This is a genomic window from Nonomuraea sp. NPDC049684, from assembly GCF_044465345.1.
Classification (GTDB): domain Bacteria; phylum Actinomycetota; class Actinomycetes; order Streptosporangiales; family Streptosporangiaceae; genus Nonomuraea.
Map to the genome: position 1 here is coordinate 55046 of NZ_JBITLO010000005.1, position 56888 is coordinate 111933.

52 protein-coding genes (2 of these 52 running past the window's edge) are annotated in these 56888 nt (G+C 71.2%); 27 read left to right on the forward strand and 25 right to left on the reverse strand.

All coding sequences use genetic code 11. The features are described 5' to 3' along the window. On the forward strand, positions 1–317 hold the 3' portion of the coding sequence (locus ACIBST_RS17310) for an SPFH domain-containing protein (protein ID WP_397172666.1). The gene continues 1171 nt to the left of window position 1, outside the view; 317 of the gene's 1488 nt are visible here — the last part of the coding sequence; the start codon falls outside the window, past its left edge; its stop codon occupies positions 315–317. 107 nt (positions 318–424) lie between these two features. Next, positions 425–1072 carry a hypothetical protein gene (locus ACIBST_RS17315; protein ID WP_397172667.1) on the forward strand — a complete coding sequence of 216 codons (648 nt, stop codon included), beginning with the start codon at positions 425–427 and terminating at the stop codon, positions 1070–1072. A gap of 3 nt (positions 1073–1075) precedes the next feature. Here ACIBST_RS17315 and ACIBST_RS17320 read toward each other — a convergent pair whose 3' ends face one another. Both ACIBST_RS17320 and wecB read right to left on the reverse strand, forming a co-directional pair. Continuing rightward, positions 1076–3112: a glycosyltransferase gene (locus ACIBST_RS17320; protein WP_397172668.1), complete on the reverse strand. Its 2037-nt coding sequence runs from the start codon at positions 3110–3112 to the stop codon at positions 1076–1078. 54 nt (positions 3113–3166) lie between these two features. Next, positions 3167–4297, reverse strand: a complete 1131-nt coding sequence (gene wecB, locus ACIBST_RS17325; protein ID WP_397172669.1) for a non-hydrolyzing UDP-N-acetylglucosamine 2-epimerase — start codon at positions 4295–4297, stop codon at positions 3167–3169. A 56-nt stretch (positions 4298–4353) separates the two neighbouring features. Between wecB and ACIBST_RS17330 the strand changes: the two genes are divergently transcribed. From ACIBST_RS17330 to hisC, 7 genes are all read left to right on the forward strand, one after another. Then, on the forward strand, positions 4354–6027 hold the full coding sequence (locus tag ACIBST_RS17330) for a glycosyltransferase family 4 protein (RefSeq protein WP_397172671.1): 1674 nt from the start codon (positions 4354–4356) through the stop codon (positions 6025–6027). Positions 6028–6142: 115 nt separating this feature from the next. Further along, positions 6143–7405: a nucleotide sugar dehydrogenase gene (locus tag ACIBST_RS17335; protein ID WP_397172673.1), complete on the forward strand. Its 1263-nt coding sequence runs from the start codon at positions 6143–6145 to the stop codon at positions 7403–7405. A 19-nt stretch (positions 7406–7424) separates the two neighbouring features. Further along, positions 7425–8513 (forward strand): glycosyltransferase, encoded by a 1089-nt coding sequence (locus ACIBST_RS17340; protein WP_397172674.1) that lies wholly within the window; start codon positions 7425–7427, stop codon positions 8511–8513. A 43-nt stretch (positions 8514–8556) separates the two neighbouring features. Continuing rightward, complete coding sequence (locus ACIBST_RS17345) at positions 8557–10353, forward strand: DUF4434 domain-containing protein (protein WP_397172676.1); 1797 nt, start codon at positions 8557–8559, stop codon at positions 10351–10353. Between the two features lie 31 nt (positions 10354–10384). Then, entirely contained in the window at positions 10385–11041 is a 657-nt protein-coding gene (locus ACIBST_RS17350; protein ID WP_397172678.1) for an NUDIX hydrolase, read from the forward strand. A gap of 11 nt (positions 11042–11052) precedes the next feature. Then, positions 11053–11550, forward strand: coding sequence for a GNAT family N-acetyltransferase (locus ACIBST_RS17355; protein ID WP_397172679.1), 498 nt, complete (start codon positions 11053–11055; stop codon positions 11548–11550). 62 nt (positions 11551–11612) lie between these two features. Next, positions 11613–12671 (forward strand): histidinol-phosphate transaminase, encoded by a 1059-nt coding sequence (gene hisC, locus ACIBST_RS17360; RefSeq protein ID WP_397172680.1) that lies wholly within the window; start codon positions 11613–11615, stop codon positions 12669–12671. On the opposite strand, the gene ACIBST_RS17365 is transcribed toward hisC, so the two are convergent. Beyond that, a complete protein-coding gene (locus ACIBST_RS17365) occupies positions 12668–13606 on the reverse strand; it encodes an EamA family transporter (RefSeq protein ID WP_397172682.1) in 939 nt (312 codons plus the stop codon). The genes hisC and ACIBST_RS17365 overlap by 4 nt on opposite strands. A gap of 155 nt (positions 13607–13761) precedes the next feature. Here ACIBST_RS17365 and ACIBST_RS17370 point away from each other — a divergent pair, with 155 nt between their 5' ends. Beyond that, positions 13762–14220 (forward strand): rhodanese-like domain-containing protein, encoded by a 459-nt coding sequence (locus ACIBST_RS17370; protein ID WP_397172684.1) that lies wholly within the window; start codon positions 13762–13764, stop codon positions 14218–14220. A 341-nt stretch (positions 14221–14561) separates the two neighbouring features. On the opposite strand, the gene ACIBST_RS17375 is transcribed toward ACIBST_RS17370, so the two are convergent. From ACIBST_RS17375 to purD, 4 genes are all read right to left on the reverse strand, one after another. Further along, complete coding sequence (locus ACIBST_RS17375) at positions 14562–15851, reverse strand: GTP cyclohydrolase IIa (RefSeq protein WP_352357559.1); 1290 nt, start codon at positions 15849–15851, stop codon at positions 14562–14564. Positions 15852–16052: 201 nt separating this feature from the next. Further along, a complete protein-coding gene (gene murA, locus ACIBST_RS17380; RefSeq protein WP_397172686.1) occupies positions 16053–17318 on the reverse strand; it encodes a UDP-N-acetylglucosamine 1-carboxyvinyltransferase in 1266 nt (421 codons plus the stop codon). A gap of 78 nt (positions 17319–17396) precedes the next feature. Then, a complete protein-coding gene (locus ACIBST_RS17385; RefSeq protein ID WP_397172688.1) occupies positions 17397–18233 on the reverse strand; it encodes a phosphoribosylaminoimidazolesuccinocarboxamide synthase in 837 nt (278 codons plus the stop codon). Next, complete coding sequence (gene purD, locus ACIBST_RS17390) at positions 18230–19447, reverse strand: phosphoribosylamine--glycine ligase (protein WP_397172690.1); 1218 nt, start codon at positions 19445–19447, stop codon at positions 18230–18232. Before purD ends, ACIBST_RS17385 begins: the two co-directional genes overlap by 4 nt. 529 nt (positions 19448–19976) lie before the next feature. Between purD and corA the strand changes: the two genes are divergently transcribed. Further along, complete coding sequence (gene corA, locus ACIBST_RS17395; RefSeq protein WP_397172691.1) at positions 19977–20993, forward strand: magnesium/cobalt transporter CorA; 1017 nt, start codon at positions 19977–19979, stop codon at positions 20991–20993. A gap of 71 nt (positions 20994–21064) precedes the next feature. On the opposite strand, the gene ACIBST_RS17400 is transcribed toward corA, so the two are convergent. Then, a complete protein-coding gene (locus ACIBST_RS17400; RefSeq protein ID WP_397172693.1) occupies positions 21065–21973 on the reverse strand; it encodes a glycerophosphodiester phosphodiesterase family protein in 909 nt (302 codons plus the stop codon). A gap of 266 nt (positions 21974–22239) precedes the next feature. Between ACIBST_RS17400 and ACIBST_RS17405 the strand changes: the two genes are divergently transcribed. After that, positions 22240–22815 (forward strand): GNAT family N-acetyltransferase, encoded by a 576-nt coding sequence (locus tag ACIBST_RS17405; protein WP_397172695.1) that lies wholly within the window; start codon positions 22240–22242, stop codon positions 22813–22815. Between the two features lie 59 nt (positions 22816–22874). Here ACIBST_RS17405 and ACIBST_RS17410 read toward each other — a convergent pair whose 3' ends face one another. From ACIBST_RS17410 to fbaA, 3 genes are all read right to left on the reverse strand, one after another. Then, positions 22875–24158 (reverse strand): adenylosuccinate synthase, encoded by a 1284-nt coding sequence (locus ACIBST_RS17410; RefSeq protein ID WP_397172697.1) that lies wholly within the window; start codon positions 24156–24158, stop codon positions 22875–22877. Between the two features lie 128 nt (positions 24159–24286). Further along, positions 24287–24697: a DUF3151 domain-containing protein gene (locus ACIBST_RS17415; protein WP_352318011.1), complete on the reverse strand. Its 411-nt coding sequence runs from the start codon at positions 24695–24697 to the stop codon at positions 24287–24289. Between the two features lie 34 nt (positions 24698–24731). Continuing rightward, the gene (fbaA, locus tag ACIBST_RS17420) at positions 24732–25754 is read right to left on the reverse strand and encodes a class II fructose-bisphosphate aldolase (protein ID WP_352318009.1); all 1023 of its coding nucleotides are present in this window, start codon (positions 25752–25754) and stop codon (positions 24732–24734) included. A gap of 126 nt (positions 25755–25880) precedes the next feature. On the opposite strand from fbaA, the gene ACIBST_RS17425 reads away from it, so the two are divergent. Next, the gene (locus tag ACIBST_RS17425; RefSeq protein WP_397172699.1) at positions 25881–26591 is read left to right on the forward strand and encodes a DedA family protein; all 711 of its coding nucleotides are present in this window, start codon (positions 25881–25883) and stop codon (positions 26589–26591) included. Positions 26592–26666: 75 nt separating this feature from the next. Continuing rightward, the gene (locus ACIBST_RS17430; RefSeq protein WP_397172701.1) at positions 26667–27065 is read left to right on the forward strand and encodes a hypothetical protein; all 399 of its coding nucleotides are present in this window, start codon (positions 26667–26669) and stop codon (positions 27063–27065) included. On the opposite strand, the gene pyrE is transcribed toward ACIBST_RS17430, so the two are convergent. Continuing rightward, entirely contained in the window at positions 27040–27573 is a 534-nt protein-coding gene (pyrE, locus tag ACIBST_RS17435; protein ID WP_352357535.1) for an orotate phosphoribosyltransferase, read from the reverse strand. The genes ACIBST_RS17430 and pyrE overlap by 26 nt on opposite strands. A gap of 10 nt (positions 27574–27583) precedes the next feature. Beyond that, positions 27584–28282 carry a hypothetical protein gene (locus tag ACIBST_RS17440; protein ID WP_397172703.1) on the reverse strand — a complete coding sequence of 233 codons (699 nt, stop codon included), beginning with the start codon at positions 28280–28282 and terminating at the stop codon, positions 27584–27586. 111 nt (positions 28283–28393) lie between these two features. Between ACIBST_RS17440 and ACIBST_RS17445 the strand changes: the two genes are divergently transcribed. Together ACIBST_RS17445 and ACIBST_RS17450 are read left to right on the forward strand one after the other, a co-directional pair. Beyond that, on the forward strand, positions 28394–30730 hold the full coding sequence (locus ACIBST_RS17445) for a sigma-70 family RNA polymerase sigma factor (protein WP_397172704.1): 2337 nt from the start codon (positions 28394–28396) through the stop codon (positions 30728–30730). 186 nt (positions 30731–30916) lie between these two features. After that, a complete protein-coding gene (locus ACIBST_RS17450) occupies positions 30917–32188 on the forward strand; it encodes an NYN domain-containing protein (RefSeq protein WP_397172706.1) in 1272 nt (423 codons plus the stop codon). 70 nt (positions 32189–32258) lie between these two features. Here the strand turns inward: ACIBST_RS17450 and ACIBST_RS17455 are convergent, their stop codons facing one another. Together ACIBST_RS17455 and ACIBST_RS17460 are read right to left on the reverse strand one after the other, a co-directional pair. Continuing rightward, positions 32259–32888 (reverse strand): two-component system response regulator, encoded by a 630-nt coding sequence (locus ACIBST_RS17455; protein ID WP_397172708.1) that lies wholly within the window; start codon positions 32886–32888, stop codon positions 32259–32261. A gap of 3 nt (positions 32889–32891) precedes the next feature. Further along, positions 32892–37082, reverse strand: a complete 4191-nt coding sequence (locus tag ACIBST_RS17460; protein ID WP_397172710.1) for a HAMP domain-containing protein — start codon at positions 37080–37082, stop codon at positions 32892–32894. A 462-nt stretch (positions 37083–37544) separates the two neighbouring features. Here ACIBST_RS17460 and ACIBST_RS17465 point away from each other — a divergent pair, with 462 nt between their 5' ends. Next, the gene (locus ACIBST_RS17465; protein WP_397172712.1) at positions 37545–38747 is read left to right on the forward strand and encodes a PP2C family protein-serine/threonine phosphatase; all 1203 of its coding nucleotides are present in this window, start codon (positions 37545–37547) and stop codon (positions 38745–38747) included. 50 nt (positions 38748–38797) lie between these two features. Here the strand turns inward: ACIBST_RS17465 and ACIBST_RS17470 are convergent, their stop codons facing one another. The 3 genes from ACIBST_RS17470 to rho form a co-directional block, all read right to left on the reverse strand. Next, entirely contained in the window at positions 38798–40564 is a 1767-nt protein-coding gene (locus tag ACIBST_RS17470) for a S9 family peptidase (RefSeq protein WP_397172713.1), read from the reverse strand. 145 nt (positions 40565–40709) lie between these two features. After that, complete coding sequence (locus ACIBST_RS17475) at positions 40710–41720, reverse strand: putative RNA methyltransferase (protein ID WP_397172715.1); 1011 nt, start codon at positions 41718–41720, stop codon at positions 40710–40712. A gap of 20 nt (positions 41721–41740) precedes the next feature. Beyond that, on the reverse strand, positions 41741–42853 hold the full coding sequence (rho, locus tag ACIBST_RS17480) for a transcription termination factor Rho (RefSeq protein ID WP_397172717.1): 1113 nt from the start codon (positions 42851–42853) through the stop codon (positions 41741–41743). 391 nt (positions 42854–43244) lie between these two features. Here rho and ACIBST_RS17485 point away from each other — a divergent pair, with 391 nt between their 5' ends. Genes ACIBST_RS17485 through ACIBST_RS17500 form a run of 4 tightly spaced genes read left to right on the forward strand, consistent with a single transcriptional unit; the run spans position 43245 to position 45514 of the window. Continuing rightward, complete coding sequence (locus ACIBST_RS17485) at positions 43245–43385, forward strand: hypothetical protein (RefSeq protein ID WP_352321299.1); 141 nt, start codon at positions 43245–43247, stop codon at positions 43383–43385. Between the two features lie 10 nt (positions 43386–43395). Beyond that, positions 43396–44133, forward strand: a complete 738-nt coding sequence (locus tag ACIBST_RS17490; protein WP_397172718.1) for an MBL fold metallo-hydrolase — start codon at positions 43396–43398, stop codon at positions 44131–44133. A gap of 24 nt (positions 44134–44157) precedes the next feature. Further along, positions 44158–45021, forward strand: coding sequence for a TolB family protein (locus ACIBST_RS17495; RefSeq protein WP_397172720.1), 864 nt, complete (start codon positions 44158–44160; stop codon positions 45019–45021). Between the two features lie 10 nt (positions 45022–45031). Beyond that, complete coding sequence (locus ACIBST_RS17500; protein WP_397172721.1) at positions 45032–45514, forward strand: NUDIX domain-containing protein; 483 nt, start codon at positions 45032–45034, stop codon at positions 45512–45514. On the opposite strand, the gene ACIBST_RS17505 is transcribed toward ACIBST_RS17500, so the two are convergent. Beyond that, a complete protein-coding gene (locus tag ACIBST_RS17505) occupies positions 45473–47374 on the reverse strand; it encodes a nitrate- and nitrite sensing domain-containing protein (protein ID WP_397172723.1) in 1902 nt (633 codons plus the stop codon). The two genes, ACIBST_RS17500 and ACIBST_RS17505, sit on opposite strands and share 42 nt — an antisense overlap. A 62-nt stretch (positions 47375–47436) precedes the next feature. Here ACIBST_RS17505 and ACIBST_RS17510 point away from each other — a divergent pair, with 62 nt between their 5' ends. Next, entirely contained in the window at positions 47437–47850 is a 414-nt protein-coding gene (locus tag ACIBST_RS17510; RefSeq protein WP_397172725.1) for a hypothetical protein, read from the forward strand. Positions 47851–47852: 2 nt separating this feature from the next. On the opposite strand, the gene ACIBST_RS17515 is transcribed toward ACIBST_RS17510, so the two are convergent. After that, complete coding sequence (locus ACIBST_RS17515) at positions 47853–48329, reverse strand: hypothetical protein (RefSeq protein WP_397172727.1); 477 nt, start codon at positions 48327–48329, stop codon at positions 47853–47855. A gap of 74 nt (positions 48330–48403) precedes the next feature. On the opposite strand from ACIBST_RS17515, the gene ACIBST_RS17520 reads away from it, so the two are divergent. Beyond that, positions 48404–48931 (forward strand): DUF6886 family protein, encoded by a 528-nt coding sequence (locus ACIBST_RS17520; RefSeq protein WP_397172728.1) that lies wholly within the window; start codon positions 48404–48406, stop codon positions 48929–48931. Here the strand turns inward: ACIBST_RS17520 and ACIBST_RS17525 are convergent. From ACIBST_RS17525 to lysS, 4 genes are read right to left on the reverse strand one after another with little or no spacing between them, the layout of a single operon-like run. Next, positions 48906–49868 carry a ketopantoate reductase family protein gene (locus ACIBST_RS17525; protein WP_397172729.1) on the reverse strand — a complete coding sequence of 321 codons (963 nt, stop codon included), beginning with the start codon at positions 49866–49868 and terminating at the stop codon, positions 48906–48908. The two genes, ACIBST_RS17520 and ACIBST_RS17525, sit on opposite strands and share 26 nt — an antisense overlap. 19 nt (positions 49869–49887) lie before the next feature. Continuing rightward, a complete protein-coding gene (locus ACIBST_RS17530) occupies positions 49888–50616 on the reverse strand; it encodes a glycosyltransferase family 2 protein (RefSeq protein ID WP_397172731.1) in 729 nt (242 codons plus the stop codon). A 60-nt stretch (positions 50617–50676) separates the two neighbouring features. After that, on the reverse strand, positions 50677–51216 hold the full coding sequence (locus tag ACIBST_RS17535) for an AAA family ATPase (RefSeq protein ID WP_397172733.1): 540 nt from the start codon (positions 51214–51216) through the stop codon (positions 50677–50679). Then, complete coding sequence (gene lysS, locus ACIBST_RS17540) at positions 51213–52826, reverse strand: lysine--tRNA ligase (RefSeq protein ID WP_397172735.1); 1614 nt, start codon at positions 52824–52826, stop codon at positions 51213–51215. The genes ACIBST_RS17535 and lysS overlap by 4 nt, the downstream gene beginning before the upstream one ends. 89 nt (positions 52827–52915) lie before the next feature. On the opposite strand from lysS, the gene ACIBST_RS17545 reads away from it, so the two are divergent. Then, positions 52916–53431 (forward strand): DinB family protein, encoded by a 516-nt coding sequence (locus tag ACIBST_RS17545; protein WP_397172737.1) that lies wholly within the window; start codon positions 52916–52918, stop codon positions 53429–53431. A 4-nt stretch (positions 53432–53435) separates the two neighbouring features. On the opposite strand, the gene ACIBST_RS17550 is transcribed toward ACIBST_RS17545, so the two are convergent. Continuing rightward, positions 53436–54548 (reverse strand): ROK family protein, encoded by a 1113-nt coding sequence (locus ACIBST_RS17550; RefSeq protein ID WP_397172738.1) that lies wholly within the window; start codon positions 54546–54548, stop codon positions 53436–53438. A 90-nt stretch (positions 54549–54638) separates the two neighbouring features. On the opposite strand from ACIBST_RS17550, the gene xylA reads away from it, so the two are divergent. The 3 genes in view from xylA to ACIBST_RS17565 are tightly spaced (each overlapping or abutting the next) and all read left to right on the forward strand, a layout consistent with a single transcriptional unit that may run on beyond the window. Then, positions 54639–55790, forward strand: a complete 1152-nt coding sequence (xylA, locus tag ACIBST_RS17555) for a xylose isomerase (protein WP_352357490.1) — start codon at positions 54639–54641, stop codon at positions 55788–55790. Further along, complete coding sequence (locus ACIBST_RS17560) at positions 55787–56530, forward strand: sugar phosphate isomerase/epimerase family protein (protein WP_397172739.1); 744 nt, start codon at positions 55787–55789, stop codon at positions 56528–56530. The genes xylA and ACIBST_RS17560 overlap by 4 nt, the downstream gene beginning before the upstream one ends. Then, positions 56527–56888 carry the 5' end (the start) of a Gfo/Idh/MocA family protein gene (locus tag ACIBST_RS17565; RefSeq protein WP_397172741.1) on the forward strand. 742 nt of this gene lie beyond the right edge of the window, so only the first 362 of its 1104 coding nucleotides appear in the window; its start codon is at positions 56527–56529; its stop codon lies off the right edge, out of view. The genes ACIBST_RS17560 and ACIBST_RS17565 overlap by 4 nt, the downstream gene beginning before the upstream one ends.

A 56888-nucleotide genomic window follows, 5' to 3' on the forward strand; every position in this document is an offset into this window, starting at 1 on the left:
TCAGGGCGCGGGCCGAGGCGCTGAAGGAGAACCAGGAGGCGGTCATCGCCCAGCAGCTCGCCGAGCGCTGGCCGGAGGTCGTCGAGGCGGGCGCGAAGGCGTTCGGGAACGTGGACCACATGGTGGTGCTGAACGGCGCCCAGGGCGTGGAGGAGCTGCTGGCCAAGGCGCTCACGCTCGGCGGCACCGGGATCGGCCTGGCCAGGGCGCTGCTCGACGGCGGGAGCCGGAACGGCGCCGGACCCGAAGTCCCGCGCGAACCCAAAACCTCTCGCGAACCTCAAATTCCTCGTGAACCCGCCGAATTCCGTGAATAGCGACGTTACTCGGCTCCTTACTCGGCCCTTCCTCTAGCGTTTTCGAAAAAGCCGCTAGAGCAAGGGGAGAATTCGTGCTTAAGGCTATTTCGGGGGTATGTCTGAGCATGATGGTCGTCGCCGGATGTTCCGCCGGCGAGGCCGGTGATCAGGCCGCCGGGTCGGCGCAGCCCGCCGCGTCCTCCTCCGCGGTGGAGGCGGCCCGGCTGCGCGCCGCCCTGCTGCCCGTGCCCAAGGGCATGCGCATCGCGTACGGGCCGGAGATGGGGGCGTTCGGCTCGCTCAAGTCCACCCAGGAGGGGCTGGCCGCCATCCAGCAGGCCAAGCTGGAACGTCCGGAGTGCGCCGGGGCCGCCCAGCTCGACGCGGCCAAGCCGGAGGTCGCCCAGGCGCCCGCCGCCGTCATAGCCTTCTCCGCCGCGCGTGGCTCGATCACGCAGGCCGTCGTGTCGATGCCGTCGGCGGCCATGCCCGCGCCGCTGCCGCCGCAGTGCGCCCTGTACAAGGCCACCGTCGAGGGCGCGGACGTGACCTACCGCACCGCCACGCTGGCCATGCCGGCCAGGGGCGACGAGTCGCGGGCCTACCTGACGACGGCCTCCGGCGGCGACAAGCGGGCCCAGATCGGGTCGGTCGTGATCAGGCGGGCCCACCTGATCATGAGCATGCTCGTCGTCGGCGAGAAGGTGAAGGCGGCCGGCCTGTACGAGCTGGCCCGCCTGGCCGACCAGAACCTGGCCCGCGTCACCCGCTGAGGCTCAGATGAGCACGTGGTCGTCCGGGCGGCCGACGAAGGAGAACTGCGCGTTGCGGGTCAGCTTGATGTGGTCGGCCTGCCAGGTGTGCATCGAGGCGTCGGCGCTGCGCCAGTAGACGAAGTTGAACCGGTCGGCCGAGTAGATCTTGACGGAGTCCTCCTTCAGCCGGCGTACCAGCTGGGTGTCCTCCCCCCGCGTGATGTCGGCGAAGCCGTACGAGCGGAACATGTCCGCCTTGCCGAGGAACGTGCCGCCCTGGACGAGGAAGGAGTACCGGTGCTCCAGGCCGGGCAGCCGGAGCATGGTGGTGTTGCTGCCCTCGAAGTACGCGTAGTGCGCCCCCTTGCCGACCAGCTCGGCGTCGGAGTAGTCGAACGCGCGCACCAGGTCCGACAGGTAGTGCTCGCCGTAGAGGTTGTCGTCGTCCATCTTGGCGATCAGGTCGCCCTCGGCGGCGGCGATGCCCAGGTTCATGCAGGCGCCGAGCGTCAGCTCCGGGGCGGCGGGCAGGACGACGACGTCCGTGATGCCGGCCATCCGCGCCTTGTCGGCGACCACCACCGGGTCGATGTCCAGCCCGTGCAGGACCATGACGAGCTGCAGCGGCCGGTGGAGCTGCCGGGCCACCGACGAGATCGCGTGCTCGATCTGCGCGGCCCGGTTGGTCGGCAGCACGACCGAGATCGAGCGGGACCGGGGCGCGGTGGCGTGGCCGAGGTTCTGCAGGATCTGGTCCACGCGGTGCGAGAACAGGTGCTTGTCGAAGACCTCCCGCATCGCCAGGTGGCCCATCCTGGCCCGCAGCTCGGGGCTGTTGATCAGGTGCAGCACCTGGTTGTACGACTCGACCGGCTCGCGCGCGATCGGCACCAGCCCGCCGAACGTCTCTTCGATGGCCCGCGACCACCCCGACACCACCGGGGTCGCGCACGCCGACAGCTCGAAGACGCGGCGGGCGCACATGGTCGGCGAGTCGAGCACCGAGTTGACGTTGAGGAAGACCTTGTACATCCGGTACGCGGCCAGCATCTGGTCGTAGGGCAGCTCGCCCACGATGTGCGGACGGTACTTCTCCGGCCAGGCGTACTTCTCGTCCACCTCGCCGTTGCGGGCGAAGATGTGCAGGCCCAGCTCGCGCACCGGGTCGAGGACGACCTCCATCTGCTCGCGGCGCTCGGGGTGCTTGTCGCGGAAGTACATGCCGGCGAACACCACGTCGTGCAGGCGGCCCTGCTTCTGCTGGATCGGGTTGTGCACCCGCGGCTGGGCGGCGAACTGCAGCACGTCTACCCGGTCGTGGCCGAGCACCTCGCGGTACTTCGGCACCATGTCGCCGTCACAGGTGAACACGTGGTCGAACAGCTTGGCCGTGTCGATGAAGAAGTCGAAGTTCGGCGGGTCCTCCTTGTTCCAGAAGACCGTGGGGATGCCCTCGGCGCGGCACCAGGCGACCAGGTCGCGCAGCGGCTCCTTGGGGGCGTTCGTGCCGGTCATCTGGTAGCGCCAGCGGCCCTGGTTGCCGTGCCAGGCCGACTCGCAGAACAGCAGGTCGGGGCGCTTGTCGGCGAAGATCTCCGGCCAGTCCTTGAGGCCGAACTCGATCTGGTCCCACTCGTACCTGAAGGCCATCCTGGAGAAGTCGTCCAGGATGACCGCCACCTTGAGGTCGGGCCGGTTGACCGGGCCGAGCGGCCACTTCGCCGCCGGTACCTCGACCAGCGGGGGCCGGTGGTTGGCGAGCTCGACCGCCTCGGTGACCGGCATGGGCGGCTTGGGCGCCTTGTCCTTCGACCTGACCGCCTCGACGATCCGCCCCGGGCTCTTCGAGCCCAGGGCCTCACCCAGCTTGAACGTGCGCTTGGCCTGGGTGGCCTCCAGCTTCCAGCCCGCGTACGCGGCCTTGGCCTCGGCGATCTCCAGCCGCCGCCGCAGCTCCCTGACCTCTGCCTCGTACCGCTCGACGAGCTTGCGCTCCTCGGGCAGCCAGTTGACGGGTCCCAGTCGCTGGAACGCGGGGGGCTCAGGGTTTTCGGCCATGGTGATACGCCTATCGCTCAGCGGAGGTATGTCATAGTACGGCGGATTCAGCCGCTATTCGGGGCGTTTGGCCTGGGAAGCGGGGGCCAGGTTGTCGCCCTTCAGCCACGCCGCGATCACCGTCGCGATGCGCGGACCCGCCTTGCCGTCCCACAGCACCGGCAGCTCGCCGGCCGGCGTGGCGGCGCCGTCGGCGAGCGCCTTCTCCGCCGCGGCGGGCAGCAGCGCGGGCGTGACCAGGCGGTTCGTGCCGTGCGTGATCGTGATCGGCCGCTCGGTGTTGGGCCGCAGCGTCAGGCAGGGGACGCCCAGCATGGTCGTCTCCTCCTGCACGCCGCCGGAGTCGGTGACGACCAGCGCCGCGCCCCGGACGAGTGAGAGGAAGTCCACATAACCCAGCGGCTCGATGACCTTGATCGTGTCGCCGTCCACCAGGCCCGCCTCGGCCAGCCGCGCCTTGCCGCGCGGGTGCACCGGCACCACGACCGGCGTCCGCCGCGACACCTCCAGCACCGCATCGACCAGCTCCCTGGCGGCCTCGGCGGTGTCCACGTTGGCCGGGCGGTGCAGGGTCGCCACGGCGTAGCGGGCCGGCAGGCCGAGCCGCGCCACGACCGGCGCCGGGTCCAGCGAGGGCAGCGCGGCGAACAGGCTGTCGATCATCGGGTTGCCCACCAGGTGCACCTTCGCGGGCGGCACGCCCTCCGAGGCCAGATAGGCGAGGGCCTCGGGCGAGGTGACGAACAGCAGGTCGGCCAGCGCGTCGGTGACGACCCGGTTGACCTCCTCGGGCATGCCCCGGTCGAACGAGCGCAGCCCGGCCTCGACGTGCGCCGTCCTGATGCCGAGCTTGGCGGCGACCAGGATCGCGGCCAGCGTCGAGTTCACGTCGCCGTAGACCACGACGAGGTCGGGCTCCTGGGCGACGAAGACGTCCTCCAGGCCCACGAGCAGGGCCGCGGTCTGCCTGGCGTGCGTGCCGGAGCCCACCGCCAGGTTGGCCACCGGCTCGGGCAGGCCGAGGTCGGCGAAGAAGACGTCCGACATCAGCGCGTCGTAGTGCTGACCGGTGTGGATGATGCCCTGCCGCACGCCGAGTTCACCGAGTGCACGCACCACCGGGGCCGCTTTCACGAAATTGGGACGAGCACCCAAAACGTGCAGGACCAGGGGGTTCTCCCTCATTGACCTCGCCTTTCATAGCGGAAGGGAAAAAACGCTGCCTATGGTACGGTCCCAGCGTGGCATCCGACGCCAGTCGTCAAGACTCCTCCAAGGTTTCCGCGAAGTCCGCCCGGGCCGGCGTCGGGGGACTTCTCAAAGGCTTCGTCCAGCACCCCGTCATCGTCTCCCGCGTCGTCGTGACCAAGGTCAAGTCCGACCCCGTCCGCGTGGCGCAGGCCGCCGCCGACGCGCTCCCGCCCAAGCTGCGCCCGCTCGTCGGCAGCGTGGCATGGCCCGCCGCCCGCCGCGCCCGCCGCATGGTGCGCAAGATCGGCATGCGCGTGATCAAGGCGCCGTGGAACGAGGCGAAGGCCCACTGGGACGCCGGGCGGGTCTCGCAGGCCGCCGAAGTGCTCGACGCGCACACCAAATACCCCTTCGTCAAGCGCAGGGCCGCCTACTACCGCGGTGAGCTGGCCGCCATCAGCCCCGACCCGATCCCGCCGGCGCCGAAGGTCGCCATCGCCGGGCGCGTCGAGGGCCGCGTGCTGCACCTGGTCACCAACGCGCTGCCGTACACGCAGGCCGGTTACACCGTGCGCACCCACAGGATCGTCACCTCCCAGAAGGCGGCCGGGCTCGACCCGCACGTCGTGACGAGCTGGGGCTGGCCCATGCTCCAGGGGCACGCCGACGCGCCCGCCCAGGAGGAGATCGACGGCATCCCCTACTACCGCATGCTGCCCGACGGGCACGGCGAGGTGCCGTTCGAGATGCGCGGGCGCATGGTCAAGGGCGCCGAGGGCGTCACCCGGCTGGTCGAGCAGCTGCGCCCGCAGATCCTGCACGCCGCCACCGACCACCGCAACGGCTCGGTCGCCCACGCCGTGCGCGACCGGACGGGCACCCCGTTCGTCTACGAGGTGCGCGGCTTCCTGGAGGAGACGTGGGCCTCCCGCGACCCGATCCGGGTCGGCAGCCAGCGGCACGTGCTCCAGCGCGAGCGCGAGGCGTTCCTCATGCGGGAGGCCGACGCGGTCGTCACGCTGGCCGAGACGATGGCCACCGAGATCGTCGAGCGCGGCGTGCCCAGGGAACGCATCCACCTGGCGCCCAACGCCGTCGACGACACCCTGCTGTCGGCCCACTACGACGGCGCCTCGTTCCGCGAGGCGTACGGCATCGCCCCCGGCGAGATCGTGGTCGGCTCGGTGTCCAGCATCGTGGCCTACGAGGGCTTCGCGACCCTGCTGCGCGCCGCCGCGCTGCTGCGCGACGACCGCACGCCGGTGCGGGTGCTCATCGTGGGCGACGGTGCCGAGCGGGAGAACCTGCTCGCCCTGGTCGAGGAGCTGGGGCTGCGCGACGCCGTCCTGCCCGGCCGGGTCGGCCCCGACGAGGCGCTGCAGGCCCAGGACGCCATCGACATCTTCGCCTGCCCGCGTGAGGACCTGCGGGTCTGCCGGCTCGTCACGCCGTTGAAGCCGGTCGAGGCGATGGCGCTCGGCAAGCCGGTGGTGCTCAGCGATCTGCCCGCGCTCTCCGAGCTCGTCGGCTCCGACGGGGCCGGCCTGCTGGTGCCTCCCGGCGACCCGGCCGAGCTGGCCAAGGCGATCGCCGGCCTGCGCGAGGACCCGGCCAGGCGGTCGGAGATGGGCGAGGCCGGACGCGCCGAAGTCGCCGCGAAGCGGACGTGGAGCCGTGTTGCCGAGACTTATCAAGCTCTATACCGATCGCTTGCCGAAAGATGACCTCCACGTTGCCTGTACGTTGTGACGGGTTCGGTCGCATTAGGCGTGAGCTAGGTGGACTTGAGATAACCTTTGCGACCATGAAGTGTTGTTTCCGGCTCTCGAAGGCACTGCTGTGACAGAAATCGACTTGGCTGTCATCGGCCTGGGCTACGTCGGTATGCCGCTTGCGAAGGAAGCGGTTGCCGCCGGGCTGCGGGTCGTCGGCGTGGACGTCGACCCCCGGAAGGTCGACGCGCTCAACGCCGGGCAGTCCTACATCGATGACCTGACCGACGCTGACCTCGATCACATGCTGGCGAACGGATTCAGCGCGACGCTGGACGAGTCCGTGCTGGCCAGAAGCAACACGATCGTCATCTGCGTTCCCACCCCGCTGGACGAGGACCACCGTCCCGACCTGTCCGCGGTCGAGGGCGCGACCAAGGCCGTCGCCCGCAACCTCAGCAAGGGCACGCTCGTCGTGCTCGAATCCACCACCTGGCCCGGCACCACCGACGAGGTGGCCCGCCCGCTGCTGGAGCAGTCGGGCCTGGCCGCCGGCGTGGACTTCCACCTGGCCTTCTCGCCCGAGCGCATCGACCCGGGCAACCCGAAGTTCGGGCTCAAGAACACCCCGAAGGTCGTGGGCGGCTACACGCCGGTCTGCCGCGACCGGGCGACGGCGTTCTACAAGCAGTTCATCGAGCAGGTGGTGCCGGTCAGCGGCACCCGCGAGGCCGAGATGGCCAAGCTGCTGGAGAACACCTACCGGCACGTCAACATCGCCCTCGTCAACGAGATGGCGATCTTCTGCGACGAGCTCGGCATCAACCTGTGGGAGTCGATCGAGGCCGCGGCCACCAAGCCGTTCGGCTTCCAGAAGTTCCTGCCGGGGCCGGGCGTCGGCGGTCACTGCATCCCCGTGGACCCCTCGTACCTGTCCTACACCGTGCGCAAGCTCGGTTACCCGTTCAGGTTCGTGGAGCTGGCCCAGGAGATCAACGAGCGCATGCCGTCCTACGTGGTGGCGCGCGTCCAGCGACTGCTGAACCGGCACAAGAAGCCCGTGAACGGCGCCCGAGTGGTTATGCTCGGCGTCACGTACAAACCGGATATCGCCGACGAACGGGAAACTCCGGCTCTGCCTGTGGCGCGTGCGCTGCTGGAGCTGGGGGCCGACCTCTCGTTCGCCGATCCGTACGTCAAGGAGTGGTCGGTCGACGGCACTCCGGTGCCACGGGAAGAGGATCTGACCGAGGCCGTGGTCAACGCCGACGTGTCGCTGCTGCTTCAGCAGCACGCCGCGTTCGATCTGGCCATGGTCGAGGCGAAGGCCAAGCTCGTGCTGGACACCCGCGGTGTGCTCACCGAGGGTGAACGCGTCGAGCGGCTGTAGCGACGGAGGGCTGCGCGCAGTGCACGTGCTCGTCATGACGGTGGTGCATAACCCCGAGGACGCGAGAATTCTGCATCGGCAGATCCGTGCCCTCGTGGATGCCGGTCATGAGGTCACGTATGCCGCCTCCTTCTCGGCGCACGGGGTCGTACCGCGTCCATGGGTCAACGGCGTCGATCTTCCCAGGGCCGCCCAGCGCAAACGCGTGGCGGCCGTCTGGGCCGCCCGGCGGCTGTTCAAGCGCATGCGGAACAAGGTCGACCTGGTCCTGATCCACGACCCTGAGCTGCTGTTCGCGGTCTGGGGCGTGCGCAACCGGCCGCCGGTGGTCTGGGACGTCCACGAGGACACCCCGGCGACGTTGTCGCTCAAGCCGTGGCTGCCCTCGTTCCTGCGCCCGCCGGTGCGCTTCTTCGCCCGCATGCTGGAGGGCACGGCCGAGCGGCACATGCACCTGCTGCTGGCCGAGACCGCCTACGCGGGCCGGTTCAAGCACGCCCATCTGATCGTGCCGAACGAGACCTGGGTGCCGGACTCGGTGACGCCTCCGGGCGAGGACCGCGTGGTCTACCTCGGGTGGCTGTCGCGGGCGCGCGGGGTGTTCGAGGCCGTCGAGGTGGCCAAGCTGCTGCAGCCGTACCGGGTGACGGTGGAGCTGATCGGGTACGCCGATCCGCAGAGCCGTCCGATGCTCAACCAGGCCGTCGCCGACGGCCTGCTGGAGTGGCGTGACTTCATGCCCAACGACGAGGCGCTCAAGCGGCTCGACGGGGCGCTGGCCGGGCTGTCGCTGCTGCACGACGAGCCCAACTACCGGCACTCGATGCCCACCAAGATCGTGGAGTACATGGCGCACGGCATCCCGGTCATCACGACGCCGTCGCCGCGCGCGGTCGAGCTGGTGGAGCGGTACGACAGCGGCGTCGTCGTGCCCTGGGAGGACCCGAAGGCCGTCGCGCAGGCGGTGCTGACGCTGCGGGACGACGTGCGCGAGCGGCGGGCGCAGGGCGCTCGCGGGTACGCCGCGGCCCGGGCGAACCACCACTGGCCGAACTCGGCCAAGCGCTTCGTGACCCAGCTTGAGGCATGGGCCGGGATCACGCGATAGCGGTTTATCTCCGGCAGACCACGAGAGCGGTAGGTTCCTGAACGTGCGATGGCTCTTCCTGCTCGTGGGCGCAGCCGTCCTGGCGGTGGTCGCGGTGGCGATCATCCTCTTCCCGTCGTCGTCCGGGCGGCCGGTCGCGTCCTCGTCGAGCACGCCGAAGCCGTCCAGGACCGTCTCGACGCCGCCGCCGCCGAAGGTCAAGGAGTTCACCGACCCCTGTGGCACGTTCGACACCACGACCAAGAACTTCTACGCCGTCACCGGCTACTGGATCACGCCGAGGTCGAACCCGTGCACCTGGCGTCACCAGCTCCAGGAGATCCACCGCGCCGGCGGCGACACGATCATCAGGATCGGGTACGGCCTGCAGTTCCGCGGCGTCTCCGACGCCGGCGAGATCCTGTCGAAGGACGGGACGCTCGACCCGCTGTACAAGGCGTGCGAAGAGGACGGCCTGAGCTGCCACGACGCGGCCGAGCAGGACCTGCGCAAGGCCAACCCGGGCAACCGGATCGGCCGCACGTACGTCTACCGCACCGACGAGGCGTTCGGCGGCGGCCTGTTCCGCTGCCCCAAGATGGAACACGCCGTCAAGGCCGGCGACCGCATCTACTACCGCATGGTCGCCCCTCCGGACGGCTCCGACGACGCCACCTGCGACTTCACCGAGAAGGCCACGTCCTACGACCTGATCCTGGTGGCCGGCTCGGCCAAGGACAGCCTGAACGAGCTGCTCGACCTGGCCGACCAGTTCAGCATGCGGGTCTTCCCCGCGCTGCCGCTGGCCCCGCGCGACTCCGAGACGCCGACCAGGGCGAACAAGCGGCACATCGGCACCCTCACCACGCTGACCCGGCGCATCCTGCAGGACTACGGCGTGCGCTTCGCCGACCGGCAGGCCCTGGGCGGGGTCTACCAGCCGTTCGAGGTCCAGATGGGGGCCACGCTGGCCACCAACCCCACCCTTGAGGTGTACGCCGACCAGCACCGGATCGTGGAACAGGAACTGGGCAAGCCGATCCTGATCAGCCCGTACCTGGACGCGCGCAAGCGGGTCGGCTTCGGCCAGACGCCGGCGCAGGTGGCCGAGGCGTTCAAGGCGCTGGCCCGGACCGGCGTCGGCATCATCGCCCCGCAGGACAGCCGGGGGACCGGCAAGGTCGGCCTGTTCTGGCCGGACGAGCGCGACACCGAGGTGGACGACCGGCTGCGTCCGGTGGTGGGCGAGGCCACGTACGGCACCGCGTACCACGGCTCGACCCGCGACTACTACCGGGAGATGGCCAAGGCCCGCGACGAGATGCTCCAGGCCGGTCACGAGGTGGAGCTGTGGGCGAACGTGGAGGCGTTCGAGCCGTCCGGCAAGCAGCCGTGCGCCCCGCAGGGCACCCGCGGCCAGACGGACAAGAAGCGCCTCGACCAGGCCGTCACGATGGCCGGCCGGTACGTCCAGAAGATCGTCTCCTACATGTGGAGCGACTTCATGACCTGCGGCGACCCCTCGCTCCAGGACGAGATCGCCGGCGACTGGCAGCGCCCGATCGCCGTGGACGCCATCAGGCGGGCCCGCGACCCCCAGGACGGCGTCGAGGTGCGCGGCTACAACCTCGACGGCAGCACCGTGCTCGTCGAATGGTCCGGCGGCACCAAGGAACTGGTGGTCTCGGCGGTCGGCTGGCTGGACAAGGACCCGCTGGACGAGCACCCGGCCCGGATGGCGACGGCCTGGGTGCCGTTCGACTGGAACCAGGTGCCGCCCGGGGAATGGGTCAAGATAGGGATCAAGGGGGCGTCCGGCAAGGAGGCCACGACGCCGCTCCACGTACGCATATCCGCATAGGGCAGACGGGACTCCGTGTAACGTGCCGTCCATGGTCCCGAGCATCCCGGTCAGCGTCGACCTGGTCGTGCTCACCGTGCGCAACCACGCCCTGAGCGCCCTGGTGTGGCGGCGCGACAACCCGCCGTTCCTGCGCCGCTGGTCGCTGCCGGGCGGCTTCATCCAGCTCGACGAGGACCTGCCGGCCGCCGCCCACCGCGTGCTGGCCGAGCGGGCCGGGCTCCCGGGCGCCCCGGTGCACCTGGAGCAGCTCCAGACGTACGGATATCCCGACCGCGACCCGCGCCAGCGCGTGCTGAGCGTCGCCTACCTGGGCCTGGCCCCCGACCTGCCGGCCTCGGAGCAGGCGCACATGAGCTGGCAGCCCGTCGAGGCGCTCTCCGTCATGGCCTTCGACCACCGCCGCATCATGCTCGACGGCGTCGAGCGCGCCCGCGCCAAGCTGGAGTACACGTCCCTGGGGGCGGCCTTCTGCCCGCCCGAGTTCACCGTCGCCGATCTGCGCCGGGTGTACGAGATCGTCTGGGGGCGTCCCCTCGATCCCCGGAACTTCCACCGGAAGGTCACCAAGGCGGAGGGCTTCCTGGTGGAGACGGGCGCCACCACCACCCGGGACGGCGGCCGTCCCGCCAAGCTCTACCGCCGCGGCCCCGCCGAGCTCCTCCACCCGCCCATGCTCCAGGAGTGACCATCCCGCCCGTGAACACGCCGAACGACTCCATGGACGTCATCGAGACCCCTCGCCTGTCGCTCGTGCCCCTGCGGGTCGAGCACGCCGCGGAGATGGCCGCGGTGCTCGCCGACCCGCGCCTGCACGAGTTCACCGGCGGCGCTCCCGCCACGGGGGAGGAGCTGCGCGCCCGCTACGAACGCCTGGTCGCCGGCCCGATCGGCTGGCGCAACTGGGTGCTCCGCCTGCGCGCCGACGGCCGGCTGACCGGCTACGTGCAGGCGACCGTCGAGGCGGGCACGGCCGAGATCGCCTGGGTGGTCGGCGTGCCCTGGCAGGGCCGCGGCCTGGCCGCCGAGGCCGCCCGCGCCCTGGTCTCCTGGTGCGACGCCCGCGACGTCGGCACGGTCGTCGCCCACATCCACCCCGGCCACGCGGCCTCCGCCGCGGTCGCCGCCCACGCCGGCCTGCACCCCACCGATCTCGTGCACGACGGCGAGATCCGCTGGGAACGCGTCCGGCCGTGAGCCCTCTCGACGTGCGGGGGCTGGCGGATGCTTCATCGGGCGTGGCCTTTTAAGGTAGTTCTATGCCTCGTTTCCGCCACATCCTGGACACCATGCCCCCCTACAAGCCGGGCAAGGCCGTGGTCTCCGCCGACGGCCGGTCGTACAAGCTCTCCTCGAACGAATCCCCCTACGACCCGCTGCCCTCCGTGGTCGAGGCCGTCGCCGAGGGCGCCCGGCAGATCAACCGCTACCCCGACCCCGGCGCCGTCGGGCTGACCGAGGCCATCGCCGAGCGGTACGACGTGCCGTTCGAGCACATCGCGCTGGGCGCGGGCTCGGTCACGGTGGCCCAGCAGCTGTTCGAGACGGTCGGCGAGCCCGGCGTCGAGGTCGTCTACGCGTGGCGGTCGTTCGAGGCGTACCCGTTGCTGGCGGACCTGTCGGGGGTCACATCCGTCCAGGTGCCGCTGGCGGGCGAGGACCACGACCTGGACGCCATGGCGGAGGCGATCACCGACCGCACCCGCATGGTCTTCGTGTGCAACCCCAACAACCCCACCGGCACCGCGATCCGCCGCGACGCCCTGGTGTCCTTCCTCGACCGCGTGCCGGAGAACGTGCTCGTGGTGCTGGACGAGGCCTACCGCGAGTACGTCCGCGACGAGGACGTCCCCGACGGCCTGACGCTCTACCGCGACCGGCCGAACGTCTGCGTGCTGCGCACCTTCTCCAAGGCGTACGGGCTGGCGGGCCTGCGGGTCGGCTACCTGATCGGGCACGAGCCCGTGGCGGCGGCCGTCCGCAAGACGATCATCCCGTTCGCCGTCAACCACCTCGCGCAGGTCGCCGCCGTCGCCTCGCTCAAGGCCGAGGACGAGCTGCTGGAGCGGGTCGAGCGGGTGGTCAAGGAGCGCGGCCGGGTCCGCGAGTCGCTGATCGAGCAGGGCTGGACGGTCCCGCCGACCGAGGCGAACTTCGTCTGGCTGCGGCTCGGCGAGCGCACCCTCGACTTCGCCGCCGCCTGCGCGGTGGAGGGCGTGGCCGTACGGCCGTTCGCGGGCGAGGGGGCCCGGGTGTCCATCGGCGACCCCGAGGCCAACGACGCCTTCCTCGCCGCGGCCAAGCAGTTCCGCGGTTAGGCGCTGACCTCTTCGGCGAGGGCCGCGGTCCTGGTCCTGGCGCGTCGTTCGGTGGAGACCACCAGGGCGACGCCCACCAGGATCACCGCCCCGCCGGCGATGATCTGCGGGGTCACGTGCTCGTTCACGACCAGCACGCCGAGGATCACCGCGACGACCGGGTTGACGTAGGCGTACGTGGAGACCAGCGAGATCGGCGCGTTCCCCAGCAGCCAGGTATAGGCGGTGAAGCCGACCAGCGAGCCGACCAGCACCAGGTAGGCCAGCGCCGCCCAGGAACGTCCGGAGACGGCCGCGAGGTCGAGCCGTTCGCCGAGGATCGTGCCGGTCACGGCCAGGCCGGCGCCGCCGACCAGCATCTCGATCGAGCTGGCCGCGAAGGGGTTGGCGGGCATGGGGATGCGCGCCGACAGGAACGAGCCGACCGACCACGAGAACGAGGCCACCAGGATCACCACGATCCCGGTGGTGTCCACCGACTGGCCGCCGGTCAGCGACAACGCCGCGACGCCGGCGAACCCGACGAGCACGCCGGCCAGCGTCAGCACGGCGGGCCGGTCCCTGACCAGGATCCGGAACACGACCAGCCAGAGCGGCACCGAGGCCACCAGCAGCGCGGCCAGGCCGCTGGAGATGTGCTGCTCGGCCACGGCGACCATGCCGTTGCCGCTGGTCAGCAGGAGCAGGCCGACCAGCCCGGCCCCGCAGAACTGCCGCCATGACACCCGGAACGGCTCCAGGCCCTTCCTGACCAGCAGGAAGCCGCCGAGCAGCAGCGCGGCCGTCACGAAACGCAGCGCGCCGCTCAGCATGGGGGGCATGGTCTCGATGGCGATCCTGATGCCGAGGTAGGTCGAGCCCCACACCACGTACACGATCGCCAGGGCGCTCCAGACGAGGACGGGAGCCCGGCTGTCAGTGGTGTTCGTACTCATGGGTCATGACTGTATCGGGCAACTCCGACAAAGCACCTGCGGGTCTCGGACTTCGCAATTTGGCGCGATATTAGCGACAGGCGGCTTTCGTGCCACTGTTGAGCGGGCGGGCCGGTTGAGACGATCGGGACTGACCAGCGATGAAGGGAAATGTCGTGTCAGCCGTCACCTCCACCCCGGCCGCCTCCAACGCCGCCGCCCTCGCCCACTTCGCCGCCCGCCTGGCCTTCGAGACCGACGTCTCCGACGTGGCCGCCGACCTGGCCGCCGGCGCGCCGGGCGTCGTGGTCGTGGACTCGCGCAGCCGGGAGAGCTGGGAGCAGGGGCACGTCCAGGGGGCGGTGCACCTGCCGACGGCCGAGATCGCCGCCGGGGCCGCCGCGCTGATCCCCCGGGACGTCACCGTCGTCACCTACTGCTGGGGTCCCGGCTGCAACGGCGCCACGCGGGCCGCGCTGGAGTTCGCCAGGCTCGGCTACGCGGTCAAGGAGATGCTCGGCGGTTTCGAGTACTGGGCCAGGGAGGGCTTTCCGGTCGAGACCGCCTCGGGAGTGAGCCGGCGACCGGTCGACGCCCTGACCGCGCCGGTGTCGGGGATCGCGTGCGCCTGCTGAACGCGGTGCGGGAATCGTGTGCGCCTGCTGAAAGCGTCCCAGGCGGGTTGTGGTGACCGGCTATATCCGGACATGCCCGCCGGTCCGGCAGTGCCCCCAAACGGCCTCACAGCCCCGTCCGGACGCCTTCCGTAAAAAGGACGGCGGCGACGGGGCTGCGCGGGAAAGTTTGGCGCCCCCGTCCGAATCCCGTCGATCGGGGGCGTGGGAGAACATACCCGCATCTACTCGGGTCAACCAATAAGACCACAAGAGTCAAGCGGATTGTCTGTACCTTTGACTCCCCAGGTCAAGAACCGGGCACCCGTCGCCCCTGAAATGGGACGACGGGCCCCGTACGGTCACCGCGGTCCGAGCTTCTCCACGATGAGCCGGTAGAGCTGGCGCGGACGCCCCGGCTGCGGCGTGCGGTTCGGCGGAAGCGGCCACGCGAGTCCCTCGTCAACCAGCGTGCGCAGCAACCGCCGAGCCGTGCGCGGCGTCACCCCGAGCATCTTGCCCGCGCCCTCGGCGTCGACCACCGTGTCGCCGCCTTCGAGCTTGGCCGCCAGCCTGGCCAGCACCTCCACGCCCTTCGGCTTGAGCGCGGTCGACCCGGAGGGTGGCATCCGGGGGGCCGGGATGAGGGCCCGGCCCTCGCGGTCCACCGCGAACCCCTGCGCCTGCTTGCCCGCCTGGGTACGGGCCAGCGCGGCCCGCGCGTGCGACTCCGCGTCGTGCGTCGTCCGTCCCATCCCGACGCCCACCTCGACCGCCAGCCCCAGCTCGTCCCGGATCCGTGCCGCGAAGGGCAGCACCCTGAACCCGTCGGTGGCCGCGGCGATCGAGCCCCTGGTCGCGGTGACCAGGTAACTGTGATCGTCGATGGGCCAGACCGTCGCGTTGATCCGGTTCGCCTCCTGGACCAGTAACCGGTGCAGCGACAGCCGCAGCTCGTCGCGCCAGTAGCGCGGCGCCGCGCGCCGCACGGGCTCGCGCAGCGTCGGCACCTCCACCAGCACCACGGTGAGCTGCGACTCCTCCAGCCGGTGATGCGCCCCGAGCAGCGCCGCGGTGTGCAGCGCCGTCCGGACCGCGGCCGAGGTCGGCCTGATCCTGATGACCGGCACGCCCGCGGCGTGCAGGCGTTCGGCCACCGCGGGCAGGCACGTCAGTGCCCCCGAGGTGGCGCCCTGGCGGGCCAGCCGTTCGTGGTAGGCCGCGATCGTGCCCGTGGCTCCGGGCTCGTCGCGGCTGTGCACGTCCGTGGCCGGTATGCCGAGGTCGGTGTACGCCTCCTCGACGTCCGCCCTGCTGACCACGTCCACGCTGACCCGTTGCGGGTCCATCCGAGTGTCAAGTGCGGCCTTCGCCAGCGCCGCCACCAATGCCGCTCCGCCGAGTTGCACGTAGGTCGCGGGCATCGTCAGCACGCCTGATCGCCGGGCCAGGTCGTAAGGGACCGGGCTGGCGAACAGGCACGCGTCGACACCGGGACCGAGCCGCGTCACCTTGTCGGGCGCCTCCTGCTCATCGCGGTAAGCGGCCGCGACCAGGCGACACGGCAGCGGTGCCGCGGCGTGACCCATCAGCATGACTCGCTCGACCAGGTCGTGGGGTCCGACCACGCCGATGGTGAGGTCCGGTGTCATGGCGCCCGGGCGTGACACTCGGGGAGTTTCTTCGGCCCTCTCGACCAATGTTCGTCCCATCCTGCCGTCCGTTGCAGTGCTCTCTTTTGGAACGATCGCTCGCGGGGGCCGTAATGTCACGCCCGACTTTTCCGGAAAGTCGTTCTGGTTGACCGCCCGACAAGATGTCTCAGCAGCTCAACGCGGTTTTTCTCATGTTTTTTAGCGCTCAGAAATCTCTCGTGTAATGTCCGCGCCGAGCGCGCGCATTCGCGTCGCGAGATGTGCGTGGCCGCGATCGATGAGGTATCCGGACTCGATGACGGTCTCGCCTTCGGCCGCCAGACCGGCGAGCACGAGCGCGATACCGGAGCGCAGATCGTGCGCCGTGACTTGCGCGCCCCTGAGCGGCGTGCGCCCGCGCACGACGGCCCTGCTGTCGTCGACCTCGACGTCGGCGCCCATCTTGTTGAGCTCGCCGGCCAGGGCGAAACGGCCGTCGAAGATGCGCTCGTGGATGTAGCTCGTGCCGTCGGCCAGGGCGGCCACCGTCATCATCGGCGACTGCAGGTCGGTCGCGAACCCGGGGTAGGTGTCGGTGATGATGTTGATGGGCCGCAGCGGGCGGTCGCACCGCACGTGCAGCACCGCGCCCTGCCGGGCGAAGTCGACGCCCATCTGCTCCAGCTTGTAGCGGACGACGCCCAGGTCGAGGCCGGTGCCCACGAGGCTGAGCTCGCCGCCGGTGATCGCCGCGGCCATCGCGAACACGCCCGCGTCGAGCCGGTCGGGCATCACGGTGTGCTCGACGGCGTGCAGCTCCTCCACGCCCTCGACGGTGATGAACCCGGTGCCGCCGCCGCTGATGCGCGCGCCCATCTTGGTGAGCATGTCGATGACGTCGAGCACTTCCGGCTCAAGGGCCGCGTTCTCGATCACCGTCGTGCCCTTGGCCAGGGCGGCGGCCATGATCAGGTTCTCGGTGCCGGTGTGGGAGGGCGTGTCGAGGTAGAGCGTCGCGCCGGTCAGGCCGCTGGCCTTGACGTGGATGACGGTCTCGCCCTCGTCGACGACCGCGCCCAGCCGCTTGTAGCCCAGGTAGTGGAAGTCGAGGTTGCGGCTGCCGAGGTTGCAGCCGCCCACGCCCTCCACGATCGCCTCGCCCAGCCGGTGGAGCAGCGCGGGGGTGAACAGCACCGAGCCGCGGAACCGGCGCGCGATCTCGGCCGGCAGCACGGGGCTGCTCAGCCGGGAGGCGTCGATGACCAGCGTGCGCTCGGACTCGTGCAGCTCCACGTACGCGCCGATCGCCTCGGCCAGCTCGACCGCGCGCCGGACGTCTTCGATGATCGGCACGTTCCGCAGCACGGTACGGCCCTTGGCGGCCAGCAGAGCCGCACCGATCATGGGAAGCACGGCGTTCTTCGCGCCCTGGATGAACGCGGTTCCACGCAGTGCGTTGCCACCGCGCACGCGGTAACGGACCATTTCGTGCGGCTCCTTGAAATCAACGGTGAGGCTCGATCGGGCCAACAGTAGTGGCTGACACCAGGTGACCCAGCCGAATCATCCGCTAAAGGGAGCCCCCGTGACGCGCTCATACGCTTCTAGGTATCGCTGCCTTGTGCGCTCGACAACGTGCTCGGGAAGTCGAGGTGGGGGGTTTCCAGAGGATTTGTCCCATCCAGATTCGGGCGACAGTAGCCAATCACGTACATATTGCTTATCGAAAGAAGGTTGCGCCCGGCCCGGCTGCCATTCGTCGGCCGGCCAGAACCGCGACGAGTCCGGCGTCAGCACCTCGTCGCCCAGGGTCAGCACGCCGTCGGCGTCCCAGCCCAGCTCGATCTTGGTGTCGGCCAGGATGATGCCGCGCTCGCGGGCGATCTCCGCGCCGCGCGTGTAGACGTCGAGCGTGATGCGCCGCAGCTCGCCGGCCGTCTCCGCGCCGACCTCGGCGACCACCTGATCGAAGGAGATCGGCTCGTCGTGCTCGCCCTGCGGGGCCTTCGTCGAGGGGGTGAAGATCGGCTCCGGCAGGCGGGAGCCGTCCTCCAGCCCCGGGGGCAGCGGCACCCCGGAGACCGTGCCGGTCGCGCGGTACTCCGACAGGCCGCCGCCGGTCAGGTAGCCGCGGGCCACGCACTCCACCTGGACCATGCGCAGCGGCGTGCACACCACGCTGCGCGCGTCGTCGCCCCTGGCCAGGATGTGGTTGGGCACGACGTCCTTGAGCTGGTCGAACCACCACAGCGACATCTGCGTGAGGATGGCGCCCTTGTCGGGGATGCCGGGCTCCAGCACGTAGTCGAAGGCCGAGATGCGGTCGGAGGCGACCATCAGCAGCAGGCCCTCGTCGGTCTCGTAGAGGTCGCGTACCTTGCCGGAGTGCAGATGCTTCATCGGGCGATGTCCGTCCTGTGGTGCGAGCCGCGCAGCTCGACGCGGTCGACGAGGTCGTAGGCGTTGCGGCGGGCGCTGGCCTGGTCGGGGCCGTGGCCGACGACGGTCAGCACCCGGCCGCCGTTGGAGACGACCTCGCCGCCGGGGCCGCGCGCGGTGCCGGCGTGGATCACGTACGCGTTGTCGGTCTCGGTCAGGCCGGTGATCACGTCGCCCTTGACCGGGGAGTCGGGGTAGTTCTCCGCCGCGATCACCACGGTCACCGCCGAGCCGTCCTTGAACACCGGGTCGAGGCCCAGCTCGCCGGTGGCGCAGGCCATCAGCAGCCCGCCGAGCGGCGTCTCCAGCCGGTCGAGCAGCACCTGTGTCTCGGGGTCGCCGAAGCGGGCGTTGAACTCGACCACCTTCGGCCCCTTCCCGGTCAGGGCCAGCCCCACGTAGAGCACCCCCTGGTACGGCAGCCCGCGCCGCCCCAGCTCGGCGATCGTCGGGTGCACGACCTCGCGCATGACCTGCTCGGTCAGCCCCTCCGGAGCCCAGGGGAGCGGCGTGTACGCGCCCATGCCGCCGGTGTTGGGCCCCTCGTCGCCGTCGTAGGCGCGCTTGAAGTCCTGGGCGAGCTGGAGCGGCACCGCCGTGCTGCCGTCGCAGAGCGCGAACAGCGACACCTCCGGCCCGTCGAGGAACTCCTCGATGACCACCCGCTCGCAGGCCCGCGCGTGCTCCAGCGCCTGGTCGCGGTCGCGCGTGACGACCACGCCCTTGCCCGCGGCGAGGCCGTCGTCCTTGACGACGTAGGGTGCGCCGAACTCGTCGAGCGCGGCGGCGGCCTCCTCCTCGGTCTCGCACGTGCGGGCCCGGGCGGTGGGCACGTCGGCGGCCTTCATGATCTCCTTGGCGAACGCCTTGGAGCCTTCGAGCATGGCCGCCTCGCGGGTCGGGCCGAAGCAGGCGATGCCGGCCTCGCGCACGGCGTCGGCCACGCCCGCGACGAGCGGCGCCTCCGGCCCGATGACGACGAGGTCGGCCCCCAGCCGCCCGGCCAGCTCGGCCACCTGCGCGGGATCGACGGGATCGACGGGATGAACGGTCGCGACGCCTTCGATGCCCGCGTTACCGGGAGCACAGTGGAGCTCGCTGACCTGGGGATCGAGTTTGAGCGAACGGCACAGGGCGTGCTCACGCCCTCCGGAACCAATGACTAGAACGCGCACGTGCCCCATTGTCGCAGGCCCGGCCCCCTCGCCCGGCGCGGGTCCCGGGCGGGCGGCGGGCAGGCGGCGGGCAGGTGGCGGGCGCGTTCCGGGCGGACCCCGAGCAGGTTCCGGGCGGGTCGCGGGCACGTCGAATGCCGGAACAAGCCCGCATCTTTGTGCGGTTCTACCTGAACCGAGCGCCCTCCGGCGAGTATCGTCGTTTGGGTTCACCCGCCTGTGGTAGGTTAAGGCGGCTTTGCGGCGTCTCTTGTGATTGGAGGTGGTCCGGGATGAATCCTGGTGATCCCAGCAGTACGTGCTCTCCCACGTACGCCCCAGTTACCCCCGACCACTCCAATCCGGCAGCCTGATCGTGCCTCCACGCATTTGTGTTCGATTGAGGTGACTTTTCATCGCGCGTGGAGCGTGCCAGGTCGGGCGGAAAGGGACTGCCATGCGCTCGTCCACGCTTTTCCGTCGCATCAACCGTCACCCTGTTCAGCCGCATGCCGCACGCCCGCTCACCAAGCCGGTGCGTGAGGTCTGCGTGCCCCCTGTCGACTCCATCGTCGAATTCGGCGCCTACATCCAGGGTAAGAAGGTCTGCGCCCCGGGCATCGTCGAGTCCCTCGACCTCGTCCGCGAGCACAACAAGAACTCCGACGGCGCGAACGCGTTCGTCTGGGTCGGGCTGCACGAGCCCGAGGCGCCCGAGGTGGAGTGGTTGTCCGAGGTCTTCGGGCTGCACCCGCTGGCCGTAGAGGACGCCGTCAAGGCCCACCAGCGTCCCAAGGTCGAGCGCTACGGCGAGTCGATGTTCATGGTGCTGAAGACGGTCGCCTACCTCGACCACGACGAGCTGACGGCCAACAGCGAGATCATCGCCACCGGCGAGATCATGGTGTTCCTCGGCGTCGACTTCGTGGTCACCGTGCGCCACGGCGAGCACTGCCCGCTCACCCTGGTCCGCGAGCGCCTTGAGGACAAGCCCAAGCTGATGAACCGCGGCCCGGCCGGCGTGCTGCACGCCATCGCCGACCACGTCGTCGACCAGTACCTCCAGGTGGCCGACCTGATGCAGCTGGAGCTCGAAGAGGTCGAGGCGACCGTCTTCGCCGACGTCAGCTCCCGCGACATCAACCGGATCTACCAGCTCAAGCGGGAGATGCTGGAGATGAAGCGGGCCGTGACCCCGCTGCAGTCGCCGCTGTCGGCGCTGCCGCAGCGCCGCGTCATCCCCTCGGAGATGCGCGAGTACTTCCGCGACGTCGGCGACCACCTGTCCCGCGTGTGCGAGCAGGTCGAGTCCTCCAACGAACTGTGCAGCTCGATCCTGCAGGCCGCCCTGGCCCGCTCGAACGCCCTGGCCAACGAGGACATGCGCAAGATCTCGTCGTGGGTCGCCATCCTGGCCGTGCCGACGATGATCGCCGGCATCTACGGCATGAACTTCGACTTCATGCCCGAGACCAAGCAGGTCTGGGGCTATCCGGCGGTGCTGGCCGTGATGATCACGGCCTGCGTGCTGCTGCACCGCGGCTTCCGCCGCAACGGCTGGCTCTGAGCGCCGCGCCCAGAGGCTCAAGCGCTTGAGCGTCGCTCAGACGCTCAGACGCTCACGGGCTCGGGCGATGCTCAGACGCTCACGGGCTTGAGCGGCCGGACGCCCTCCGGCAGGTCGAGGCCGCGCTCGCGCCACAGCTCCCGCATGCGGTCGGGGTAGTCGGTCACGATCCCGGCCACGCCGAGGTCGATCATGCGACCGGCCAGGGCCTGGTCGTTGACCGTCCAGACCGCCACGTCGAGGCCGGCCGCGGCCGCCTGGGCCATCAGCTTCTCGTCGACCATCACGTGCTCGGGCGACAGCGTGGTGGCCCCGGCCTCGCGGGCGGCGGCCGGGATGTCGTCGCCCAGCCCGCCCTCGTGCCAGTGGAGCGTGTCGAGCTCGATCAGCGCGAACCGCCTGGCCGCCGGCGCCAGCCGGGCCGCGTGCCTGATGACCCGCCAGTCGAAGCTGAGGACGGCGGCGTTGCCCAGCCTGCCGTGCCGGTCGAGCTCCTCGACCACCAGCTCGGTGAACATCTCCGGGTCGGCCGTCAGCTCCGGCCTGGTCGGGTCGGACTTCAGCTCGACGTGCAGCCGCACGTGCTCGGCCTCGTAGGCGTTGACCAGCCCGAGCACCGCGCCGAGCGTGGGCATCCTGGTCTCCGGCATGGCGACCTGGGTGAGCGCGAACGGGTCGTCGAGGTGGCGCGGCAGGCGTACGCCCACGTCGAGCGTGCGCAGCTGGGCGAGGCTGAGCGCGTTGATCGGCTTGCCCACGTACGGGAAGAGCGGATCGTCCTGCCGCAGCGGCCGGCGGTCGGCACTGGTGACGGCCGAGACCGTGAGGTCGTGCGTGAGCACGAGGCGGCGATCGGCGGTGAGGGCGACGTCGAGCTCAAGCGCGTGAACGCCCAGCTCCATCGTGCGGCTCAGCCCTGGCAGGGTGTTCTCCGGCCACAGGCCCCGCGCTCCCCGGTGACCATGAATCTCAACGCGCACACCGGGGACACTACCTGGCTGGAGGGCCGCTGAGGCAGTGCCACGCCGTGTCCTTTTTATCCTGCTACGCCCAGGTCGGCAGTGAAGGCGTCAAGAGGACTCTCCGCCCGCTTATTGCACGATAAATGCAACTACCTTGCAATAAGCTGGAGCTCATGACGGAGGTTCTCAAACATGCCCATTCAGCAACAGTCCGGGCATGGGTGGACGGCTGGGTGATCTCCCGCAACGCCCCTCGGCCCGTACCCGAACCCTGGGGCCTCAGAGTGGACGTCGGCCTTCCCGGCCACGTGGCGCGGCACGTCGTCCCCACCCCTACCCCGGAGATCCTGGACCACCTGACCGGCGCCCTCACCGTCCCCGGCACCTGGCTCAAGCTCTGCGCCCCCGCCGAGGCGGTCGCCCCCTCCCTGCCCCCGCGATGGTCCGTGCAGGAGCAGGAGTACATGATGACCACCGCGTCCCTGGCCCGCACCACCCCGAAGGCCCCCGCCGGCTACACCCTGGCGATCACCACCAGGGCGGGGGTGACCGTGGCCCGGCTGCTCACGGCCGCGGGCGAGGTCGCGGCGCGCGGCCAGTTCGCCGTCGCGGACCGGGCCGCCGTGATCGACCAGGTGGAGACGGCCGCCGAGCACCGCCGGCGCGGCCTCGGCACGGTCGTCATGGCCGCGCTCGCCGCCGCCGCCGTCTCCCGCGGCGCCCGTACGGGCATCCTGGTCGCCACCGCCGCTGGCCAGGCCCTGTACGAGACGCTGGGCTGGACCCTGCACACCCCGATGACCGCCGCCGTCCTCACCGCCGGCGACCCGGCGGAGGAGGGGCCCGCAGGCCGGCCGTAGCCGCGTGACACGCGAGGGGCCCGGCGCGTTCCCGCGCCGGGCCCCTCGTCACGTGCCGGTCAGACCAGCGACCGCACCACGACGGTCTGGTCGCGGCCGGGGCCGACGCCGATCGCCGAGATGGGCGCCCCGCTCATCTCCTCCAGCGCCCGCACGTACGACTGCGCGTTCGGCGGCAGGTCGTCGAACGACTTGGCGTTGGAGATGTCCTCCTTCCAGCCCGGCAGCTCCTCGTAGACCGGGACCGCGTGGTGGAAGTCGGTCTGGGTCATCGGGATCTCGTCGAACCGCACGCCGTCGACCTCGTAGGCCACGCACACCGGGATGCGCTCCAGCCCCGACAGGATGTCGAGCTTGGTGAGGAAGTAGTCGGTGATCCCGTTGATCCGGGTCGCGTAGCGGGCGATCACCGCGTCGAACCAGCCGCAGCGCCGGTTGCGGCCGGTGGTGACGCCGTACTCGCCGCCGGTCCTGCGCAGCCACTCGCCCGTCTCGTCGGTCAGCTCGGTCGGGAACGGCCCCGAGCCCACGCGGGTCGTGTACGCCTTCAGAATCCCGATGATCTTCGTGAGCCGGTTCGGCGGGATGCCCGCCCCGGCGCACGCGCCCCCGGACGTCGGCGAGGAGGAGGTGACGAACGGGTACGTGCCGTGGTCGATGTCCAGCAGCGTGCCCTGACCGCCCTCCAGCAGCACGAACTTGCCCTCGTCCAGCGCCTTGGACAGCACCAGCGAGGTGTCGGCGATGTGCGGCTTGAGCCGTTCGGCGTAGGCCAGGTACTCCTCCAGCACGGCGGCCGGGTCGATGCCGCGCCGGTTGTAGACCTTGGTCAGCACCTGGTTCTTCTCGGTCAGGGCGACCTCGATCTTCTTGGCCAGGATGCCCGGGTCGAGCAGGTCCTGGACCCGCACGCCCATCCGGGCGATCTTGTCGCCGTACGCGGGGCCGATGCCGCGTCCGGTGGTGCCGATCTTGGCCTTGCCCAGATAGCGCTCGGTGACCTTGTCCAGCGCCTTGTGGTGCGGCATGATCAGGTGCGCGTTGGACGAGATCAGCAGGCGTTCGGCGGAGATGCCCCGCTCGGCCAGCCCGTCGATCTCGCTCAGCAGCACCCCCGGGTCGATCACCACACCGTTGCCGATGACCGGTACGACGTCCGGCGACAGGATCCCCGTCGGCAGAAGATGCAGAGCGTATTTCTGGTCACCGATGACGACGGTGTGTCCCGCGTTGTTGCCACCCTGATAACGGACGACGTAGTCGACGTCGCCACCGAGCAGGTCGGTGGCCTTGCCCTTGCCCTCATCGCCCCACTGGGCCCCAACGAGAACGGCAGCCGGCATTGTTCAGTCTCCCGAGCACAAAACGAAACCCCTGGCGCAAGTGCGACAGGGGCTCTTGCGTAGAGAGACTACCCGAGTCTGCCTATTCGTCCCAAGGCGCGTGGGCCCAATGCGGGCCCAATGCGCTGCTAACCCTTGGTCAGCGCCTCATATCCGGTCTCGCTGCTGTCCTTGAGGAACTGCAGGCAACGCTCGGCCTCGTCCTTCTCGCCGATGGACTGCGCCGCTCTGGACAGGGCGTGCAGGCAGCGCAGGAAGCCGCGGTTGGGCTCGTGCTCCCACGGGATGGGACCGTGGCCCTTCCAGCCGTTCCTGCGCAGCTGGTCGAGGCCGCGATGGTAGCCCGTGCGGGCGAAGGCGTAGGAGGTGACGGCATGGCCCTGCGCGAAGTACTCCTCCGCGAGCGCGGCCCAGGCCGCCGGGTGGGCGGGGAAGCGGGCGGCCACGTCGGCGGCCTTGGCCCCGGATTCCAGCGCCTCCCTGGCCTCGGGCAGGTCCGGCAGGTGAGTCGGGGGCGGCCCGGCGAGAAGGTTATCCATAGGACAAGTCATACCCGCCGTGCCGCCCAAGTGGCTAGGAGATCTTCGTCCCACTGCTCTTGAGGTTGTGGCAGGCCTCCGCCACGCGGGCCGCCATGCCGGTCTCGGCGCTCTTGCCGTAGGCGCGCGGATCGTAGGCCTTCTTGTTGCCGACCTCGCCGTCGACCTTCAGGACGCCGTCGTAGTTGCGGAACATGTGGTCGGCGATCGGCCTGGTGAAGGCGTACTGGGTGTCGGTGTCGACGTTCATCTTCACCACGCCGTAGGAGATGGCCTCGTGGATCTCCTCCAGCAGCGAGCCGGAGCCGCCGTGGAAGACCAGGTCGAACGGCTTGTCCTTGCCGTACTTGGCGCCGACCGCCTCCTGGATCTCCTTCAGCACGCTCGGCCGCAGCTTCACGTGGCCCGGCTTGTAGACGCCGTGCACGTTGCCGAACGTGGCGGCCAGCATGTAGCGGCCCCGGTCGCCGACGCCGACGGCCTCGGCCGTGGCCAGCGCGTCCTCGGCGGTGGTGTAGAGCTTCTCGTTGATCTCGCCGACGACGCCGTCCTCCTCGCCGCCGACGACGCCGATCTCCATCTCCATGATGATCCGGGCGCGGGCGCACTTGTCGAGGAGTTCCTTGGCGATCTCCAGGTTCTCCTCCAGCGGCACGGCCGAGCCGTCCCACATGTGCGACTGGAAGAGCGGGTCGAGGCCCTTGGACACCCGCTCCAGCGAGATGTCGATCAGCGGCCGCATATAGCCGTCGAGCTTGTCCTTCGGGCAGTGGTCGGTGTGCAGCGCCACCGTGACCGGGTATTTGGCGGCCACCACCCGCGCGTACTCGGCCAGCGCGGTCGCGCCCGTCACCATGTCCTTGACCGTGGTGCCGGAGAGGAACTCCGCGCCGCCCGTGGACACCTGCACGATGCCGTCGCTCTCGGCCTCGGCGAACCCGCGCAGCGCGGCGTTCAAGGTCTGAGAAGAGGTCACGTTGATCGCCGGATAGGCGAACCCGCCCGCCTTGGCACGGTCGAGCATCTCGGCGTAGACCTCTGGAGTCGCGATGGGCATGAGTCATCTCCCTGAGAAGTACGGCTTCGCGCCTGCCCAGTATCCCGGCTCCCAACCACAACTGGTAGTGACAACGCGAGCCGGATGGCCACATCCGATTCGCTCGGCTCCAGGTAGGCTCACGGGGTGGACTGGCTCTGGAATCTCCTCGACCCGACGTGGTGGCTCACCATCCTCGGCGCCTTCGCCACCATCGGCGTCCTGGCGATCATCTTCGCCGAGACGGGTCTGCTGCTCGGCTTCTTCCTGCCGGGCGACTCGCTGCTGGTGGCGGCGGGGATCTTCAGTTCCGCGTCGCTGGTCGTGGGCGAGGCGCCGCCGATCTCCTTCCCCGTCCTGGTGATCGGCACACCGCTGTGCGCCATCGCGGGCGCCCAGCTCGGCCACTTCCTGGGGGCGAGGTTCGGCCGGAAGATGTTCGACCGGCCCGACTCGCGGCTGTTCAAACGCGAACACGTGATGCGCGCCGAGGAGTTCTTCCAGAAGTTCGGCCCGGCGCGGGCGGTCGTGCTGGCGCGGTTCGTGCCGATCGTCCGCACGTTCATGAACCCGGTGGCCGGCGTCCTGGAGATGCCCGCCAGGCGCTTCTTCCTGTGGAACGTCATCGGCGGCGTGGTCTGGGTCGAGGGCCTGGTGCTGCTCGGCTACTTCCTCGGCAGCAAGGTCGATCCCAAGCAGATCGACAAGTACATCCTGCCGGGCGTGTTCATCATCGTCTTCATCTCGCTGATCCCGATCATCGTCGAGGTCGTCAAGAAGCGCCGCGAGCGCAAGCGGCTGCCGCTGCCCAACGGCAAGCACCACCGCGTGCCCTCCAGCACCGACCCCCAGCACTGACCTCAGGCGCCGGCCGGGGGCCCGGCGTTACCGCCGGGTACAGTGCCGCCTGTGGGACGCCACAGGTCAGATCCGATGGGAATCGCCCGATCAGCCCTCGTCGTCCTCGCGGTGGGGGCCGTGGTGACGCTGGTGGTCGTCGGCGTGCGCGCCCTGGTGGGCTCGTCCGGCTCGCAGCCTGAGCGGCCGGCGCCCACGGCCGCGCCCGTGCGGGCGAGCGAGGGCAGGGCGCCGACCGTGCGCATCGAGTGCCTGGCCGAGGTCTGCCCCACGGTGACCGTCCGCGTCCCCGGCGGGGACGTGCTGCACCATCGCGAGATGAGCAGGGGCGAAGAGGTCAGCTACTTCGAGCCCGAGCTCGACGTCGTGCTCGGCGACGCGGGCACCGTCCGCGTCACCGAGAACGGCAGCCCCCGCGCCCCCGGTGAGCAGGGCGCGAGGGAGGCCTTCACAGCCCGAGGTCCTGGAGGGTGAAGGCGGTGCGGTAGTCGAGCCCCTCCTCCGCCATCCGCGCGCCCGCGCCCCGGTCGACGATCGTGGCCACGGCCACCACCTCGGCGCCCGCCTCCCGCAGCGCCTCGACGGCGGTCAGCGGCGAGCCGCCGGTCGTCGAGGTGTCCTCCACGGCCAGCACCCGGCGGCCCTTCACCTCGGGCCCCTCGATCCGGCGCTGCATGCCGTGCGACTTCTGCGCCTTGCGCACCACGAACGCGTCGAGCGTGCGCCCGCGCGCCGCCGCCGCGTGCAGCATCGCGCAGGCCACCGGGTCGGCTCCCATCGTGAGCCCGCCGACGGCGTCGAAGTCGAGATCGTCGGTCAGGTCGAGCATCACCTTGCCGACGAGCGGCGCGGCCACCCCGTCGAGCGTGATCCGCCGCAGGTCGAGGTAGAAGTCGGCCTCCTTGCCCGAGGAGAGCGTGACCTTGCCGTGGACGACGGCCTTGCGCTTGATCTCGGCCAGCAGGTTGTCGCGGTCTGTCATGCGCCCAAGCTTAGGGTCCCAGGCTCAGCGTCCTGATGAGAGCCAGGGCCTGCGCGTGCGCGCGGGGGAGCCGGCGCACCCGGACGCGGGGCTGTCGGCCGTACAGGATCTCCGTGGCGCGCAGGTCGGCGACCTTGCCGGCCAGCCCGTCGTCCTCCCTGGTCACCGCGCCGACGCGGGTGGGCGCGAGCAGCGCCAGCGTCTCGTCGCCGGTGAACACCTTGCGCAGCGCCGTGGCCAGGTTGAGCGCCGCCGCCAGCCGCTCGGCCAGCTCCGCGATCTGCCCGTACGGCTCGGCCACCACCAGCAGGTGCCCGCCCGCGACCGCCCCCCGGTAGAGCTCGCCCAGTCTGGTACGCAGGTAGGCCACCGTGGCCAGGCCGGTCAGCGGGTCTTCGCACTGCAAATCGTTCATGGGCGCGAAGCTCTGCTCGGCCCACCCGGCCGCGTATGCCCGTACCAGCGGGAACGCCGGCTCTCCTCGATCGGTGACGGCGAACAGCGCCGCCAGGTCGCCCAGCCCCTCGGTGATCCCCACCCCCGCCCCGGCGCGCGCCGCGCCCAGCTCCTCGCAGGCGCGCGGCAGGTCGCCGCCGTCCGTCACGGCCTTGATCGCGTACGCCACCGCCGGGGTCCACCAGTCGTCGGCCAGCGACCAGCCCTCCGCCATGCTGCGGCCGCGCCAGCGCGACAGCACGTCCTCGTCCATGCGTCCTCCCGTGGTCCTCAGAGGTAAAGACGCCGCTTCGGTTTAGTCATGACGGAGAATGCGGAATGATTGCGCGGGGCAACCCACTGTAATCGTGAGGTCACAATGAGTGTGGAATCGCCGCGGAGCGATGCGGACCTGCTGAAGGAGGTCCGGGCCGGCGACGCGACCGCGTACGGACGGCTCTACGAGCGTCACGTGGCCGCGGCGCGCGCGCTGGCCAGGCAGCTCGTCAGGGGTGAGTCCGAGGTCGAGGACGTCGTGGCCGAGTCGTTCACGAAGATCCTCGACCTGGTGGGCAGGGGCGGCGGGCCCGAGTCGGGGTTCCGCACGTACCTGCTGACCGTCGTGCGCCGTACCGTCTACGACCGCGGCCGGGTCGAGAGCCGCCAGGTGACCACCGGCGAGATCGAGCGCTACGACGCGGGCGTGCCCTTCGTCGATCCCGCGCTCGTCGGCCTGGAGCGGTCGATGATCTCGCGGGCGTTCCTGTCGCTGCCCGAGCGGTGGCGGGCGGTGCTCTGGCACACCGAGGTGGAGAAGTGCAAGCCCGCCGAGGTCGCGCCGCTGCTCGGCCTGTCGGCCAACGGGGTGGCGGCGCTGGCCTACCGGGCGCGCGAGGGGCTGCGGCAGGCGTACCTGCAGATGCACCTGCGCGCGGCGCCGCAGCACGAGTGCCGTCCGGTGCTCGGCAAGATGGGCGCCTACGTCAGGGGCGGCCTGGCCAGGCGCGACTCACGCGCGGTCGACGACCACGTGAACGACTGCGAGGAGTGCCACGGCGTCCTGCTCGAACTGACCGACGTCAACCGCGGCCTGCGCGTCATCGTCGGCCCGCTGATCGCCGGCCCGGTGTTCAGCGGCTACGCCGCGGCGCTGGCCAAGGCGGGCGCGGCCGGCGGCGGCGCGGGCTGGCTGCTGCGGCTGTCCGGCCCGCTGCGGCGGGCGCCCTCGCGGCAGCAGGTGGTGGCGGCGGGCGGCGTCGCGGTCGCGTCCGCGGCGGTGGCGGCGTTCGTGCTGGTGTCCGGGGAGTCGCCGGTGGCCGAGCGGCCGGTGGCCACGCCCGTGCCGGTGGCCCGGCCCTCGGCGTCGGTGCGGCCGGTGCCGCTGCCCGTGGCGAGCGAGCCGCCGGCGCGCGTCCCGCCGCCGCGGAAGGAGCCGCGGGGCCGGGCGCGGCTGCGGGCCACGATCGGCGCGCTCGGCGCCCTCGTACGCGCCCAGCCCGGCATCGTCGGCATGCGCCTGCGCAACGACGGCGACGGCCCGAGCGGCGAGCTGGCCGCGACCGTCGAGCTGCCGCCCGGCGTGACGCTGCTGCCGCCGGCCAGGCGCGGGCACGGCGTGGCGCTGCTCCAGCCCGTGGGCACGGCCGACGGCTGGTCCTGCCGGCCGGCCGGGCAGGGCGCGCGGTGCGTCAGGCAGCCGCTGGCCGCCGGGCAGGGCACGGCGGTGTTCCTGCGCGTGCTGGTGTCGGAGCTGGCCCCCGAGGGCGCCGGGCCCGCCGTGCGCGTCGACGCCGACGACCTCCACGTCGACGCGCGGGCCGCGCAGGGCGTGCGCACGGTGGGGGCCTCGGCCCGGTTCGCCACCGAGGGCAGGGTGGCCGTCCGGGCGATCGGCAACACGCTGCTGAGCTGTCCCGAGGAGCACGACGGCTGTCCCGAGGCCAGGCGCCGCCAGGGCGACCAGCGCGACAACGACCTGTGGCCGATGACCCCCCTCGACCAGGACGCCAGCCCGGCCACCAGCGCCTCCAGCGCGGCCCGGCTCACCCTGCCCAAGGACGGCCGGGTCGTGTGGGCCGGCCTCTACTGGTCGGCGAGCGGGGCGGCGGCGGGGCCCGTCAAGGTCAGGGCGCCGGGGCGGCGCACGTACGTGTCGGTCCGTCCCGACCACGTCACGGCTCTCGACATGCCGCTCGGCCCGGCCTACCAGGCGTTCGCCGACGTCACCGCGCTGGCCGGGCAGGCGCGGCCGGGCGGCCTGTGGTGGGCGGCCGACGCGCCGATGGCGGCGGGGGCCTCCAGCCACGCCGGGTGGAGCCTGGTGGTGGTCGTGACCGGGCCGCGGGAGCCGTACAGCCAGGCCGTGGTGCTCGACACGGCGACCGTGATCGGCGGCGCGGCCAGGAGGGTGCGCATGCCGCTCGGCGGCCTGAGCCCGGCCGCCGCGCCGGCCCGCGCCGAGCTGGTGACCTGGGAGGGCGACGCCGATCTCCAGGGCGACAAGGTGTCGCTCGGCACCGGCGCGATCGTCCCGGAGGGCGGCGACCGCGAGCGGGCCAACGTCTTCGACGGCTCCGCCAACGGCGCCAGGGGCATGACCTTCGGCGTCGACGTCGACACGGTCGACGCCGAGCTGGGCCGCGATCCGGCGCTGACGATCGTGACCGACAAGGACGTCGTGCTCTTCGGCGCGGCCGCGCTGACCGTCAGGGCACGCTCATGACCGCAAACAGGACGAACTGGTACGGTCTGCCTAAATGGTCTGGCTGCACGGCGGCCCGCGGTCGAATCGTCGGGATTCACCCTCGCGCGATCACCTGCTTTCATTACCCTGAAAGAGGGCCGCCGAGTCCGGTCTCTGACGGTGCAGAGCCAGCAAGGTCGGACCACCAGGAAAGGGGCGGTGTCAGTGGATCGCTGTGCGCTGTTCGTGGACGCCGGCTATCTGCTGGCAGACGGAGCGATGGCCGTGCACGGCACTCGCCATCGAGAGGCCGTCGCCTGGGACTACCCCGGGCTCCTCCAGCTGATGACCAACCTGTCGCGCGAACGCACGGGCCTGCCGCTGCTGCGGTGCTACTGGTACGAGGCGACCGTCGAGGGCCGCCGCACCCCGGAGCACGACGCGCTGGCCGACATCCCGGGCCTCAAGCTCAGGCTCTCGCGCATCAGGCCGGGCCGCCGCGAAGGCGTCGACGCCCAGGTCCATCGCGACCTCATGACCCTCGCCCGCAACAACGCCATCTGCGACGCCGTCGTCGTCAGCGGCGACGAAGACCTCGCCCAGGTGGTGTGCGACGCCCAAGACCTCGGCATCAGGGTCACCGTCATCCACATCGCCGCCGACGGCGGGTGGGCGGTGTCCCGGTCGCTGCGGCAGGAGTGCGACGACCTGGTCGAGCTGGGCAACGCCCACCTGCGGCCCTACGTCACGATGGTGAGCGGCGTCACCGAGTCCTCCAATGGCCACCACCAGCCGCTCAGCAACGGGCACGCCGCCCACTCGCTGCCGCCCGCGCCGCCGGCAGCGCCCCCGGCGCCCCCGGTGACCCCGACGGCCTCGCTGCCGCCGGCGCCGTCCGCGGGCAGCCACGCGGCCGGGCAGCCCTCCGGGAGCCACGCGGCCCCCTCCGCCGGGCAGTCGTCCGCCAACGGGCAGGCGTCCTCGGGCGGGCGGTCGGCCACGCCGCCGGTGCTGCCCTCGTACTCGGGGTACCAGGAGCAGCCGCCGTCGATCCCGCCGTCCGTGCCGCCGTCCGTGCCCCCGTCCGCGCCGGCGACCGGGCCGCTGCAGCAGCCTCAGTCCGCCTCGCCGAGCACCGGGCAGTTCGCCACGCCGTCCTCTGGGGGCACCTACCAGCAGGCGCAGCTCGGGCCGTACACCGGGCCGCAGGCCGCGCCCGTCTCTCCGCCGCCCGCCGCCACCGCCGGGGCCACCACGCTGGCCGACGCCGTGAAGGCCGCCCATCGCGAAGGGCACGACTTCGGCGAGTCCGTCGCCCGCGACGCGCCCGCGCTGTGGCTGGAGGCGGTGCTGGCCCGCAAGCCCCGCATGCCCTCCGACCTGGAGGCCCGCCTGCTGCAGGGCTCCTCGCTGCCGATCGACTTCCTGCTGCACGACGAGGTCCGCCACGCCCTGCGCCGCGGCTTCTGGGACGCCCTCGAACGCGCCCGCCACTGACCCGCTCCCGCCCGGAAAGCCGGACGCCCGGGCGCCATGAACGGCGGCCCGGGCGTCGGACGGGACGAGGTCAGGAGAGCGCGTCGAACCCGGCGCGCAGGTGGGCGACCCGATCGCCCAGGTCGGCCAGCGGCACGGCGAGCGCCGGGTCCTGCGACTTGCGGGCCAGCTCCCGCACCCGGGTCAGTTCGTCCTCCACCGCCGTCAGCCGCCGGGACAGCTCCGGCAGCACCGAGGCGTGGTCACCCGCTCCGGGCGGCAGCTCGCCGGTCAGCCGCTCGCGCAGCAACGACGCCTGCTCGGCCAGGCGCTTGTTCATGTTGTAGAGCTCGGTGAACACCGACACCTTCGCCCGCAGGACCCAGGGGTCGAACGGCTTGGTGAGATAGTCGACGGCCCCCGCCGCGTATCCGCGGAAGGCGTAGTCGGGGGCGCTGTCGACCACGGTCAGGAAGATGATCGGGATGTTCCTGGTCCGCTCCCGCCGCTTGATGTGGGCGGCCGTCTCGAAGCCGTCCATGCCCGGCATCCGGACGTCGAGCAGGATCAGCGCGAACTCGGTGTTGAGCAGCGCCTTGAGCGCCTCCTCGCCGGACCTGGCGCGTACGGGCACCAGGTCGAGCGAGCTGAGGATCGCCTCCAGGGCGATCAGGTTCTCCTCGCGGTCGTCGACCAGGAGGATCTTCGCACGGTCCGGCATCGATCACGACCCTTCAGCGGTTGAGGACGAGGAGTCGGTCGTGGCTCCTCGTCCACGGCTGAGCCAGCCGCGCAGCCGTTCGAGCAGGCGATCGACGTCGACCGGCTTGGGCACGTAGTCGGACGCGCCCGAGGCGATGCTCTTCTCGCGATCACCACGCATGACCTTAGCGGTCAGCGCGATGATCGGCAGGTCGGCGAACTGGGGCATGCGCCGGATGGCCGAGGTCGTGGCCCAGCCGTCCATCTCCGGCATCATGATGTCCATCAGCACGAGCGCGACGTCCTCGTTCCGTTCGAGCTGCTCGATCCCCTCGCGGCCGTTCTCCGCGTAGACGACCGTCGATCCGTGTCGTTCCAGCACGCTGGTGAGGGCGAACACGTTGCGGATGTCGTCGTCGACGATGAGGATCTTGGCGCCGTTGAGCGGGTCGTCGCCCTGCCACTGGACGGGCGTCTCCACCGGCGCCTCGACCAGCTCGGGCATCGGCATGTCGAGCGGCGGCGGCTCGGGCAGGGCCGCGGCGGCGGCCTGCTCCTCGGCGGGCGAGGTCATGAGCTGCCGGCGCGGGGCCGTGCTGCCGTCGGTGGCGGCCAGCGGGCCGGTGTAGGAGGCCGGCAGGTAGAGGGTGAACGTGCTGCCCCTGCCCAGCTCGCTCTCGACGTGGATCTCGCCGCCGAGCAGCCGGGCGATGTCGCGGCAGATGGCCAGGCCGAGGCCGGTGCCGCCGTACTTGCGGCTGGTGGTGCCGTCGGCCTGCCTGAACGCCTCGAAGATGACCTCGCGCTTGTCGGGCGCGATGCCGATGCCGGTGTCGATCACCTGGAAGGCCAGCAGGTCGGTGGCGTCGTGGAGGGTGTCGTCGTCGAAGTCGACGCCCCGGGGCGCCGCCGCGACCCGCAGCTTGACCTCGCCCTTCGGGGTGAACTTCACCGCGTTGGACAGCAGGTTGCGCAGCACCTGCTGCAGGCGCTGCTCGTCGGCCCGCAGCTCGCTCGGCACGTCGGAGGCCACCTCGACGCCGAACGACAGCCCCTTGTCCTGGGCCAGCGGCGCGAAGGCCGCCTCCAGCAGGTCGACCATCTTGGGCAGCGACACCTGGATCGGATGGATGTCCATCCGGCCCGCCTCGACCTTCGACAGGTCGAGCATGTCGTTGATGAGCTGCAGCAGCGCCGAGCCCGCGCTGTGGATCGTGCGGGCGAACTCGACCTGCTGGGACGTCAGGTTGCCCTCGGCGTTCTCGGTCAGCAGCTTGGCCAGCACCAGCAGGCTGTTGAGCGGCGTGCGCAGCTCGTGGGACATGTTCGCGAGGAACTCGGACTTGTACCGCGAGGAGACCGCGAGCTGCTCGGCGCGCTCCTCCAGGGTGCGGCGGGCCTGCTCGATCTGGAAGTTCTGGATCTCGATCGCGCGGTTCTGCTTGGCCAGCAGCGCCGCCTTGTCCTCCAGCTCGGCGTTGGACCTGCGCAGCTCCTCCTGCTGCCGCTGGAGCTCGTCGGAGCGCTCCTGCAGCTCACGGGTGAGCCGCTGGGACTCGGTCAGCAGGTCTTCGGTGCGGGAGTTGGCGATGATCGTGTTCATCGTGACGCCGATGGTCTCGACGAGCTGCGTCAGGAAGTCGAGGTGCACCTCGCCGAACGGGGTGAAGGAGGCCAGCTCCAGCACGCCGAGCACGCGGTTCTCGAACAGGATCGGCAGCACGACGATCTGCGCGGGCGTGGACTGGCTGAGCCCGCTGTCGATGGTGATGAACTGCGGCGGCACGTCGTCGAGGATGATGTGCCTGCCCTCGGCCGCCGCCTGGCCGACGATGCCCTCGCCGATCGCGAAGCGCCGGCGCGGCCCCCGGTCGGGACGCACGCCGTAGCCGCCGATCAGCGTCAGCTCGTGGTCGCCCTCGGGGTCGATGCCGTAGAAGGCGCCGTAGCGGGCCGAGACCAGCGGAGTCAGCTCGCTCATCGTCAGCTTGGCGACCTCGAACAGGTCGCGGTGGCCCTGCATGAGCCGGGAGATGCGGGCCAGGTTGGACTTGAGCCAGTCCTGTTCCTGGTTGGCCTGGGTGGTCTCCCGGAGGTTGGCCACCATCGAGTTGATGTTGTCCTTCAGCTCCGCCAGCTCGCCCTGCGCCTCGACGGCGATCGACCGGGTCAGGTCGCCCCGGGCCACGGCGCTGGTCACGGTCGCGATGGCGCGCACCTGCGTGGTCAGGTTGCCGGCCAGCTCGTTGACGCTCTCGGTGAGCCGCTTCCAGGTGCCCTCGACGCCCTCGACCCGGGCCTGGCCGCCGAGCTGGCCCTCCGAGCCCACCTCGCGGGCCACGCGGGTGACCTCGGAGGCGAAGGAGGACAGCTGGTCGACCATCCGGTTGATGGTGGTCTTCAGCGCCAGGATCTCGCCCTGGGCGTCGACGTCGATCTTGCGGGTCAGGTCGCCGTTGGCCACGGCCGTGGTGACCTCGGCGATGTTGCGCACCTGATAGGTCAGGTTGTTCGCCATGAAGTTGACGTTGTCGGTGAGGTCCTTCCACACGCCCGACACGCCCTGCACCCGCGCCTGGCCGCCGAGCTGCCCCTGCGTGCCCACCTCGCGGGCGACGCGGGTGACCTCGTCGGCGAAGGACGAGAGCTGGTCGACCATCGTGTTGAGGGTGTCCTTGAGCTGGAGGATCTCGCCCTGCGCGTCAACGGTGATCTTCTTCGACAGGTTGCCCTGCGCCACCGCGGACGAGACGGCCGCGATCTGGCGCACCTGCGAGGTGAGGTTGTTGGCCATCGAGTTGACGTTGTCGGTGAGGTCCTTCCACACCCCGGACACGCCGCGCACCTGCGCCTGGCCGCCGAGCTGGCCCTCGGTGCCCACCTCGCGGGCCACGCGGGTGACCTCGGAGGCGAACGAGGACAGCTGCTCGACCATCGTGTTCATGGTCGACTTGAGTTCGAGGATCTCGCCCTGGGCGTCGACGTCGATCTTGCGGGTCAGGTCGCCGTTGGCCACGGCCGTGGTCACCTGGGCGATGTTGCGCACCTGGTACGTCAGGTTGTTGGCCATCGAGTTGACGTTGTCGGTGAGGTCCTTCCAGACGCCCGAGACGCCCTTCACCTCGGCGCGCCCGCCGAGCTTGCCCTCGGTGCCGACCTCGCGGGCCACGCGGGTGACCTCGTCGGCGAAGGACGAGAGCTGGTCGACCATCGTGTTGAGGGTGTCCTTGAGCTGCAGGATCTCGCCCTCGGCGTCAACAGTGATCTTCTTCGACAGGTTGCCCTGGGCGACCGCCGTCGCGACGGTCGCGATCGAGCGCACCTGCGAGGTCAGGTTGTTGGCCATGAAGTTGACGTTGTCGGTGAGGTCCTTCCAGACGCCCGACACGCCGGTGACCTGGGCCTGGCCGCCGAGCTGGCCCTCGGTGCCCACCTCGCGGGCCACGCGGGTGACCTCCTCGGCGAAGCCCGAGAGCTGGTCGACCATCGTGTTGACGGTGTTCTTCAGCTCGAACATCTCGCCCACGGCGTCGACCGTGACCTTGCGGCTCAGGTCGCCCTTGGCGACCGCCGTGGTGACCACGGCGATGTCGCGGACCTGGGCGGCCACGCGCGAGGACATCGTGTTGACGGCCTCGGTGAGGTCGCGCCAGCTTCCCGACATGCCCCGCAGGTTGGCGCTGCCGCCCAGCCTGCCCTCGGTGCCCGCCTCGCGGGCGACCCTGGTGACCTCGGAGTTGAACAGGGCGAGCTGGTCGACCATGCCGTTGATGGCCTTGCCCAGGCGGCGCACCTCGCCGCGGGCCGACCGGTCGAGGTCGATGCGCCGCGACAGGTCGCCCTTGGCCACCGCGTCGATCACGTCGGCCGCGCCGCTGACCGGGCTCACCAGGGCGTCGATCAGCATGTTGACCGACTCGACGCTCTCGGACCACGCCCCGACGCCCGGGCCGGGCGTCAGCCGCTCGCCGAAGCGCCCTTCCTTGACGACTTCTTTGCGCACCCTCGCCAGCTCGTTCGCGAGATGCTCGCGGCGGTCGGCCACTTCGTTCAGCAGCAGGCGCACTTCGCTGAGGATGCCGGGAGGCGCGTGCGGGACCCGACGCCGGAAATCGCCGTCACGCCAGGAGAAGAGCGTCTCCAGTACGGGAACGAGATCCGATTCTGTATAGGTCCGCTCCTCCGGGCTTGATGCGGCCTTGGCCGTGGTCATGGGGCCTCCTTCACTCGCGACGGGTCCCGGCGAGTGATTCAAGTCTGTCACGATGAGTAGCTCGTAGTCCTGCCCTTGGATTTACCCCAAGTCAGTGAGAAGTGTGGTAGGCACGATGGGATGACTGCTTCTCCCCACGCGGTCCTGGCCGCGACCTTCGCGCCTGGCGATACCGCTGTGACGGCTGCGATGAGGTTCACGCGCGAGGTGATGACCGCGTGGGCCACCGTCAGCGTGCTCCACACCGCCGAGCAGGTGGCCGGCGATCTGGCGGAGCAGGTCTCTGACGAGCCGTTTGAGGTGATTTGGAAGCATTACGGGGACGCCGTACAGGTCGAACTGCGGCAGCGGATCACCGCGCACGGTGACCCGAAAGCTCCTTCCGTGAACGTCGAAGAGTGGGGAGTCACCTTCGCGGGCGATTCCCGTGTCCATTGGGCAAGGCTCACGCTACCCGGCTCCGTGGACCAGGTGGCCGCCGAATGGGTGGAGGAGAGCGCGCGGGGCCCCCACTGGCTCGGCTTCCTGGCCGACGCCAGCGACCTGCTGGCCGGCACCCTCGACCCCGACATGGTCCCGGCGATCATCGCCCAGATCGTCGTGCCCCGCCTGTCGAGCTGGTGCGCCGTCTACACCGCCGGCAACTCGGGCGGCCCGCTGCGGCTGGTCTACCTCTGGCACGCCGACGAGGCCCGCATCGACGGCCTGCGCGAGCAGCTCACGGACATGGACGTCGGCGCGGCCGACACCAGGGCCACGTCCGTCATCCACCTGAACGACTCCCAGGTGCTGGCCGTGCCGCTCACCGCGCGCGGCCGCGGGCTCGGCATGATGTGCCTGGGCCGCTCCGACCGCTTCCCCGACGAGGTCATCCAGTTCGCCGACGACATCGGCAGGCGCGCCGCGCTGGCCATGGACAACGCCCGGCTCTACGCCCAGCAGGCCGCGGCCAACCGGGCGCTGCAGCGCAGCCTCCTGCCGCCCAACGAGCCCGAGGTGCCCGGCCTCGACTACGGCGTCATCTACGAGCCCGCCGGCGAGGCCAACGAGGTCGGCGGCGACTTCTACGACCTGTTCAAGGCGGGCGACGACTCCTGGCGCTTCGCGATCGGCGACGTCTGCGGCACCGGTCCCGAGGCCGCCGCGGTGACCGGCCTGGCCCGTCACACGCTGCGCCTGCTGGCCCGCGAGGGCTACGGCGTCGCCGCGGTGCTCGGCCGGCTCAACCAGGCGATCCTGGAGGAGGGCGAGCGGGCCAGGTTCCTCACGCTGCTCCACGGCGACATCACGCCCGTGGAGTCCGGCCTGGAGGTGCGGCTGGTGTCCGCCGGCCATCCCGAGGCGCTGCGGCTCAGGCCGAGCGGCAAGGTGGAGGCGGTGACCACGCCGCAGTCGCTGCTCGGCGTCTTCCACGAGGTCGTCTTCGAGGCCGACACCATCCATCTCGACCACGGCGACGTGCTGCTGGCGGTGACCGACGGCGTGACCGAGCGGCGCTCGGGCGGCCGGCTGCTCGACGACGACGGCGGCCTGGCCAAGCTGCTGGCCGAGTGCGCCGGGCTGTCGGCCAGGGCGGTGGCCGAGCGCATCCGCAGGGGCGCGGCGGAGTTCGCCGCCGAGCCGAGCGCCGACGACCTCGCCATCGTGGTCCTGCGCGCGCGCTGACCCGCGCGGGAGCGCCCCCGCAGGAGCGCTCCCACGACGTGCGCGTGAGGTCAGCCGGCGTGCACGTGCTTGCGGGCGAACTCCAGTTGCAGGGCCGTCTGCGCGATGCGTTCGGCGACCACGAGCGAGCCGCGGATGGCGCCGTAGGTGTAGAGCTCGTGCTCGCGGCCGTGCTCGGCGAGCTTGGCCACGTACTTCTCGATCTGGCGCAGCGGGCAGCGGGTGTCGTTCTCGCCGGCGAGGATCAGCAGGGGGCTCTTGATCTGGTCCACGTACGTGATCGGCGAGCAGAACGCGTACCGCTCGGGCTGCTCGTCGGGGGAGCCGCCGAGCAGGGCGCGCTGGTAGGCGCGCAGGCTCTCGGCCTCGTCCTCGTAGCAGGTCTGGTGGCAGGCGATGGGCACCGCGGCGATGCCCGCGGCCCACAGGCCGGGCTGGACGCCGAGGCCGAGCAGCGAGAGGTAACCGCCCCAGGCGGTGCCGGCCAGGATCAGCCGGGCCGGGTCGATCGTGCCCCGGTCCACCAGCGTCCGGCGGACGGCGGCGATGTCGGCCAGCTCGATGTGCCCGACGTCGCCGTGCAGGGCGTCCCGCCAGGCCGAGCCGTAGCCGGTCGAGCCGCGGTAGTTGACGCGGACGACGGCGAAGCCCGCGTCGACCCAGGCCGCGACCTCGGGGGAGAAGGTGTCGCGGTCGTGGTCGGTCGGGCCGCCGTGCATGAGGAAGACCGCCGGATGGGGCGCCGCGCCGGTCTCGGGCTTGGACACCAGCGCGTGGATGCGCCCGCCGGGCCCCTCGACGTCGAGGTCCTCGACGGGGACGCTCGGCGGCGCCGGCGGGCCGCCCGCGTTGAGCACGACCTGGCCGTTGCTCGACCGGATGACCGGCGGGCGGGAGCCGCTGGACCAGGAGTACTCGATGTGGCCGCCGGGCCGGGGCGCGGCCTCGTCGATCACGCCGTGCGGGGTGTCGATGAGCGTCAGGACGCCGCCCGCCAGGTCGTAGCGGTGCAGGTAGCTGCGGGCGCGGTGGTCGCGCACGATCAGCAGGCCGCGGCCGTCGTCGAACCACTCGGCGGCCAGGTCGCCGGGGTCCTTCAGCCAGATCTCGCGCTGCTCGTCGGTGACCGGGTCCCAGACCAGGGGCTCGTGGCGCTGGCGGCGCTCGTGCAGGGTCAGCAGGCGGCGGTCGCCGAGCACCGGGGCGAAGCGGAGGCCGTGCACGCCCTTGTCGGGGCCGTCGTAGAGCTCGCCGACGGTCTCGCCGTGCTGGTCGACGACGCGCAGCGCCGGACGCCGGAAGTCGCCGTACTCGCCGTGGTTGATGGCGATGAGGGAGCCGTCGAGGGACATGTCGGTCACCCAGGCGGCCTCGGCGTGCTCGTACAGCAGCTCGGCCGGGGCGCCGGGGCGTACCAGGTGGATCCGGAACGTGCCCTCGCTGGCCAGGCTGATGGCGGCCAGGCCGGTCGCCGACAGCGCGATGCCGCCCGGCTGGCCCGGCGGCAGGCCGGGCGCGGCCGGCTCGCTCGGGCCGCCGGTGAACGGCTGGCGCCACCAGGTGCCGAACTCGTCGCCGTCGGTGTCGGCGAACCAGTAGATCCACTGCCCCGCCGGGTCGATCGCCGCGTGCGCGGTGCCCTTGGGCCGGTCGGTGACCTGGCGCACGGCGCCCGTCGCCCGGTCCCAGGCGTAGACCTCCCACGTCCCTGTGGCGTTGGAGCGGTAGATGGAGCGGTTCGGGGCCTGGCGGGCCCAGGCCGGCAACGTCATGCGCGACGCGCGGAACCTGGCCTGCCAGCGTTCCTCCGCCTTCATCCGGCGCGCCCCCTCCCATCGATGGCCCACGCCCTCTGGGTGCGGGATGCCGTCCAGTATTGCGCCTGAGTCGGGGAAATACTCGGGGAATGTGGGGGAATTTCGGACTAAATACCCCATCAGTAACACCAGTCGCAGATGCCCGTCAAGGAACAGGTCTTGAACGGGACTCAGGCTCGAAGATAGACAGGTGAAACGCGGCTCTGACCGTAACTTTATTCTGGCCATTCTTGGCATGCCGCCGGAAATAACTGGATATGCGGGCGGCCAGCTCGGCGGAATCAGTGTGCCACGCGCTCGGGCCCATTCCGACGACCTGAACCAGCTCGTCCGGCCCTAGCTCCATGTCGAAGTCGATCGTGCGCCGCCCGGCCTGGGCGAACCCCTGCATGCTGCGGGCGACCCGGCGATCCTTCTCCTCGTCCACCGAGAGCAGCCCCAGCTCCTCGACCAGCGGGCTCAGGTGCGCCGCCGCGGGGGTCGCGACGACCGCGGCCCCTCCAGGGCGCAGGATCCGCCGGAACTCGGGCCCGTTCCTGGGCGCGAACACATCGATCACCACATCGGCCACCCCATGCCGGATCGGGAGCGGCCGCCACACGTCCGCCACGAACGCCCCCAGCCTCGGATGCGCCCGCGCCGCCCGCCGTACGGCGTGCTTGGACACGTCGAACGCCATCCCGATGCCATCGTCCACCGCATTGAGCACGGCCGCCAGGTAGTGCCCGGTGCCCGTGCCGGCGTCGACGATCAGCGGTGCGACCCTGCCCGCCGCGCCGAGACCCTCGACGGTCACCGGCCCATCTTGCGGACCGGCCTCCACTCCCGCCCCACCGTACGCTCTCGGCCCGGTTTCGTCATTCGATTCAGTAGAAGATTCACGTTTTTCTCCGGCCGCCACCCGTACGCGTACGGTTTCCGCCAGCGCCTGCGCCAGCGGGGCATAGTGCCCGGCCGCCAGGAACTCGGCCCGCGCGGCCACCATCGCGGGGCTGTCGGCGGTGCCGGGCGGGCGTGACCCGGTGAGCAGGCTGACGTACCCCTGCTTGGCCACGTCGAAGGAGTGCCCCCGCGCGCACCGCAGAGCGCCGTCGGCGAGCTCCACGTCCGCGTGGCAGACGGGGCAGATCAGGTGTTCGACGATGTCGGCCAGCATGCGCCCATTCTCCAGCGGCCTCACGCCGCCGCGCGCAGCGCCTCCAGCAGGAACGCGGCGTTGGACGGCGTCGTGCGCAGCTTGCCGACGAGCGTCTCCAGGGCCTGCTGCCGGTCCAGCCCGGCCAGCGTGCGGCGCAGCCGCCAGATCACCTGAAGCTCCTGCGGGTGCAGCAGCATCTCCTCGCGCCTGGTGCCGGAGGCCTCCAGGTCGACCGCCGGGAACAGGCGGCGCTCGGCCAGGTCGCGGGCGAGGTGGAGCTCCATGTTGCCGGTGCCCTTGAACTCCTCGTACAGGCTGTTGTCCATGCGGGAGCCGGTGTCCACCAGGGCGCTGGCGAGGATGGTCAGCGAGCCGCCGCCCTCGACGTTGCGCGCCGCGCCGAAGAAGCGCTTGGGCGGGTATAGGGCGCGGGCGTCGATGCCGCCGGTGAGCACCCGGCCGCCGCCGGGCGCGAGGTTGTTGTAGGCCCGGCCGAGCCGGGTCAGCGAGTCGAGCAGCAGCACGACGTCGCGGCCGCCCTCCACCAGGCGCTTGGCGCGTTCGAGGGCCAGCTCGGCGACGGCGGCGTGGTCGCGGTCGGGGTGGTCGAAGGTGGAGGCGAAGATCTCGCCCTGGACGGAGGCCCGCATCTCGGTCACCTCCTCGGGCCGCTCGCCCACGAGCACGACCATGAGGTGGACCTCGGGATGGTTGCGGGTGACCGCGGCGGCCAGCGCCTGCAGCACCATCGTCTTGCCGGCCTTGGGCGGCGCCACGATGAGACCGCGCTGCCCCTTGCCGATGGGCGCGACCAGGTCGATGACCCGGGTGCTGAGCGACCCGGCCTCGATGACCAGCCGCTCGTCCGGGTGGACGGGCGTCAGCTCCTCGAACCGCGGCCGCTCCCGCCACTCGGTCAGGCCGTTGACGGACTGGACGCCGGCCAGCTTGTTCCCGGCCACGGTGGCCACGACGTGGTCGCCGCGCCGCAGCCCGAGCTGCCTGACCCGCTCGGCGGGCACGCGTACGTCGCCCGGCCCTGGAAGGTGTGCCGCGCGGATGAAGGCGGACTTCTCCTGCACGTCGAGGAGGCCGCTCACCTGCCCCGCGGGCGTTTCCGCACGCTGTTGCGGAATGGTGTGAACAGACATGATGAGCCCCTTTGGGGGAGATGCGCCGACCAGAGATCGGCGAGTTCGATGAAGAAGCCGGGCCCGGCGAACCTGGGCGGGGCTTACGAGGAAAACGAGCGGAGCGGAAGCTCAACGCTTGTGGGGAAGATACCACACGTTCCGCCCCATCAAACGCCTAGCCCTCTTGGACTATTCCCGGACGGTTCTGGTGTGTTCTGCCGCGTGTCCCGGCCCGTACGCGTGACAATGTTCTTCATCGCACCACGCCGTGAGGAAGACGCCCGGCCGGCGGTGCGACGAAGGCACACAAACCCCCATCAGCGCAGCGGCACCGTGTCAAGTGACATGCAGGACCCCTGCAACTCGGCGGGGGTTCCATGGACACATCCGAGCTCCTTGGGGGAACACCATGAACACCGTCCACTGCCCGCAGTGCCAGCACACGCTCGACGAGGGCCCGATCATGTACCGGTGCGCCCACTGCTGCCGCGCCGTCTACGCCGCCGACCTGGAGAACGAGTACGTTCCGCGGCAGCCCGTCGCCGCCTAACCTAGGCGGGATGAAGCACAGCCCCATCACCGTCTCCGGCGTCGAGGTGACGCCGCTCTGCGACGCGGTGGGCCCGATGGGCCCCGCGATCCGCCTCCCGCTCGCCGAGATGTTCCCCGGATCCGGCCCGGCGGACGATCCGTGGGTCCTGCACTTCCACTGCTACCTGCTGCGTGACGGCGCAGGCCGCCTCACCCTCGTCGACACCGGCATCGGCGGGGAGGACTCCCCGGCGGCCGGCTGGGCGCCCGTGCCCGGCGTCCTGACGGACGAGCTGGCTGCGGTGGGCGTCACGCCCGCCGACATCGGCACCGTCGTCCTCACCCACCTGCACAGCGACCACGCGAGCGGCGCGGTCGCCGACGGCCGGCCGGTGTTCGAGAACGCGCGCCACGTGCTCCAGCGGGCCGAGGTGGACGCGGCCTCCGGAGCCATGTCCGACCTGCTGACCTCGCTCAAGGACCAGCTCCACGTCGTCGAGGGGCAGGCCGAGATCGCGCCGGGCGTCCACGTCCAGCACACGCCCGGCCACACCCCCGGCCACCAGATCGCCAGGGTCGGCGACCTGGCCGTCACGGGCGACCTCGTGCTCCACCCGGTGCAACTGGCCGACCCGGGCATCCGCTACGCCTACGACGACGACCAGGAGACGGCCGCGCGCACGCGGATCGAGGTCCTGGCGGCGCTGCGGGCCGAGCGGGCGACGATCGCCACCGCCCACTTCAGCGAGCCGTTCATGCGTCTTTGATCCGTTACGGCACCATTGGCTGTCATGAAGATTCGTGTTGTGGCCGGGGTCGCCCTCGGAGCCGCACTGCTGGCCCCCGCCCCGGCGACGGCGGCCACCGCGCCCGAGCTCTCGGGCGCCGCCGTCTACGCCGACGGCCACCGGCTGGCCCGCTACGAAGGCGGGAAGTGGAGCACCCTCGCCGAGATCGGCGCGCTGCCGCAGTTCGCCGTCTCGCCGGACGGCAGGAAGGCCGCCTGGGTGACCGACGGCGGCAACCTCCAGGTCAAGGACGGCGCCAAGACCGTCACCGCGGCCACGAAGCTCCAGGGCGGCACGCCGTGCCTGACGCCCGTCTGGTCGCCCGACTCGACGCAGATCGCCTACGTCGGCAAGGGCGAGACCGTCATGGCGGTCAAGGCCGACGGCACCGGCAGGCGCAGGCTGGGCACGTCCAAGGGCGTGTGCCATCTGGCGTGGGCGGCGGGCGGCCGCTACCTCGCGGGCTACACCGGCGAGGCCGACGCCGTCTACCGGCTCGACGTCAGGACCGGGAAGGCCGCCAGGGCCAAGGGCGTCAAGCTGGTCACCCACGTGCAGAGCCTGTCGCCGAACGGCCGCAACGCGGTCGTCGCGGTCCCCGCCGACCCCGCCGCGCTCGGCGACGGGAGCTGGCCTTCGGCCTTCAAACCGGCCGTGGTCGATCTGGTGTCGGGCCGCACCCTCACCCCGGCCGTCAAGGGCCGCCTGATCGGCGCGTTCTACCTGGCCGACGGGCGGCTGGTGGTCCGCGTGGCGGGCGCCGCGCACAACACGCTGGTCGTGCTGGACGCGGCGGGCAAGGAGAGCCGGCGGATCGAGGAACCGGCCAGGGCCAGGACCCAGGCGCTGCTCCAGGTGCTGCCGTAACGTTGGCCCGGTGAACGATTTCTGGTCCACCGTCAACCGGGTCGTCACCGGGGCAGCGGCCTACATCACCGACGAGCGGGGCCGGGCCCTGCTCGTCAAGCCCAACTACCGCGACCACTGGTCCTTCCCCGGCGGCATCATCGACGCGGGCGAGCACCCGGCCCAGGCGTGCGCCAGGGAGGTGGCCGAGGAGCTCGGCCTGGTGCTGGAGGTCGGCAGGCTGCTCGCCGTGAGCTGGGTCGACGGCCTGGCCTACGTGCCGTACGCGATGGTCAACTTCCTGTTCGACTGCGGCGAGCTGCCGTCCGGCGCGGTGATCACCTTGCAGGCCGAGGAGCTGGACGACCACGGCTTCTACACCCACGAGGAGGCCGCCCGCCTGCTGCCCGCCCACGGCCACCGGCGGCTGCTGGCGGCCGCGCGGGCGCGGGCCTCGGGCGGGACGGCCTACCTAGCTCCCGGCGAGGACCGGCTGGTCGGCCAGGAGGGCTGAGGGCAGGAAGACCATCGCGGTCAGGCCGCCGTACGGCGAGGGCGCGAGGGTGACCTTGATGTCGTGCCGGGCGGCCAGCCGGCCGACCACGAACAGGCCAAGCCGGTCGCTCTGCGCCAGGTCGAACTCCGGCATCTTGGCCAGCCGCTCGTTGAGCTCGTCCAGCTCGACGCGGGGCAGGCCGAGGCCGCGGTCCTCGATCTCGATCATCAGGCCGTTCGGGGTGCTGGAACTGCGCACGTCCACCCTGGTCTGCGGGGGTGAGAAGAGGGTGGCGTTCTCGACCAGCTCGGCCAGCAGGTGGGCCACGTCCGTGACGGTCGCGCCGAGCAGCGCGGCCTGCGGCGGCGGCAGGATCTCGACGCGCTCGTACTCCTCCACCTCCGCGACGGCCGCGCGCAGCACGTCGAGGATGGCCACCGGGTTGCGCCAGCCGCGGCCGGGGGCCTGGTCGGACAGGATGATCAGGCTCTCGGCGTGCCTGCGCATGCGGGTGGTGAGGTGGTCCAGCTTGAACAGGTCGGCCAGCAGGTCGGGCTCCTCGGTGGCCCGCTCCATGCTGTCGAGCTGGAGCAGCTGGCGGTGCAGCAGCGACTGGTTGCGCCGGGCCAGGTTCACGAAGACCTGGCTGACGCCGTGCCGCAGCCTCGCCTGGTCGACGGCGGCCTCCACGGCCGTGGACTGCACGTGGTTGAAGGCCCGCACGATGTCGGCGACCTCGGCGGTCTCCGTCCTGACCTCCAGCGGCGCGACCTCGGCGGCCGTGGGCGGCCGGGTGTTCGTGCGCAGCCGCTCGATCAGCCCGGTCAGCCGCACCTCGGCCAGTTCGGTGGCCGCGTCGCGCAGCCCGGCCAGCTCGCGGACCAGCCGCCGGCGGAAGCGCAGCGACAGCAGGATCGAGGCGAGCACGGCGAGCAGGCCCACGCCGCCGGCCACGCCGATCTTGATCAGGATGCTGCCGGCGGCCGGCGTCACCCGGGCCACGATGCCCTCCACGGCCTGGCCCTGGTCGCGTTCGAGCACGGCCCACAGGTTCTGGCCGTCGATCTCCCAGGTGGCGGCGGTGGCGGGCAGGCCGTTCATCGCGGCCTGGCCGCGGATGGCGTCCTCGGCGTCGAGGAACTCCTTGTAGACGGGCGAGGTGGCCAGCTGCTCGTACGGGCCGCGCAGGCCGCCGTCCAGGTGCGAGAGCGCCTGCGAGTACAGCAGCCGCCGGGTCGCCACCATCCCGGTGAACGCCTCCCGCTCGACGGCCTCGACCCGCCCTCTGGCCAGCACCACGACGATCATCGCGCGCTCGCGGGAGACCAGGTCCTTGGCCTCGCCGAGCATGGTGACGGCCCGGGCCTGCCGGTACAGCGACATGTCGGGAACCAGCACCATCGCGTCGTACATGCGGAAGGAGGCGTCCACGATCTGGCTGTAGCCGTCGATCACGGCCAGCGGCGCGACCGTGCCGCCGTCCACCTCGGCGCGGATGCCGGACAGCAGGTCGAGCTTGGCGTTGAGGGCGTCGAGCTGGGTGCGCATCTCGGGTGACATCCCGCGCTGGTCCCTGGCCAGCTTGCGGAAGGCCGCCACGGCCCGGTCGGTCTGCCCGCGCTGCCTGGCCAGCTTGTCCGCGCCGCGGTGGGTGGCCAGGAACTCGACCGAGGCCAGCCGCTCGTCCTGGAGCTCGGCGTTGATGCGCTCCGACGGGGTGGCCAGGTTGGAGGCCAGCTTGTTGATCTCCAGCAGGCGCAGGCCGTCGCCGCCGGTCAGGCCCGCCGCGAACGCCCACAGCCCGACCAGGGACAGCAGCGGCACGAGCAGGAGGATCAGGAGCTTCAGAGCAATGGGACGGCCACGCGTGGGGGGCATGCGACCTCCGGGTGCATGATGAGATCGCCTCGCAGATTACACCCCCCTTTGGAAGGATTTCTGTGCGTCTTCCGCGTTCCACCGCCGGTTGGACCATCGGCGTCTTCGGCGTGCTCGCCCTCGCCCTCGGGCTCGTGGGGCTGCTGTCGCCGAACTCCCTGCTGGTCCTGCTGGGTTTCGAGGTGCTCGACGTACGCCCGTCCGGCGACTACACGCTGGTCTACATGGCGGCTTCGTCGATGGCGGCGGTGAACATGGGGGTGTATTACGTTTTCGCGGCATCCGCCGACTACACGCCGTTCTTCCGGTGGACCGTGCCGTTCCGGCTGGTGACGTTCGCGGTGTTCACGACGCTGGTGCTGACGGGGGCGGCGCCGGGCGAGTTCTTCGGCGTGGGGCTCTGGGAAGGCGTGGGAGCGCTGGTCACGGGGTTCGCGCTCTGGCGCGAGGGCAAGCTGCTGCCCTCGCGCCCATGAGCTCACGGCCTGGTGTCGTCGGGGCGGCCGCCGGCCACCAGCCGGTCGCCGTCCACTCGTTCGTGCGCGGCTCGCTCGCTCGCGACCCGTTCGTGCGCGACGCGCCCGTCCGTCACGCCGTCCGCGGCGCTGTCCGTGGCGCCGACCGTCGCGCCGTCGCGCGCGGCGCGGTTGCGGTCGCGTTCGAGCCGCCGTTCGAGGTCGCGCTTCTCGTCCTCCAGGCGGGAGACCCGGTCGGACGCCTCGGCGCGGGCGGCCCGCAGCCTGCGGCGCTTCCTGGCGGTCCTGCGCGACCCGGCGCCGATCAGCCAGATCCCCGCCAGCAGGGCGGCCGCGACGACCGCTCCGGCGATGAACATCTGGACGTGGTCGAGCTGGTAGGTGTTGCCAAACAGGATGTACCTGGAGCTCTCCTCCGTCGCCACCAAGGCGACGGCGCCGCCGGCGAGCAGGACCAGGATCAGACCCAATAAGACCATCCGAACTCACCCCTTGTCGTCAGAGCGCGTTTCTTCTGCCCTGACGAGGACGGGGTATGCGCATGATGGCGGGTATGAGACCCGAGCCCGGCCAGGTGCTGCACTTCTCCGAGGACCCGACCATCGAGCGGTTCGTGCCCCATGTCGCGCAGACGTCCTCGCTCGGCGAGCCGTACGTGTGGGCGGTCGGCCACGACCGCTGCCCCGATTACTGGTTCCCGCGCGCCTGCCCGCGGGCGATGGCCTGGCGCGGGCCGGACACCACCGACGAGGACGTGGCCAGGATCGCCGGCGCGGGCTGCGGCGACCGGGTGCACGCCGTCGAGTACGCCTGGCTCAAGGCCATCATGGACGTCCGCCTGTTCGCCTACCGCCTGCCCGCGGCCGGGTTCGCGCCGATCGGCGACCCCCCGCACGCCGTGGTGTCGAGGGAGCCGGTCGTGCCGATCGGCCCGCCGGAGCCGGTGGGCGACCTGTTCGAGCTGCACGAGCAGGCCGGGATCCAGTTGCGCGTGCTGGACAACCTGTGGCCGTTCTGGCACGAGGTGACCGGCAGCAGCATGTGCTTCAGCGGGATCAGGCTGCGGAACGCGCGTCGATGAGCGCGGTCAGCTCGGCCACCGGCATCGAGGCGGGCGGCAGCTTCTCGCGGGCGACCCGGTTGGCCTCGCGGCGCAGCACTTCGTTGACCGGCGTGGGCACGCCGTGCTCGCGGCCGAGCAGGACGATCTCGCCGTTGAGGTAGTCGGCCTCGATCGAGCCGCTGCCCCTGGCCAGGCTCTGCCAGGACGACCCGCCGCCCCGCCGGACGCCTTCGATCGGGACGACGTCCACCTGGTGGCCGCGGACCCGGCGCTCGTCCTCGGGGGTGGAGTAGGGGATGCCCGCGTGCTCGAACACGCCGATGGCCTCGGCGCGGGCCCGGTCGGCGAGCTCGGCCATGCCGTCGGCGTGCCCGACGAGGGCCTCGACGGCGTTGCCGAGGTTGTTGAGCAGCTTGCCGTGCTTCCAGCGCATGACGTCGGGGGTGGCGCGGGCGAGGAGGCCGTGTTTGCCGAGGTCGTCGGCGATCTGCCCGGCGAGGTCGTCCACACCCTGGGGATAGCGCCCGACGTGCAGCAGGCCCGAGTACGGGTGGCCGTGGGCGGCCACGACGCCGGGTTCGAGGTGCTGGGACGGCAGCCACACGCACATGCCGTAGACCCGCTCGGACCTGCGCAGGACGGTGCGCTCGTTGGCCACGCCGTTCTGCGCGCACACGACCGGCAGGTCCGTCGGCCAGGGATCGAGGGCGGCCAGGGTGTCCTGGGACTTGGTGGCCAGGATCAGCACGTCGTCGTCGCGGGTGGGGATCGGGCCGGAGGCGGTGGGGATGCGCAGGGTCTCGTCGGAATCGGGGGTGATCAGGCGGAGTCCGTCACGTTCGAGCGCCTCGCGGTGCGCGCCTCTCGCGACGAGCACGACCTCGTGCCCGCCCTGGTGGAGGCGGGCGCCGATGGTGCCGCCGACTGCTCCTGCTCCGATCACTATGTAGCGCACTGTCCGAGAATGTCACTTCTTACTTGGCGAGCGCCACCTCGGTCTGCGGCATGAGAGCGGTCCCGCGCGTCCGCTCGCGCATGATCGTCTTCAGCACGCGCCAGCCGTCGCGCACCGCGTGCAGGTTGCTCGCGCCGTGGATCCGGGAGCGCTCGTGGCTGGGCACCTCGTGGATGACCAGGCCGGCCTGGGCGGCCCGGACGTTCATGAGGGTCTCGATCTCGAAGCCGTCGCAGTCGAGCTCCATGACGTCCAGGTGGTCGCGCCAGAAGGCGTTGTAGCCGTAGCACAGGTCGGTGAAGCGGGTGCCGTACAGCATGTTGGTCAGGCCGGTGAGGAACTTGTTGCCCAGCGACCGGATGGGGCTGAGGTCGTCGGAGCCGCCGCCGGGGGCGTACCGGGAGCCCTTGGCGAAGTCGGCGCCGTCGATGAGGGTCTCGACGAACGAGCGGATCTCCTTGCCGTCGGTGGAACCGTCGGCGTCGATCATGACGATGATGTCGCCACGGGCGGCCTGGAAGCCCTCGATGAGGGCGTTGCCCTTGCCGCGCCGGCTCTGCACGACGACCCGGAGGTCGGGGCGCAGCCTGCGCGCGACGGCGATGGTGTCGTCGGTCGAGTTGCCGTCGACCAGGATCACCTCGTCGATCCAGTCGGGCAGCGTGGCGAAGACGTGGGGAAGGTTCTCGGCTTCGTTCATCGCGGGGACGATGACACTGACACTGGCGGCGAAGGGCTGCTTGTTCATGGGTACAAGGTGCACCTGCACACATGCAGCCCACTTGACACTGCCTTGCAGTGATCCTACTTATATGCGATCTCCACCGACCAATGCCTCGTCCGCCCGCGCGAGGATCTCCTCGACGGTCTCGGCGGGGGACTGGGCGGAGGTGTCCAGCCACAGGCCGATGCGCGGCGTCCCGGCCCGCAGGGCGGCGTCGAGCTGGGCGATCGTCCAGGCGCCGTAGCCGGTCTTGGCGCGTTCGCGCTCGCGGCGCTCGACGGCGGCGGCGTCGGGGGCGAGCACGACCACCCTGAGCGGACGGGTGCGGATCCACCGGGTGAACCGCTCCAAGTCCTCCCCAAGAACCACATCTTGCACAATTGCTGTAAATCCGGCGTCGAAATACAAGTCCGCCGTCTGGGCCGCGTGGCGGTAGCGCAGGTGCAACTGGCGCGCCGCCTCCTCCTCCGACCCGGGCGTCATCTCGGCCCGGCCGCCCACGACCATGCGGCGGAAGGTGTCGCCCCGGACGTGGGCCGACCGCGGCAGGCGCTCGGCCAGCGCCTGGGCGACCGTGGACTTGCCCGCGGCCGAGATCCCGGTGACCAGGACGACGCCGTTCACCCGCCGACCAGCTTCCGCACCCGGTCGGCGCCCACTGCCATGATCAGCGTGGGCAGCCGCGGCCCGGTGTCGCGGCCCACCAGCAGCCGGTAGAGCAGGACGAAGAACGCCCGCTGGGCCGCCTTCAGCTCCGGCGTGGGCTTGGCGTCGGCGTCAAGGCCGGCCTGGAGCTTCGGCACGCCGTAGACCAGGCTGGTGAGGCCGTCGAGCGTCCAGTCGTCGAGGCCGTCGGCCAGCAGGCGCAACGACTCGCGCTCGGTCTGGCCGAGGGAGTCGAGCAGCTCCTGGTCGGGCGTCTCGCGCACGCGGGTGCGCTGGTCGGCGGGCAGGTGGTCGGCCACCCAGCGCTGCGCCCGGTCGAGCCGGGGGCGGGCCTGGTCGAGCTCGCCGACGGCGTCGAGGTCGCGCAGGATGCGCAGCGCCTGCTCGTCGTGGCCGGTGGTGATGTCGAGGACGGAGGCCAGCGTGCGGTAGGGCACCGGGACCGGCGTGGCCGGCAGCGGCCCGGCGGCGGTGCCCACGGCGCGGGCGTGGGCGGCCAGCTCGGCGGGTTGGGCCTGGCCGGCGGCGACCTTGCGGGCCAGGGCGTCCCACTCGTCGTAGAGGCGCTGGATCTCCTGGTCGAAGGCGATCTTGAAGGACTGGGCGGGCTTGCGGCGGGCGTACAGCCAGCGCAGCACGGGCGCCTCCATGATCCCCAGGGCGTCGGCCGGGGTCGGCACGTCGCCCTTGGAGCTGCTCATCTTGGCCATGCCGGTGATGCCGACGAAGGCGTACATCGGGCCGATCGGCTGCTCGCCGCCGAACACCTCGCCGACGATCTGGCCGCCGACGATCCAGGCCGAGCCGGGGGAGTGGTGGTCGACGCCCGACGGCTCGAAGACCACGCCCTCGTGCGCCCACCGCATCGGCCAGTCGACCTTCCACACCAGCTTGCCGCGGTCGTGCTCGGCCAGGCGCACGGTCTCGCCGAACCCGCACTCGCAGGTGTAGGCCAGCTCGGTCGTCTCGTCGTCGTACGCGGTGACCTTCGTCAGGTCGCGCTCGCACAGCTCGCAGTACGGCTTGTACGGGAAGTAGTCCGCCACCTCCCGGCCGCCGTCCTTGGTCCGGTACGCCGCCAGGATCGCGTCGATCCGCGACCGCTCGCGCACGGCCAGCAGGATCTGCTCCCGGTAGGCGCCCGAGGTGTACTGCTCGGTCTGGCTGATGCCCCGGTAGTCGACGCCCAGCTCGGCCAGCGCGGCGGTCATCGGCGCCTTGAAGTGCTCGGCCCAGTTGGCGTACGGGCTGCCCGGCGGGGCGGGCACCGAGGTCAGCGGTTTGCCGATGTGCTCGGCCCAGGACGGGTCGACGCCCGCGGGCACCCTGCGGAAACGGTCGTAGTCGTCCCAGGACAGCAGGTGCACGCAGTCGAGGCCGCGCCGCCTGATCTCGTCGGCGACGAGGTGGGGGGTCATGACCTCGCGCAGGTTGCCCAGGTGGATGGGGCCCGAGGGGCTGAGCCCGGAGGCGCAGACGATCGGTTTGCCCGGGGCGCGACGCTCCGCCTCGGAGATCACCTCGTCCGCGAACCTGGAGACCCAGTCGGCCTCTGCACTTTCCGCCATCGAGCCATTGTCGCGGCTCGCCCGGGTCATACGCGAACCAGCCGAAAATCCGGTGCGTCACCGATGAGCCCTCCAGTAGCCTCCCGCGCATGACGCCACCCCGTGTACGTCCGCCCTTCGTGGCCGACGAACGTACCCAGCTCGTCGGCTGGCTGGACATGCAGCGCGCGATCGTCCACTGGAAGTGCGAGGGGCTGGCCGAGGCCGACGCCCACCGGCCGGTGCTGCCGACCTCGCCCCTGATGACGGTGGCCGGCCTGGTCTCCCACATGCGCTGGACGGAGCACTGCTGGTTCGAGGTGCTCTTCCTGGGCGGCACCGCCGAGGGAAACCCGCAGTTCCAGGACGAGCCCGAAGACGCCGACATGCTGGTCGAGGGCGTCACGCTGGCCCAGCTACTCGACGACTACGCCAAGCAGTGCGAGCGCTCCAACGAGATCGTCGCCGCCCACTCGCTCGACGACGTCGGCAAGCACCCCGACTTCCGGTCGGCGGCGTCCTCGCTGCGCTGGGTGCTGATGCACATGGTCGAGGAGACCGCCAGGCACGCCGGCCACCTCGACATCGTCCGAGAGCTGGTCGACGGGAGCAAGGGCTACTACTGACCCCTCACGCGCCCAGCACGTCCGCCGGGTCGGCGACGATCCGCTGGATGATCAGCCCGGCCGCCCCCAGCACCGCCGCGTCGGCGCCGTTGGCCGAGACGACCAGGGCGGGCGGCGTGCCGCGCATCTGCCCCAGCCGGGCCGCCAGCACGTCCCGGGCCGGGGCCTCCAGCCAGGGGAACAGCGGGGCGAAGACGCCGCCGAGCACGATCCTTCCGGGATCCATCAGGTGCACGGCCGACGTGAGCGCCACCCCGAGCGCTTCTCCGGCCCGCGCGCAGGCGGTCAGCGCGCGCCGGTCGCCTGCGGCCAGCGCGTCGGACAGGGCTGCGACCGAGTCCAGGTCGCCGAGCAGGGCGTCCTGGCCCGCGTACACCTCCAGGCAGCCGCGGCCGCCGCAGCGGCAGGCGGGGCCGTCGGGGGTCACGACGACGTGGCCCAGCTCGCCGGCCAGCCCGTACGTCCCCCGGAACACGGTCCCGTCCACGACCAGCCCGGCGCCGACGCCGATCTCGCCGGAGACGTAGAGGAAGTCCGTCGCCCGCGAGCCGAACCACAGCTCGCCCAGCGCCGCCAGGTTCGCCTCGTTGTCGACCGCGCACGGCAGGTCGAGCAGGTCGGCCACCCGTACGTCGCGCCAGCCCAGGTGGGGGGCGTTGCGCAGCAGGCCGTCCTCGACCGTGCCGGGCACGGCCAGGGCGGCGCCGATGATCCGCAACCCGGCCGCCTCGGCCTCCGAGACGACCTCCTTCACCAGGTCGCGCAGCAGTTGCAGCACGTCGGCCGGGTCGGAGCCGCGGTTGTCGGCCGGGCGGGTGCGGCGCAGGCGTACGGACCGGGTCAGGTCGACCACGCAGGCGGCCAGATAGTCGATGTTGACCTCCAGCCCGAGCGCGGCCACCCGGTGCCCGCTCAGCCCCACGGCCACGCCGGGCCGCCCGCGCTCGCCGTCGCGCACCGCGCCCGACTCGCTCACCGCCCCGGCCTCCAGCAGGGCCGCGACCAGGCTGGACACGGTGGTCTTGGTCAGCCCGGTGAGCTCGGCCAGCGCCGCCCTGGTGAGCGGGCCGTGCCCGTGGACGGCCTGGAGTACCACGGCCAGATTGCGGGCACGCATGGAATCATGCCGGACCCCCCTTGACGCCACCATGCATGCCTCCTCAGGATTATGTACAGATTATGGACTAAAGGTAGGGGACGTCAGCAAATGTCATCCTTCACTCCGACACCCGCCGATCGCTTCACCTTCGGACTCTGGACGGTGGGCTGGCAGGCCCGTGACCCGTTCGGCGACGCGAGCCGTCCCGCGCTCGACCCCGTCGAGAGCGTGCACCGGCTGGCCGAGCTCGGCGCGTACGGCGTCACCTTCCACGACGACGACCTGCTGGCCGTCGAGCCCGACCGGGACAAGGCGATCGCCGCCTTCCGCAAGGCCCTGGACGAGACCGGGATGAAGGTCCCGATGGCCACCACGAACCTGTTCACCCACCCGGTGTTCAAGGACGGCGCGTTCACCAGCAACGACCGTGACGTGCGCCGGTACGCCCTGCGCAAGGTCATGCGCAACATCGACCTGGCCGCCTCGCTCGGCGCGACCACGTACGTGTGCTGGGGCGGCCGCGAGGGCGCCGAGTCCGACGCGGCCAAGGACGTCAAGGCGGCACTCGACCGCTACAAGGAGGGCCTGGACCTGCTCTGCCAGTACGTCCTCGACCGCGGCTACGACCTGCGCTTCGCCCTGGAGCCCAAGCCCAACGAGCCGCGCGGCGACATCCTGCTGCCGACCATCGGCCACGCCCTGGCGCTCATCAACGACCTGGAGCACCCGGAGATGGTGGGCCTCAACCCCGAGGTCGGCCACGAGCAGATGGCGGGGCTCAACTTCGTCCACGGCATCGCCCAGGCGCTGTGGCACGGCAAGCTGTTCCACATCGACCTCAACGGCCAGCACGGCCCCAAGTACGACCAGGACCTGATCTTCGGCCACGGCGACCTCAAGAGCGCCTTCTTCCTGGTCGACCTGCTGGAGAACGGCGGCTACGACGGCCCGCGCCACTTCGACTACAAGCCGCTGCGCACCGAGGACCCCGACGACGTGTGGGACTCGGCCGCCGCGAACATGCGCACGTACCTGATCCTCAAGGAGAAGTCGCGCGCCTTCCGCGCCGACCCCGAGGTGCAGGAGGCCCTGCGCGCCTCCCGCGTGGACGAGCTGGCCCGGCCCACCCTCGCCGCGGGCGAGACCTGGCAGGACCTGGCCGCCGACGACTTCGACCCCGAGGCGGCGGCCCGGCGCGGCTTCCACTTCACCCGGCTCAACCAGCTCGCCCTTGAGCACCTCATGGGGGTCCGTGGATGACCAGGCCGCTCAGCGTCCAGCTCTACACCGTCAGGGACCAGCTCGCCGCCGACCGCGACGGCACCCTTGAGCGCATCGCCGGCATCGGGTACGGCGCCGTCGAGCCCTTCGACCCGACCGCCGACCCCAAGGGCTTCCGCCAGGTGCTCGACGACCTGGGGCTCGCGGTGAGCAGCACGCACGCGTACGCGCTGCTCAGCCAGGAGCCCGCCGAGGTCTTCGACGCCGTCGCCACGGTCGGCGCCGACCTGGTGATCATCCCCGGCGGCGTCCCCGAGGCCGAGTTCACCACCCGCGACGGCCTCTCGCGCACCGCCGACCTGCTGAACGGCCTGGCCGAGCAGGCGGCCGGGCACGGCATGCGCATCGGCTACCACAACCACTGGTGGGAGATCGAGCCCAGGATCGACGGTCGGCACGCCATCGAGGCGCTGGCCGACCTGCTCGCCCCCGAGGTGTTCCTGGAGATCGACACGTACTGGGCGGCCGTGGGCGGCGCCGACGTGCCCGCCCTGCTCGGCCGCCTGGCCGGGCGCACGCTCGCGCTGCACGTCAAGGACGGGCCGGTGGTGAAGGGCGAGCCGCACACGGCGGTGGGGGCGGGCGCGATGCCGGTGCCCGAGATCCTGGCCGCCGCGCCGGACGCCTGGCGGATCGTCGAGCTCGACACGTGCGCGACCGACCTGTTCACCGCCCTGGCCGACAGCCACGCCCACCTCACCGCACTGGAGGGCTCATGAGCGGCGGGCCCGTGGGCGTCGCGGTCGTCGGCGCCGGGGTGATCAGCGCCCAGTACCTGCGCAACCTCACCGCCTTCCCCGACGTGCGGGTGCTCGGCGTGGCCGACCTCGACACCGGCCGGGCCGCCGCGGCGGCCCGCGAGCACGGCGTGCCCGCCTCCGGCAGCCTGGCCGAGATCCTCGCCCTGCCCGAGGTCGAGATCGTGGTCAACCTGACGGTCCCGGCCGCGCACGCGGCCGTCGCGCTGGAGTCCCTGCGCGCCGGCAAGCACGTGTACGGCGAGAAGCCGCTCGCCCTGGACATGGACCAGGCGGCCAAGGTCATGGCCGAGGCCGCCAACCTGGGCCTGCGCGTCGG

Coding starts and splice junctions, on each gene's coding strand:
- ACIBST_RS17505 (WP_397172723.1), bottom strand. CDS start 47,374: ATGCCCCCCACGCGTGGCCGTCCCATTGCTCTGAAGCTCCTGATCCTC.
- ACIBST_RS17410 (WP_397172697.1), bottom strand. CDS start 24,158: ATGCCGGCTGCCGTTCTCGTTGGGGCCCAGTGGGGCGATGAGGGCAAG.
- fbaA (WP_352318009.1), bottom strand. CDS start 25,754: ATGCCCATCGCGACTCCAGAGGTCTACGCCGAGATGCTCGACCGTGCC.
- wecB (WP_397172669.1), bottom strand. CDS start 4,297: ATGAGGGAGAACCCCCTGGTCCTGCACGTTTTGGGTGCTCGTCCCAAT.
- ACIBST_RS17315 (WP_397172667.1), top strand. CDS start 425: ATGATGGTCGTCGCCGGATGTTCCGCCGGCGAGGCCGGTGATCAGGCC.
- ACIBST_RS17365 (WP_397172682.1), bottom strand. CDS start 13,606: ATGAGTACGAACACCACTGACAGCCGGGCTCCCGTCCTCGTCTGGAGC.
- ACIBST_RS17375 (WP_352357559.1), bottom strand. CDS start 15,851: ATGACACCGGACCTCACCATCGGCGTGGTCGGACCCCACGACCTGGTC.
- ACIBST_RS17455 (WP_397172708.1), bottom strand. CDS start 32,888: ATGCCGGACCGTGCGAAGATCCTCCTGGTCGACGACCGCGAGGAGAAC.
- ACIBST_RS17470 (WP_397172713.1), bottom strand. CDS start 40,564: ATGAAGGCGGAGGAACGCTGGCAGGCCAGGTTCCGCGCGTCGCGCATG.
- ACIBST_RS17530 (WP_397172731.1), bottom strand. CDS start 50,616: ATGAACAAGCAGCCCTTCGCCGCCAGTGTCAGTGTCATCGTCCCCGCG.
- ACIBST_RS17430 (WP_397172701.1), top strand. CDS start 26,667: ATGGGAATCGCCCGATCAGCCCTCGTCGTCCTCGCGGTGGGGGCCGTG.
- xylA (WP_352357490.1), top strand. CDS start 54,639: ATGTCATCCTTCACTCCGACACCCGCCGATCGCTTCACCTTCGGACTC.
- ACIBST_RS17490 (WP_397172718.1), top strand. CDS start 43,396: ATGAAGCACAGCCCCATCACCGTCTCCGGCGTCGAGGTGACGCCGCTC.
- rho (WP_397172717.1), bottom strand. CDS start 42,853: ATGTCTGTTCACACCATTCCGCAACAGCGTGCGGAAACGCCCGCGGGG.
- ACIBST_RS17415 (WP_352318011.1), bottom strand. CDS start 24,697: ATGGATAACCTTCTCGCCGGGCCGCCCCCGACTCACCTGCCGGACCTG.
- ACIBST_RS17515 (WP_397172727.1), bottom strand. CDS start 48,329: ATGGTCTTATTGGGTCTGATCCTGGTCCTGCTCGCCGGCGGCGCCGTC.
- ACIBST_RS17545 (WP_397172737.1), top strand. CDS start 52,916: ATGACGCCACCCCGTGTACGTCCGCCCTTCGTGGCCGACGAACGTACC.
- lysS (WP_397172735.1), bottom strand. CDS start 52,826: ATGGCGGAAAGTGCAGAGGCCGACTGGGTCTCCAGGTTCGCGGACGAG.
- ACIBST_RS17520 (WP_397172728.1), top strand. CDS start 48,404: ATGAGACCCGAGCCCGGCCAGGTGCTGCACTTCTCCGAGGACCCGACC.
- ACIBST_RS17495 (WP_397172720.1), top strand. CDS start 44,158: ATGAAGATTCGTGTTGTGGCCGGGGTCGCCCTCGGAGCCGCACTGCTG.
- ACIBST_RS17385 (WP_397172688.1), bottom strand. CDS start 18,233: ATGAAGCATCTGCACTCCGGCAAGGTACGCGACCTCTACGAGACCGAC.
- ACIBST_RS17460 (WP_397172710.1), bottom strand. CDS start 37,082: ATGACCACGGCCAAGGCCGCATCAAGCCCGGAGGAGCGGACCTATACA.
- ACIBST_RS17485 (WP_352321299.1), top strand. CDS start 43,245: ATGAACACCGTCCACTGCCCGCAGTGCCAGCACACGCTCGACGAGGGC.
- murA (WP_397172686.1), bottom strand. CDS start 17,318: ATGGTCCGTTACCGCGTGCGCGGTGGCAACGCACTGCGTGGAACCGCG.
- ACIBST_RS17320 (WP_397172668.1), bottom strand. CDS start 3,112: ATGGCCGAAAACCCTGAGCCCCCCGCGTTCCAGCGACTGGGACCCGTC.
- hisC (WP_397172680.1), top strand. CDS start 11,613: ATGCCTCGTTTCCGCCACATCCTGGACACCATGCCCCCCTACAAGCCG.
- ACIBST_RS17350 (WP_397172678.1), top strand. CDS start 10,385: ATGGTCCCGAGCATCCCGGTCAGCGTCGACCTGGTCGTGCTCACCGTG.
- pyrE (WP_352357535.1), bottom strand. CDS start 27,573: ATGACAGACCGCGACAACCTGCTGGCCGAGATCAAGCGCAAGGCCGTC.
- ACIBST_RS17440 (WP_397172703.1), bottom strand. CDS start 28,282: ATGGACGAGGACGTGCTGTCGCGCTGGCGCGGCCGCAGCATGGCGGAG.
- ACIBST_RS17550 (WP_397172738.1), bottom strand. CDS start 54,548: ATGCGTGCCCGCAATCTGGCCGTGGTACTCCAGGCCGTCCACGGGCAC.
- ACIBST_RS17475 (WP_397172715.1), bottom strand. CDS start 41,720: ATGCTGGCCGACATCGTCGAACACCTGATCTGCCCCGTCTGCCACGCG.
- ACIBST_RS17560 (WP_397172739.1), top strand. CDS start 55,787: ATGACCAGGCCGCTCAGCGTCCAGCTCTACACCGTCAGGGACCAGCTC.